Origin of the sequence: Dyella sp. C9 (assembly GCF_003332825.1) — a bacterium.
GTDB lineage: Bacteria > Pseudomonadota > Gammaproteobacteria > Xanthomonadales > Rhodanobacteraceae > Dyella.
In genome coordinates this window covers 1-56,134 of the sequence record NZ_QIRF01000015.1, presented here as the reverse complement: position 1 = coordinate 56,134, position 56,134 = coordinate 1, and the positions used below count along the sequence as shown (strand labels likewise).

General features: G+C 66.3%; 50 protein-coding genes (1 of these 50 cut by a window edge). 25 read left to right on the top strand and 25 right to left on the bottom strand.

The window, feature by feature from the left end:
- A protein-coding gene (locus DVU99_RS15530) for a cytochrome c (RefSeq protein WP_114241143.1) crosses the window boundary here: on the bottom strand, nt 1–307 show its 5' portion. Its footprint begins 47 nt before the window's first position; only the first 307 of its 354 coding nucleotides appear in the window; the start codon lies at nt 305–307; its stop codon lies off the left edge, out of view.
- Nucleotides 308–325: 18 nt separating this feature from the next.
- Nucleotides 326–649: a cytochrome c gene (locus tag DVU99_RS15525; protein ID WP_198670353.1), complete on the bottom strand. Its 324-nt coding sequence runs from the start codon at nt 647–649 to the stop codon at nt 326–328.
- A gap of 207 nt (nt 650–856) precedes the next feature.
- On the opposite strand from DVU99_RS15525, the gene DVU99_RS15520 reads away from it, so the two are divergent.
- Nucleotides 857–1,987, top strand: coding sequence for a glycoside hydrolase family 18 protein (locus DVU99_RS15520; RefSeq protein ID WP_157971461.1), 1,131 nt, complete (start codon nt 857–859; stop codon nt 1,985–1,987).
- 130 nt (nt 1,988–2,117) lie between these two features.
- On the opposite strand, the gene DVU99_RS15515 is transcribed toward DVU99_RS15520, so the two are convergent.
- From DVU99_RS15515 to DVU99_RS15500, 4 genes are all read right to left on the bottom strand, one after another.
- Nucleotides 2,118–3,350 carry a TraB/GumN family protein gene (locus tag DVU99_RS15515; protein ID WP_114241140.1) on the bottom strand — a complete coding sequence of 411 codons (1,233 nt, stop codon included), beginning with the start codon at nt 3,348–3,350 and terminating at the stop codon, nt 2,118–2,120.
- A gap of 88 nt (nt 3,351–3,438) precedes the next feature.
- Nucleotides 3,439–4,329: a carbon-nitrogen hydrolase gene (locus DVU99_RS15510; RefSeq protein ID WP_114241139.1), complete on the bottom strand. Its 891-nt coding sequence runs from the start codon at nt 4,327–4,329 to the stop codon at nt 3,439–3,441.
- Nucleotides 4,330–4,465: 136 nt separating this feature from the next.
- Complete coding sequence (locus DVU99_RS15505) at nt 4,466–5,500, bottom strand: agmatine/peptidylarginine deiminase (protein WP_114241138.1); 1,035 nt, start codon at nt 5,498–5,500, stop codon at nt 4,466–4,468.
- A 154-nt stretch (nt 5,501–5,654) separates the two neighbouring features.
- Nucleotides 5,655–5,993, bottom strand: a complete 339-nt coding sequence (locus DVU99_RS15500; protein WP_114241182.1) for a hypothetical protein — start codon at nt 5,991–5,993, stop codon at nt 5,655–5,657.
- Nucleotides 5,994–6,186: 193 nt separating this feature from the next.
- Here DVU99_RS15500 and DVU99_RS15495 point away from each other — a divergent pair, with 193 nt between their 5' ends.
- Genes DVU99_RS15495 through recJ form a run of 3 tightly spaced genes read left to right on the top strand, consistent with a single transcriptional unit; the run spans nt 6,187 to nt 10,750 of the window.
- A complete protein-coding gene (locus tag DVU99_RS15495; protein WP_114241137.1) occupies nt 6,187–8,109 on the top strand; it encodes an ABC-F family ATP-binding cassette domain-containing protein in 1,923 nt (640 codons plus the stop codon).
- Between the two features lie 8 nt (nt 8,110–8,117).
- Nucleotides 8,118–9,038: a phosphoglycerate mutase gene (locus tag DVU99_RS15490; RefSeq protein ID WP_114241136.1), complete on the top strand. Its 921-nt coding sequence runs from the start codon at nt 8,118–8,120 to the stop codon at nt 9,036–9,038.
- Nucleotides 9,035–10,750, top strand: a complete 1,716-nt coding sequence (gene recJ, locus DVU99_RS15485) for a single-stranded-DNA-specific exonuclease RecJ (protein WP_114241181.1) — start codon at nt 9,035–9,037, stop codon at nt 10,748–10,750. The genes DVU99_RS15490 and recJ overlap by 4 nt, the downstream gene beginning before the upstream one ends.
- 9 nt (nt 10,751–10,759) lie before the next feature.
- Here the strand turns inward: recJ and DVU99_RS15480 are convergent, their stop codons facing one another.
- A complete protein-coding gene (locus DVU99_RS15480; protein ID WP_114241135.1) occupies nt 10,760–11,926 on the bottom strand; it encodes a hypothetical protein in 1,167 nt (388 codons plus the stop codon).
- Between the two features lie 32 nt (nt 11,927–11,958).
- Nucleotides 11,959–12,807, bottom strand: coding sequence for a hypothetical protein (locus tag DVU99_RS15475; protein ID WP_114241134.1), 849 nt, complete (start codon nt 12,805–12,807; stop codon nt 11,959–11,961).
- Between the two features lie 241 nt (nt 12,808–13,048).
- Here DVU99_RS15475 and DVU99_RS15470 point away from each other — a divergent pair, with 241 nt between their 5' ends.
- The 3 genes from DVU99_RS15470 to DVU99_RS15460 all read left to right on the top strand — a co-directional run bounded on the left by DVU99_RS15470 (nt 13,049) and on the right by DVU99_RS15460 (nt 16,786).
- Nucleotides 13,049–14,467 (top strand): DUF3300 domain-containing protein, encoded by a 1,419-nt coding sequence (locus DVU99_RS15470; protein WP_232823629.1) that lies wholly within the window; start codon nt 13,049–13,051, stop codon nt 14,465–14,467.
- Between the two features lie 2 nt (nt 14,468–14,469).
- Nucleotides 14,470–15,366, top strand: coding sequence for a DUF2950 domain-containing protein (locus DVU99_RS15465; RefSeq protein WP_114241132.1), 897 nt, complete (start codon nt 14,470–14,472; stop codon nt 15,364–15,366).
- 235 nt (nt 15,367–15,601) lie between these two features.
- Complete coding sequence (locus tag DVU99_RS15460; protein WP_114241180.1) at nt 15,602–16,786, top strand: BamA/TamA family outer membrane protein; 1,185 nt, start codon at nt 15,602–15,604, stop codon at nt 16,784–16,786.
- A 29-nt stretch (nt 16,787–16,815) separates the two neighbouring features.
- Here DVU99_RS15460 and DVU99_RS20295 read toward each other — a convergent pair whose 3' ends face one another.
- The 3 genes from DVU99_RS20295 to DVU99_RS15445 form a co-directional block, all read right to left on the bottom strand.
- The gene (locus DVU99_RS20295) at nt 16,816–17,274 is read right to left on the bottom strand and encodes a glycine zipper domain-containing protein (protein WP_114241131.1); all 459 of its coding nucleotides are present in this window, start codon (nt 17,272–17,274) and stop codon (nt 16,816–16,818) included.
- Nucleotides 17,275–17,340: 66 nt separating this feature from the next.
- Nucleotides 17,341–17,919 (bottom strand): hypothetical protein, encoded by a 579-nt coding sequence (locus DVU99_RS15450; protein ID WP_114241130.1) that lies wholly within the window; start codon nt 17,917–17,919, stop codon nt 17,341–17,343.
- 60 nt (nt 17,920–17,979) lie between these two features.
- A complete protein-coding gene (locus tag DVU99_RS15445) occupies nt 17,980–18,621 on the bottom strand; it encodes a response regulator transcription factor (RefSeq protein WP_198670352.1) in 642 nt (213 codons plus the stop codon).
- Nucleotides 18,622–19,177: 556 nt separating this feature from the next.
- On the opposite strand from DVU99_RS15445, the gene DVU99_RS15440 reads away from it, so the two are divergent.
- From DVU99_RS15440 to DVU99_RS15430, 3 genes are all read left to right on the top strand, one after another.
- Nucleotides 19,178–20,767 carry an ATP-binding protein gene (locus tag DVU99_RS15440; protein ID WP_114241128.1) on the top strand — a complete coding sequence of 530 codons (1,590 nt, stop codon included), beginning with the start codon at nt 19,178–19,180 and terminating at the stop codon, nt 20,765–20,767.
- Nucleotides 20,722–21,366, top strand: a complete 645-nt coding sequence (locus tag DVU99_RS15435) for a response regulator transcription factor (protein WP_114241127.1) — start codon at nt 20,722–20,724, stop codon at nt 21,364–21,366. Before DVU99_RS15440 ends, DVU99_RS15435 begins: the two co-directional genes overlap by 46 nt.
- Before the next feature lie 170 nt (nt 21,367–21,536).
- Nucleotides 21,537–21,932 (top strand): response regulator transcription factor, encoded by a 396-nt coding sequence (locus tag DVU99_RS15430; protein ID WP_157971460.1) that lies wholly within the window; start codon nt 21,537–21,539, stop codon nt 21,930–21,932.
- Between the two features lie 4 nt (nt 21,933–21,936).
- On the opposite strand, the gene ligD is transcribed toward DVU99_RS15430, so the two are convergent.
- Complete coding sequence (ligD, locus tag DVU99_RS15425; protein ID WP_232823628.1) at nt 21,937–22,827, bottom strand: non-homologous end-joining DNA ligase; 891 nt, start codon at nt 22,825–22,827, stop codon at nt 21,937–21,939.
- Between the two features lie 30 nt (nt 22,828–22,857).
- Nucleotides 22,858–23,085 carry a hypothetical protein gene (locus DVU99_RS15420; protein WP_114241125.1) on the bottom strand — a complete coding sequence of 76 codons (228 nt, stop codon included), beginning with the start codon at nt 23,083–23,085 and terminating at the stop codon, nt 22,858–22,860.
- Between the two features lie 353 nt (nt 23,086–23,438).
- On the opposite strand from DVU99_RS15420, the gene DVU99_RS15415 reads away from it, so the two are divergent.
- Both DVU99_RS15415 and DVU99_RS15410 read left to right on the top strand, forming a co-directional pair.
- Entirely contained in the window at nt 23,439–23,675 is a 237-nt protein-coding gene (locus DVU99_RS15415; RefSeq protein WP_114241124.1) for a hypothetical protein, read from the top strand.
- A gap of 96 nt (nt 23,676–23,771) precedes the next feature.
- Nucleotides 23,772–25,448 (top strand): amidohydrolase, encoded by a 1,677-nt coding sequence (locus tag DVU99_RS15410; protein WP_114241123.1) that lies wholly within the window; start codon nt 23,772–23,774, stop codon nt 25,446–25,448.
- Nucleotides 25,449–25,483: 35 nt separating this feature from the next.
- On the opposite strand, the gene DVU99_RS15405 is transcribed toward DVU99_RS15410, so the two are convergent.
- The gene (locus tag DVU99_RS15405; RefSeq protein WP_114241122.1) at nt 25,484–26,068 is read right to left on the bottom strand and encodes an FMN-dependent NADH-azoreductase; all 585 of its coding nucleotides are present in this window, start codon (nt 26,066–26,068) and stop codon (nt 25,484–25,486) included.
- A gap of 113 nt (nt 26,069–26,181) precedes the next feature.
- On the opposite strand from DVU99_RS15405, the gene DVU99_RS15400 reads away from it, so the two are divergent.
- The 3 genes from DVU99_RS15400 (at nt 26,182) to DVU99_RS15390 (ending at nt 29,133) form a co-directional block, all read left to right on the top strand.
- Nucleotides 26,182–27,135 carry a LysR substrate-binding domain-containing protein gene (locus DVU99_RS15400; protein WP_114241121.1) on the top strand — a complete coding sequence of 318 codons (954 nt, stop codon included), beginning with the start codon at nt 26,182–26,184 and terminating at the stop codon, nt 27,133–27,135.
- A 61-nt stretch (nt 27,136–27,196) separates the two neighbouring features.
- Nucleotides 27,197–28,342, top strand: a complete 1,146-nt coding sequence (locus DVU99_RS15395) for a pyridoxal phosphate-dependent aminotransferase (protein WP_114241120.1) — start codon at nt 27,197–27,199, stop codon at nt 28,340–28,342.
- On the top strand, nt 28,330–29,133 hold the full coding sequence (locus DVU99_RS15390; protein WP_114241119.1) for an amidohydrolase: 804 nt from the start codon (nt 28,330–28,332) through the stop codon (nt 29,131–29,133). The genes DVU99_RS15395 and DVU99_RS15390 overlap by 13 nt, the downstream gene beginning before the upstream one ends.
- 15 nt (nt 29,134–29,148) lie before the next feature.
- Here DVU99_RS15390 and DVU99_RS15385 read toward each other — a convergent pair whose 3' ends face one another.
- From DVU99_RS15385 to adh, 3 genes are all read right to left on the bottom strand, one after another.
- On the bottom strand, nt 29,149–29,535 hold the full coding sequence (locus tag DVU99_RS15385) for a DUF779 domain-containing protein (protein WP_114241118.1): 387 nt from the start codon (nt 29,533–29,535) through the stop codon (nt 29,149–29,151).
- On the bottom strand, nt 29,532–30,560 hold the full coding sequence (gene adhP / locus DVU99_RS15380; protein ID WP_114241117.1) for an alcohol dehydrogenase AdhP: 1,029 nt from the start codon (nt 30,558–30,560) through the stop codon (nt 29,532–29,534). Before adhP ends, DVU99_RS15385 begins: the two co-directional genes overlap by 4 nt.
- Nucleotides 30,561–30,650: 90 nt before the next feature.
- Nucleotides 30,651–32,180: an aldehyde dehydrogenase gene (gene adh, locus DVU99_RS15375; RefSeq protein ID WP_114241116.1), complete on the bottom strand. Its 1,530-nt coding sequence runs from the start codon at nt 32,178–32,180 to the stop codon at nt 30,651–30,653.
- Nucleotides 32,181–32,427: 247 nt separating this feature from the next.
- Between adh and DVU99_RS15370 the strand changes: the two genes are divergently transcribed.
- Nucleotides 32,428–34,296, top strand: a complete 1,869-nt coding sequence (locus DVU99_RS15370) for a sigma-54-dependent Fis family transcriptional regulator (protein ID WP_114241115.1) — start codon at nt 32,428–32,430, stop codon at nt 34,294–34,296.
- Nucleotides 34,297–34,302: 6 nt separating this feature from the next.
- Here DVU99_RS15370 and arsC read toward each other — a convergent pair whose 3' ends face one another.
- The 4 genes from arsC to DVU99_RS15350 are packed head-to-tail and all read right to left on the bottom strand — an operon-like array spanning nt 34,303 to nt 37,954.
- Nucleotides 34,303–34,650, bottom strand: a complete 348-nt coding sequence (gene arsC, locus DVU99_RS15365; protein ID WP_114241114.1) for an arsenate reductase (glutaredoxin) — start codon at nt 34,648–34,650, stop codon at nt 34,303–34,305.
- Nucleotides 34,650–36,131: a pseudouridine synthase gene (locus tag DVU99_RS15360; protein WP_114241113.1), complete on the bottom strand. Its 1,482-nt coding sequence runs from the start codon at nt 36,129–36,131 to the stop codon at nt 34,650–34,652. Before DVU99_RS15360 ends, arsC begins: the two co-directional genes overlap by 1 nt.
- Nucleotides 36,128–37,006 (bottom strand): SMC-Scp complex subunit ScpB, encoded by an 879-nt coding sequence (scpB, locus tag DVU99_RS15355; protein WP_114241112.1) that lies wholly within the window; start codon nt 37,004–37,006, stop codon nt 36,128–36,130. The genes DVU99_RS15360 and scpB overlap by 4 nt, the downstream gene beginning before the upstream one ends.
- Before the next feature lie 39 nt (nt 37,007–37,045).
- Nucleotides 37,046–37,954 (bottom strand): ScpA family protein, encoded by a 909-nt coding sequence (locus DVU99_RS15350; RefSeq protein ID WP_114241111.1) that lies wholly within the window; start codon nt 37,952–37,954, stop codon nt 37,046–37,048.
- Nucleotides 37,955–38,426: 472 nt separating this feature from the next.
- On the opposite strand from DVU99_RS15350, the gene dinB reads away from it, so the two are divergent.
- Nucleotides 38,427–39,602, top strand: a complete 1,176-nt coding sequence (gene dinB, locus DVU99_RS15345) for a DNA polymerase IV (RefSeq protein ID WP_114241110.1) — start codon at nt 38,427–38,429, stop codon at nt 39,600–39,602.
- A 97-nt stretch (nt 39,603–39,699) separates the two neighbouring features.
- Nucleotides 39,700–40,068 (top strand): PilZ domain-containing protein, encoded by a 369-nt coding sequence (locus DVU99_RS15340; protein WP_114241109.1) that lies wholly within the window; start codon nt 39,700–39,702, stop codon nt 40,066–40,068.
- Between the two features lie 146 nt (nt 40,069–40,214).
- Here the strand turns inward: DVU99_RS15340 and DVU99_RS15335 are convergent, their stop codons facing one another.
- A complete protein-coding gene (locus DVU99_RS15335) occupies nt 40,215–41,903 on the bottom strand; it encodes a long-chain-fatty-acid--CoA ligase (protein ID WP_114241108.1) in 1,689 nt (562 codons plus the stop codon).
- Nucleotides 41,904–42,055: 152 nt separating this feature from the next.
- On the opposite strand from DVU99_RS15335, the gene DVU99_RS15330 reads away from it, so the two are divergent.
- Complete coding sequence (locus tag DVU99_RS15330) at nt 42,056–42,478, top strand: nuclear transport factor 2 family protein (RefSeq protein ID WP_232823627.1); 423 nt, start codon at nt 42,056–42,058, stop codon at nt 42,476–42,478.
- A gap of 314 nt (nt 42,479–42,792) precedes the next feature.
- Here the strand turns inward: DVU99_RS15330 and acnA are convergent, their stop codons facing one another.
- Nucleotides 42,793–45,543: an aconitate hydratase AcnA gene (gene acnA / locus DVU99_RS15325; protein ID WP_114241106.1), complete on the bottom strand. Its 2,751-nt coding sequence runs from the start codon at nt 45,541–45,543 to the stop codon at nt 42,793–42,795.
- A gap of 430 nt (nt 45,544–45,973) precedes the next feature.
- Here acnA and DVU99_RS15320 point away from each other — a divergent pair, with 430 nt between their 5' ends.
- Both DVU99_RS15320 and DVU99_RS15315 read left to right on the top strand, forming a co-directional pair.
- Complete coding sequence (locus DVU99_RS15320; RefSeq protein WP_114241105.1) at nt 45,974–48,565, top strand: bifunctional aconitate hydratase 2/2-methylisocitrate dehydratase; 2,592 nt, start codon at nt 45,974–45,976, stop codon at nt 48,563–48,565.
- A 233-nt stretch (nt 48,566–48,798) separates the two neighbouring features.
- Nucleotides 48,799–49,710 (top strand): LysR family transcriptional regulator, encoded by a 912-nt coding sequence (locus tag DVU99_RS15315; RefSeq protein WP_114241104.1) that lies wholly within the window; start codon nt 48,799–48,801, stop codon nt 49,708–49,710.
- Nucleotides 49,711–49,788: 78 nt separating this feature from the next.
- On the opposite strand, the gene DVU99_RS15310 is transcribed toward DVU99_RS15315, so the two are convergent.
- Complete coding sequence (locus tag DVU99_RS15310; protein ID WP_114241103.1) at nt 49,789–50,475, bottom strand: DUF2461 domain-containing protein; 687 nt, start codon at nt 50,473–50,475, stop codon at nt 49,789–49,791.
- A gap of 7 nt (nt 50,476–50,482) precedes the next feature.
- Nucleotides 50,483–51,931, bottom strand: coding sequence for an exodeoxyribonuclease I (gene sbcB, locus DVU99_RS15305; protein ID WP_114241102.1), 1,449 nt, complete (start codon nt 51,929–51,931; stop codon nt 50,483–50,485).
- A 104-nt stretch (nt 51,932–52,035) separates the two neighbouring features.
- On the opposite strand from sbcB, the gene orn reads away from it, so the two are divergent.
- The 4 genes from orn (at nt 52,036) to DVU99_RS15285 (ending at nt 56,088) form a co-directional block, all read left to right on the top strand.
- The gene (gene orn / locus DVU99_RS15300) at nt 52,036–52,596 is read left to right on the top strand and encodes an oligoribonuclease (RefSeq protein WP_114241101.1); all 561 of its coding nucleotides are present in this window, start codon (nt 52,036–52,038) and stop codon (nt 52,594–52,596) included.
- A 24-nt stretch (nt 52,597–52,620) separates the two neighbouring features.
- Entirely contained in the window at nt 52,621–53,529 is a 909-nt protein-coding gene (gene folP, locus DVU99_RS15295; protein WP_114241100.1) for a dihydropteroate synthase, read from the top strand.
- Nucleotides 53,530–53,593: 64 nt separating this feature from the next.
- Nucleotides 53,594–54,946: a phosphoglucosamine mutase gene (glmM, locus tag DVU99_RS15290; protein ID WP_114241099.1), complete on the top strand. Its 1,353-nt coding sequence runs from the start codon at nt 53,594–53,596 to the stop codon at nt 54,944–54,946.
- Between the two features lie 206 nt (nt 54,947–55,152).
- The gene (locus DVU99_RS15285; RefSeq protein ID WP_114241098.1) at nt 55,153–56,088 is read left to right on the top strand and encodes an isopenicillin N synthase family oxygenase; all 936 of its coding nucleotides are present in this window, start codon (nt 55,153–55,155) and stop codon (nt 56,086–56,088) included.
- Nucleotides 56,089–56,134: the final 46 nt, after the last annotated feature.

Genomic DNA, 56,134 nt, shown 5'->3' with positions numbered 1-56,134 from the left:
GCAGGCTGGAGAAGTAGGCGGCGACGTCCTGGATGTCCTGGTCGGACAGCGTGGCTACGAAGCCTTTCATGATGGCGTTGTCGCGCTGGCCGGTCTTGTACTCGTGCAGGGCCTGCTGGATGTACATGTCGTACTGGCCGGCCAGGCGCGGATACTGCGGATCCACGGCATTGCCATCGGCGCCGTGGCAGGCGAAGCAGGCGGCGGCCTTCTGCTTGCCGTTCTCCGCGTTGCCGGCGGCCAGCAGCTGGGTGGAAGCGAACGCCAGGACGGCGCCGAATGAAAGCAGGGTCAGAGCACGTTTCATGCGGATCGTGTCCTTGGCTTACTTGGCGAGGCTGGAGAGATAGGCAGCGACGTCGTCGATGTCCTTGTCGGACAGGCTTTGCGCCTGTGCCGTCATCGTCGGGTGCTTGCGCTCGCCATTCTTGTACTCATGCAGCGCGTTGACGATGTACTGCTCGTTCTGGCCTGCAATGCGCGGCACCGGATAGTTCGGGTAGGCGTTGGCATAGCCCGGGATACCGTGGCAGCCGTTGCAGGTGTAGATCAACTTTCGTCCAGCGGCCTTGTCGCCCTCGGCATGCACGCTGGCAGTGGCCAAGAGAGCTGCGGCCACGGTCAGGCCAAGCAGTTGCATTCGAGTCATCAGGATCGTCCCCACGATTCCGCTGATACATGTGAAAGTCGCGAGAGTATAGTCGTTGCTTTCACGGCTGGACAACATGTCGCAAGCCACTGATTTGTATCAGTGCGAGCTTGCTGGGCAGCTGTTTTGCGCGGCCGATCAATACCGATCATCGGTTCATCAGGGCTGGGGATGCACGGCATGGGCGCAGGCAATTCGAAGCGGAATATGCAATGGAAGGCCGCGCTTCGCGGATGGATGTTGGGTCTGGCGCTGGTGCTTTGCGCGCTGCCGGCATGGGCGGCGGGCCCCGCGGCAAATTACCGCATCGTCGGCTATGTGGCCGACGCATCGCCGATGCCTCATGTCAGTCCCGGCAAGCTTGACGTGATCAATTACGCCTTTGCCCGGGTCAAGCCCGATGGCGAGGTGTTCTTTTCCAGTCCGCGCGCCGGCGATTCGCTGGCGGCACTCGTCGCGCTGCGCAAGGCCAATCCTGAGCTCAAGATCATCGTGTCGATCGGTGGCTGGGGTGCCGACTATTTTTCGGACGTGGCCCTGACCGGGGCCACGCGCCAGCGCATGGCCGACAGCGTGGCCTCGCTGGTGGAGCAGCATGATGTCGACGGTGTCGACATCGATTGGGAGTATCCGACCCTGCCGGGTGCGGGCATCAGTCATCGACCGGAAGACAAGCGCAACTTCAGCCTGATGCTTGAAGCCTTGCGCGCCCGGCTGGACAAGCTGGGTGCGGCCCATGGCAGTCGCCACTACTACCTCAGCATTGCCGCCGCCGATGGCGAGTTCGTCGCGGGCATCGAACTGTTGCGTGCCTCGCGTTCGCTCGACTGGATCAACCTGATGACCTACGACTTCCACAACAGCCTTACCGCGACCACCGGGCATCATGCCGGCCTGCACTTGTCGGCGCTGGCACCGGCGGACGATCGTGCGGGCGACAAGGCGGTGGATCAGTTCCTCGCGGCGGGTGTGCCGGCGAAGAAGCTCAATCTCGGCGTGGCGTTCTACGGGCGCGCGTTCACCGGCGTCGATGCGGCGCACGACGGCCTGCAGCAGAAATACGCCAAGTACGCCGGCGATCCGTCATGGCACGAACTGGTGGCCAGCTACATCGACAAGAACGGTTATGTGCGCCATTGGGACGAAAAGGCGCAGGCACCCTATCTGTGGAATGCCGCCACGCGCACCTTCGTCAGCTACGAGGACCCGCAATCGTTGCGCGCGAAGGCGGCCTTCATCAAGGCCCGGGGATTGGGTGGCGTGATGTACTGGGAGCACGGCCTCGACAGCAATGAGCAGTTGCTGGATGTGCTCGACCAGTCGCTGCGTGCGCGGTGATGGTGGCCGCCGCCGTGCGTTCCTGATCGCCGCGAGGACATTCGAGCCCCGCTCGTGCAGGAATAAGGCCGCGTTGCTTTGCGCATCACCCAGGCGACCGGTTCACCTCACCGCGATGCGGCTCCGGCGATCAGAACAGGCTCTTGAAGATATGGATGCCGGCGGTGTATTCGCCAATGATGGTGCCAAAGCTCACCAGGAAGAAGTTGAGCAAGGTGCGCGCCACGCGGTTCTTCCACCAGCCGCGCCAATGGCCGATGTCGTCGCGCAGGGTCTCGAAGTCGGCGACGCGCGGCCGGCGTACCCAGGCCTCCACCATCGCACTGATGCCGCCTGACGGAATGCCGGGGCGGAACGGCTTGATCGGGCCGGCGATGAAGGCCGCCAGGATGCTCAGCGGGTGGGCACCCGCGATGACCGCGCCGAGCGCCGACAGGCCGCCGGTGTACAGCACCCAGTCGCGCACGGCGGCCGCGCCCAGTGACGTGTCGCGATGGAAGGCAAAGCCGATCGCCACGAACACCGCCAGCACCAGGCCAATCGCCAGCCACTTCGGCCAGCGCGCCTTCGGCGGCATCGCGGCGAGCACGGCGGTTTCGGCGGAAGGATCACCCTGCTGCGTGCGCAGTTGTTCGCACAAGCCCTTCAGGTGGCCCGCGCCGATCACCACCAGCACGCGACGACCTTCACTGTAACCGGCCTGCGCAGCCTGTTCGCGCAGGCGTGCCGCCATGTAGCTGTCGCGCTCGGCGATCAAGGCACGGTAAAGCGGGGCCGAGTTGGTGGCGAACTCGCTGAAGGCGCTCTCCAGCATGTCGCCCTGCTTGAGCTTTTCGATCTCGGATTCTTCGATCTCCTGGCGCTCGAACACGCTGGCGATCAGGCCGCCGAGCAGGCCGAAACGCTGCCAGAAGCCCACGCTGTGCCAGGCGCGACGCAGCGTGGTGCCGACTTCGCGGTCCACCAGCCACAGCGGCAGGCCGCGCTGTTCGGCGCCGTCCATGCCGGCCTTCATCTCGGCGCCGGGCTGGATGCCGTACTGCTCGGCCAGGCGCTTCTGGAAGGAGGACAGCACCAGGCTGGCCGCCACCATGCCGGCCTTGCCCTGGCGGATCACCTGGAACAGGTCCATCTGCTTGAAGGCGTCCGGATCGCGCATGCCCTGCGCGCGGCTGTCGCACAGCTCCACCGCGACGGCGTCGAAAGGCTCCAGTTCCAGCAGGGCCTGCACGGCGTCGACGCTGGCGCGCGAAACGTGGGCCGTGCCCAGCACCACGTATTCCACCCCGTCCCGCGTGACGCGCTCGATCGGCTGGTCGTGCAAGGCGGAGGGCAGGGGCGTGGCGATGTCGGAAAGGCTCATGCGTGGCGTCGGTCGGGCGGGGTAAATCACAGCATGGGTACGGCCGGGGCGGGGCACAAGCCGTGGCCCCGGCGATGGCGATCGCGGTTCAGTCGCGGAAGCGCTTGAGCAGATCCTGGTAGGCGTCGATGCGGCGATCGCGCAGGAACGGCCAGATGCGGCGCACGTGCTCGCTGCGGGCCATGTCGACATCGACCACCAGCAGCTCGCGCCCGTCGGTGCCGGCCTGGGCCAGGAACTCGCCCTGGGGGCCGGCGACGAAGCTGGTGCCCCAGAACTGGATGCCGTTGCCCACGCCGGCGGCGTCGGCCTCGTAGCCGGTGCGGTTGCACGAGAGCAGCGGCAGGCCGTTGGCGACGGCATGGCCGCGCTGCACGGTCACCCAGGCTTCGCGCTGGCGGTCCTTCTCGGCCTGCTCGTCCTTCGGGTCCCAGCCGATGGCGGTGGGATACAGCAGCAGGTCCGCGCCGGCCAGCGCCATCAGGCGGGCGGCTTCGGGGTACCACTGGTCCCAGCACACCAGCACGCCGAGGCGGCCGACCGCGGTGTCGATCGGCTCGAAGCCCAGGTCGCCCGGCGTGAAGTAGAACTTCTCGTAGAAGGCCGGGTCGTCCGGGATGTGCATCTTGCGGTACTTGCCCGCGATGACGGCCGAACGATCGAACACCACGGCGGTGTTGTGGTACAGGCCGGTGGCGCGCTTCTCGAACAGCGAGGCGACCACGACCAGCTTGAGCTCTTCGGCCAGCTTGCCGATGCGTGCCGTGCTGTGGCCAGGAATGGTTTCGGCCAGGTCGAACTCATCGACCGATTCGCGCTGGCAGAAGTACGGACCGTTGTGCAGCTCCTGCAGCAGCACGAGCTCGACGCCCTGGGCGGCGGCCTCGCGCAGACCGGCCTCGATGGCGTCGAGGTTGGCATCACGGCTGCCGCGATCGGTTTCCTGCAGCAGGGCAACTTTGAGGGTCTTGCGGGTCATCGTGGGGCTCTCGATCGGGGATGGCCGGCCAGGCAGGCGGACAATTCTAACGGATACGACGCCGCGGCCCCTGAAGAGGCCGTCGGGCGATTCAGCGCCTTATATGGTGGGTCGGGTCGCCGGATTCCAGCCGTGCTCAGACGATGCCGGCCGGCAGCTGCATGGTGATGCAGTGCAGGCTGCCGTTCTGCCAGATCAGCGGGCGACACGGCACCTGCACGACTTCGCGGCCCGGATGGGCCTCGCCGATGATGCGGGCCGCCTCGTCGTCGACCTTGTCGCCATAGGCCGGCACCAGCACGGCGCCGTTGACGATCAGGTAATTGGCGTAGGAAGCGGCCAGGCGGCGACCCTCGTCGAGGATCGGCCGGGCCCAGGGCAGCGGGTACAGCTGGTAGGGGCGGCCGTCGGGCGTGCGCAGCGCGGCGAGCTCTTCGCCCATGCGGCGCAGTTCGTCGAAATGCGGGTCGCTGCTGTCGTCGCAGGCCTGGTAGACGATGCGGTCGCCAGGTGCGAAGCGCGCCAGCGTGTCGATATGGGCGTCGGTGTCGTCGCCCTCGAGGTAGCCGTAGTCCAGCCACAGCACGCGGCGTGCATGCAGGCTGTCGCTCAGGATGGCGCTCATTTCCTCGCGCGACTGCTGGGGATGGCGCTGGACCAGGCAGCGCCAGGTGGTCAGCACGGTGCCGACGCCATCGCTCTCGATGCCGCCGCCTTCCAGCGCCCAGTCGATGCGCTTGTGCGCGGCCTTGCCGAACACGCCTTCGGCCACCAGGCCGCCAATCAGCGCGTCGTCCTGCTCGGCGCCGAACTTGCCGCCCCAGCCGGTGAAGCGAAAATCGGTCAGCTGGAAATGGCCGTCGTCGGTCTTGAGGGTGATCGGGCCGGAGTCGCGCAGCCAGGTGTCGTCATAGGGCAGCTCCACGAAGCGCACCTGGGACAGGTCCACGCCCTCGCCGGTGAGCAGGCCCTGCACGCGCAACTGCAGCGCGTGGCTGGCGACCACGATGATCAGCGGCTGGAAGCGGGTTACCGCCGCGGCCAGTGCCACGTAGGTGGTTTCCACCTCGGCCAGGCGCTCGGCCCAGTCGGTGTCGGCGTGCGGCCAGGCGATCAAGACGGCCGATTGCGGCTCCCATTCGGCCGGTAGGCGCAGGCTGTGGTCAGTCATCGTGGGCAAATCTCAGGCAGGCGGGGACAGCGCTCACCGGCCGCAGGGGCAGGGGCGCGCGGGCTGCGAAGTGTAGTCGAAGCGGCGCAAGGGCGCCGGAAACGGCGACGCGGCCCGCGTCGCCACGGGCCGCGTCGGTCGAAGGCGGCGTGGATCAGTTGGCCGACGACGGATTGGTGTTGTTGCCCGCTGGCGTATTCAGCACGCTGTGGATGACGTGGCTGTTCTCGAAGTACACGATGAAATTGGAGTACTCCCAGCGATTGATCACCGGGTGCTTGCTGTTGTCGCCGCCGCGCGGCGTCAGCTTGCGCTGCGGGGCGCCATACTTCTGCTCGACCTGGCTCATGCTCATGCCGCGGCTGGGCAGGTCCATGCCCTTTTCCTGCTGCACGCGATTGATGAGCACGTCTTCGGCGCGTGCTGGTGCGGGCGCGCAGGCGCCGGCTGCCAGCAGCACGATCATGGACAGGCTGATGCCGAACTTGCTGATACCGTACGTATTCACGGGTCCCCTCTCCGCGCAAGGCGTTGCCGCGCCGTTGTAGCAGAACTGGGTGGGCTATTCCAACGTGAACCTGCGCCGATTGCGATGGGGTGGGCATTAGCGGGGGCGATCCGGTCGCGATGGCCGCTATCATGGGCGGCTGCGGGCGGCAGGACGCCCGGTCCGGATAGGCTTGCCCATGATCTCGTTTCGCCACTTCGCCCTACGCCGCGGCAGCCGTCTGCTGCTCTCCGACATCGACCTGGTGATCCAGACCGGCTGGCGCCTTGGCGTGGTCGGCCGCAATGGCTGCGGCAAGTCCAGCCTGTTCGCGGCCCTGCAGGGCCAGGTGGAGCCCGATGCGGGCGACCTGGACCTGCCGGCCAAGCTGCGCATGGCCTCGGTAGCCCAGGAGACGCCGGCGCTGCCGGATCCCGCCATCGAATACGTGATGGGCGGCGACGAGGAACTGGCCGCGGCGCTGCGCGACGAGCTGGATGCGCAGGCGCGCGGCGATACCGAGGCCATGGCGCGGGCGCACCACCGCATCGAGGAGCTGCATGGCTACGATGCGCGGGCGCGTGCCGGCCGCCTTTTGCATGGGCTTGGTTTTGCGGCCGAGACGCACGAGACGCCAGTCAAGGAGTTCTCCGGTGGCTGGCGTGTTCGCCTGAACCTGGCGCGCGCGCTGATGGCGCCGTCCGAGCTGCTGCTGCTCGACGAGCCGACCAACCATCTCGACCTGGATGCCGTGCTGTGGCTGGAGGAATGGCTGCGCCGCTACCAGGGCACGTTGCTGGTGATTTCGCATGACCGCGAATTCCTCGACGGCGTGATCACCCACACGCTGCACCTCAACGATGGCGGCGCCAAGCTCTACACCGGCAACTACAGCGCATTCGAGCGCCTGCGCGCCGAGCAGCTGCGCCAGCAGCAGATCGCGCATGAGCGCGAGCAGGCCGAACGCGCACACCTGCAGTCCTTCGTCGATCGGTTCAAGGCCAAGGCCAGCAAGGCCAAGCAGGCCCAGTCGCGCGTGAAGCGCCTGGAGAAGCTGGCGGGCACCGAGGCCGTGCGCATGGAGCGCCCGTTCCGCTTCCAGTTCGCCGTGCCGGATCGCCTGCCTGATTCCATGCTGCAGCTGGAAGAAGTGGTGGCGGGGTATCCGGGGCAGGGTGACGAGCCGGAGGCCGTGATCCTGCGCGACGTGCGTTTCCGCCTCGAAGCCGGCGAGCGCATCGGCCTGCTCGGCCCCAACGGCGCGGGCAAGTCCACCTTGGTCAAGACCCTGGTGGGCGAGCTGGCGCCGCTCGGTGGCGAGCGCAAGGCGCACAAGGACCTCAAGATCGGCTACTTCGCCCAACACACGGTGGAGAGCCTGCGCGAGGGCGCATCGCCCTTCGAGCACCTGCAGGACAAGGCGCCGGGTGTCGGCGCCCAGGTGCTGCGCGACTTCCTGGGTGGCTGGAATTTCGCCGGCGACCGCGCGTTCGAATCGGTGGACGGCTTTTCGGGTGGCGAGCGTGCGCGCCTGGCGCTGGCGCTGATCGCCTGGGACAAGCCCAACCTGCTGCTGCTGGACGAACCGACCAACCACCTGGACCTGGACATGCGCGAGGCGCTGGCCGATGCGCTGGCCGAGTTCGATGGCGCCCTGGTGCTGGTCTCGCATGACCGCCACCTGCTTGGCCTGGTCTGCGACAGCTTCTGGCGCGTGGCTGATGGCAGCGCCGAGCCCTTCGATGGCGACCTTGACGACTACGCGCGCTGGCTGCGCAGTCGCGGTGCCGCCACGCGCAAGGGGAAGAAGGAAAAGGAGAAGGAAAAGGAAGAGGCCGAGGTCAAGCCGGTGGTGGAGTCGCCCGAAGAGCGCCGCCGGCGCAACGCGGCCCAGCGGGAAAACGAGAAGGCTGCACGCCAGCGCGTGAAGAAGATCGAGACGCGCGTGGCCAGCATCGAAGGCGAACTCGCCACACTGGAGGCCACGCTGGCCGATCCGGAAACCTACAACGGGCCCACCGCCGAGATGATGCGGCTGGGCCAGCGCCAGACCGAGCTTCGCCGCGAAAAGGAGACGCTGGAAGGCGAGTGGCTGGAACTCTACGAACAGCTCGAGGCATGATGCCGGCAATGAGCACGCCGTCCGTCCAGGCGCTGGAGTTGTGGCTGCCCGACCTGCAGCGCTTTGACTCGGCGCATCCCTTGCGCGCCCTGCTGCGCAAGGCTGACGCCGTGGCGCCCGCCGCGCGCGGCTACCTGGGCGGCCTCACGGCACGCTTCGAGCTGCCGGGCGAATTACCGGCCGGGGCACTCACGCGTGAACTGATCGCCGGCGACGCCGGCGACGATGTGTGGCTGTCCGCCGATCCGGCCTGGGTGCAGCCCGACCTCAACGGGGCGCGACTGCTGGCCTGCGGCCAGTTGCAGTTGGGCATGCCGCAGGCGCTGGCGCTGGCCGAACCCCTGCGCCCGGTGTTTGCGGACGAGGGGATGATCCTGGAGGTGTCGTCGCCCGATCACTGGCACGTGCGCCTGGCGCCGGGCACGCAAATACCGGTGTTCGCCGCTCCCGAGCAGGCTCTGGGCGAAGACCTTTACGAACACCTGCCGCAAGGCGCCGAAGGGCGCCGCTGGCGGGTGCTGCTCAACGAACTGCAGGTATTGCTGCATCAGCATCCGGTCAATGCGCAACGCCGGGCCAACGGCATGCCGCCGGTCAACAGCCTGTGGCTGTGGGGCGGCGGTGCATTGCCCGCCACGGTGAAGACCGCGTTGCACGGCGTGATCGGTGACGACCTGCTACTGGGCGCGCTGGCGCGACGCGCGGGTATGGCCGCTACGCCGCGATCGACCGCCGCCTTCGCCGCCGCCGGCGCCGGCTGGCTGGTCGATCTGCAGGACCTGCCGGTGGACGACATCGCGGTTGCCTGGTGGCCGGCCATCCTCGCAGCGGCGCAGCGACAACCGTTGTTGCTGAGCTTTGCCAGCGGCGAGCGCTGGCTGCATCGACCGTGGCATCGCTGGCGCTTCTGGCGCGGGAGTGCGTCGTGAAGACGTTGCGCCTGCGTCGCCGTCCGCTGCAGGGCACGCCCTCGGGCTGGGGGCTCTCCGTGCACCCCGTGATTCAGCAGGTCTATGCCGCGCGTGGTGTGCTGTCGCCGGAGCAGGCGGAGTACCGGCTGGCGCGCATGCTCTCGCCAGGGCGGCTCGGTGGCGTGGCCGAGGCCGTGGCGCTGCTGATCGAGGCGATCCGCGGCGACTGGTCCATCGTGGTGGCAGGCGACTACGACTGCGATGGTGCCACCGGTACGGCCGTGGCCGTGCGTGGCTTGCGCCTGCTCGGCGCGAAGCACGTCGACTATGCGGTGCCCAATCGCTTCATCCACGGCTATGGCCTGAGCGCGGCGCTGGTGGAGTCGTTGCAGCCGCGTCCGCAACTGATCGTCACGGTGGACAACGGCGTGGCCAGCATCGCCGGCGTGGACACCGCGCGTGCGCTGGGCATGCGGGTGATCGTTACCGACCACCATCTGCCGGGCGAGCAGTTGCCGGCGGCTGACGCCATGGTCAATCCGAACCTGGCCAACGACGATTTTCCAAGCAAGGCGCTGGCCGGCGTCGGCGTGATGTTCTACCTGTTGCTGGCCCTGCGCGCCGCGCTGCGCGAGCAGGGCGCCTTCGCCGAGGGCGGCGAACCGGACTTGTCGGTACTGCTGGATCTGGTGGCGGTGGGTACGGTGGCCGACCTGGTGCCGCTGGACTTCAACAATCGCGTGCTGGTGGAAGCGGGTTTGCGGCGCCTGCGCAGCGGGCAGGGCTGTGCCGGCCTGCACGCGCTGGTGGAAGCGAGCCAGCGCAGCCTGCATGCCTTGTGTGCCAGCGACCTGGGCTACGCGATCGGTCCGCGCCTGAACGCGGCGGGTCGTCTGGAGGACATGCGCATCGGCGTGGAGTGCCTGCTTACCGACGATCCTGCACAGGCGCGCCGTTATGCCGAGTTGCTGAGTTCGATCAACAAGGAGCGCCGCGAGCTGCAGGACACCATGGTGGCCGAGGCCGAAGTGATGGTGGCGCGTGCCGCCGACATCGATGCCGTCGGCGTGGCGCTCTATGAACCCAGCTGGCATGCGGGCGTGGTGGGTCTGGTGGCCTCCAAGCTCAAGGAGCGCCTGCATCGGCCGGTGATCGCCTTTGCGCCTGCCAGCGAGGATCAGCCCGACGAGCTGCGCGGTTCGGCGCGTTCCATCGCCGGCTTTCATATCCGTGACGCGCTGGCCATGATCGATGCGCGTCATCCCGGCCTGATTGTCCGCTTCGGTGGGCATGCCATGGCCGCAGGGCTCAGCCTGCGCAGCGCCGACTACGCGCGCTTTGCCGAGGCCTTCGATGCCCTCGCGCGCGAATGGCTGGACGAGGACCAGCTGCAGGCGGTGCAGCACACCGACGGCGAGCTGCCGATCGGTGCCGTGTCGCTGGATCTGGCGCGTCAGCTGCGCGCGGCGGGGCCGTGGGGACAGGCGTTCCCCGAGCCGGTATTCGACAACCTGTTCGAATGCGCCAGCTGGCAGGTGATGGGTGAGCGGCATCTGCGCCTGAAGTTGCGCGATCCGCGCGACGGCGCCGTGCATGATGCGGTGATGTTCAACGCCTACGACGGACAGCCGCCGCCGGTGCATCTGCGCGCGGTCTATGAGCTGGTGATCAACGACTGGCAGGGCCGCGAGAGCGCGCGCCTGCTCCTGCGTCACATCGAGCCGGCGTAACGCGCCGGCCTAGATCACCAGCTTCAGCAGCTGGGACAGCAGGGTCTTGGCCGGGATCACGGTCAGCCAGATGGGGCCGAAGGGCACCAGGGTGGCGATGGCGAGCGCGATGGCCGAGCGCGGGTCGAACAGCACCGGGCGCATCGAATAGACGTTGGCCACCACGCTGTACAAATCGGTGGTGGAGGAGAAATCGGGTTCCGCCAGCGAGCCGGTATCCACCTTGCTCTGCGGGTCCAGCCATTTGTCCTCGAACTGGTGGCCCAGGCGGCTGGCCAGTCCGCCGTATTCGAACACGCCACGACGCCAGGCCATGAGCAGCGGGCGTGCGAATACCAGCGGCGGGCAGATGAAAATGGCGACCACCACGATCGCGGTGCCGATCGGAACGCCGGCGTGCTCGGTGGGGTTGATGCCCAGATGTAGCACTTCGTTGGCGAAGGTGCCGGCGGTAATCACGCCGATCGCAAACGCCAGTGGCGCGAACAGCCGTGGCGAGAACGACACGAACTGCAGGCCCGCCGCCTTGTCCGGGTGTGATGCGATCAGGTGCAGGTTCATGCGCGAGACACAGTGCAGGAAGCGCGCCCACACGCCGACGCGCCAGATCCAGGCGAGCAGCAGGCCCATCAGCAGCGGCACGCTCACCAGCAGGTGCCACCAGCCGGCCAGCGACAGATGCAAGGGGCCGTTGGAGCGATGCCAGACTGGCAACGCATCCGGACGGATGGTGACGGCGATGACCGCCATGGCGGCGTAGACGATGATGGTCATCGTGGCCGATGGCCACACGCCCAGGCTGAGCCGGCGGGTGGAGGCTACCGCTTCCTCGAAGCGCGCGCTGTCGCCGGGGTCGATGATCTTGGACGTGACGAAGTGCCGGCCGGTGGCATCGAGCATGGGCAGGATGATGTACTCGGACAGGATCAGGATCGGCACCGCCAGCGCAAAGCGGGCGTAGGCCGCCACATCGACGAAGAAATTGAGCGCGGTGTCGTCGCGGGTCACCAGCCAGCGAAGCAGGCAGAGCACCGCCGGAGGGACCCAGGCGATGCCTACGGCGAGGATGACGCGGCGTATCGCCTGCGCGCGATGCTCGGGCTTGATCAGGCGCAGGCGCCTCAGCACGCGTACGTGCTTGGGTTCCTCGAAGATGCTGGTGTCGGTTTCGCTCACCGGGACGGCTCCCGCGGTTTGGGGCGACGCGCTCAGAAATGCCAGGTGACGCTGAAGGACGGGCCGCTCAGTTCCACCTTCCGGAGGAACTCGTCGCTGCCGCTGGCCTTGTATTCGACGTCGCGGTAGTTGAGCGCGATGTCGCCCCAGCTGAAGCCATAGGCAAGGCCCGCCATCACCTGGTAGGTGCTGTCCGAGCCACCACCGCCCACGTCCAGGTAATAGGGGAAGAACCAGTGCTTGTCGGGAAACGGCGACCAGCGTCCATGGATGCCCACGATGCCATCGGTGACATGGGTTTGGCCGCGCAGGTTGCCGCTGTCGGCAATGTTCACCCGGCCGCCATTGCCGGTGAAGGTGAAGTTCCAGTCGAGGCTGCTCTTGATCCACAGGTAGCGCACGCCCACCAGGATGTCGATGTAGCCCTGCTGGCCATGGGCCGCAGTGTAAAGGCCGGCAAAATTCACCATGCCGCCCCGCATGTCCCAGGAGTTGTCCAGGTTGGCGCTGGCGCCGAAGCGTTGGCCGCCGATGTTGGTGAAGTGGCCTTTCTCGTTGCTGAAATCGACCCAGTCGATGTCGCCGTACATGCCCCAGTCGCCCTTGCGCAGGGTGCCGTCGAGCATGAACGCGCCGCTGAGGTTCGACAGCAGGCTGTTGCTCGATTTCTGTTCCACGCTTGGGCCATTGTTGGGCAGCTGGAATCGGGTGTTGGCCGAAACGCCCGGCAGCCATCCATACGGCTGGATGCTGCCGTGCCAATCGCCATCCCAGTAGTTGGGGTTTCCATCATCGGCGCGGGCGACGGTCAGCGTCGCTGAGAGGGTGCAGCCGAGCAGGGCGGCCTGGATCGTGGAAAGGGGGTGTGCGACATGACGCATGATGTGCACCCTTGCTTGGCGGTTGGCAGGTGTGGCTATGGTGGAGCGCACACGCGCGGCATCCCAGCGAACTACTACGTAGGCAGGCCTTGGTAAATTTACGGTTGCGGGCGTGCGTTCTTTCGCCTGACTCGTCGCTAGGTAGTTTTACCTAGGCGCGCTACCGCATAAATGCAGTAGTCGGCGCAGCCGCAAAAGCGTCAAGCTCAGCGAGGCGCATACGCTGCATGGGAGCGGCACCATGAATACGACGAGGCGTTCGTGGTTTTGGCAGATGTGCCTGTGTTGCCTGGCATGGGTGGCGCTCCTGCTCGCAGCACCCGTGGGCGCCCAGGGAGCACCGGGCCCGCAGGCCGTCCAGGGTGGCCAGAAGGTCTTCAACGACCAGCAGCTCGACCAGATGCTCGCGCCGGTGGCGCTGTATCCGGATGCGCTGCTTTCCCAGATCCTGATGGCGTCGACTTATCCGGGCAATGTGGCGGACGCGGCGGCGTGGTCGGCTGCGCACCCGCAGGCCAAGGGTGACGACGCGGTCAAGCAGGTCGGCAATGAGCCCTGGGATCCCAGCGTGCAATCGCTGGTCGCCTTTCCCCAGGTGCTGGCCCAGATGAAGGCGCATCCGGACTGGGTGCAGAACATGGGCGATGCCTTCCTGGCGCAGCCCGACGACGTGATGGCCTCGGTCCAGCGGCTGCGCGCGCAGGCGCAGAAGGCCGGAAACCTCAAGTCGACCGATCAGCAGAAGGTGGTCGTGGAGCAGGCGCCCGCCAGCTCGGCGAACCCGACCATCATCCAGATCGAGCCCACCAACCCTGACGTGGTCTATGTGCCGGCCTACAACCCGACGGTGGTCTATGGCACCTGGGCCTACCCGGCCTATCCACCCACCTACTGGCCACCTCCGCCGGGCTACGCCTATCCGGTGGCGACGGCGCTGGCCACGGGCCTGGCCTTTGGTGCGGGCATCGCCATCGCCAATTCGCTGTGGGGCGGTTTCGACTGGGGCCATAACGACGTGCACATCAACGTCAACCGCTACAACAACATCAACGTCAATAATCGCATCAGCGGCAATGGCAACGTCGCCTGGAACCACAATCCGGCCTACCGGCGCGGCACGCCATATCGCGACAACGCGAGCCGGCAGCGTTTCGGGCAGGGCGTCGGCGGCGCAGGACAGCGCCAGGGCTTTCGCGGCAACGATGCGGCGGCCAATGCCAGCCGCGAACGCGCGCTGCAGAGCTTCGATCGATCGACCAACAACGGGTCGTCGATGGCGGCGCGTCGTGGCGCAGGTGAGAGCGGTGCGGCCTTGAACCGGCCCGGCGGCGGTGCCGGCGCGAACCGCCCTGGTGGTGGCGAAGGCATCGGTGGCAACGGCCGCGGCAACCTTGGTGGCGGCGGTGAAACTGGCAACCGGGGCGGCGAGAATCGCGGCAACCTTGGCGGCGGCGGACGGGAAAGCGCCGGTCCCCGCAACAATGCCTTCAACGGCATGCAGTCACCGGGCTCGGCGCACTCGCAGTTCGACCGTGGACAGGCCAGCCAGCGTTCGATGTCGAACTTCCATGGCGGTGGCGGCGGCGCTGGCAGGCAGGTGTCCCGTCCCGTACCCAATCGTGGAGGTGGTGGTGGATTCCGTCGGCGAGAAGGAGCCTGATCATGAATCGCATCCCTAAGGCTTGTCGCCTGATCGCGAGCGTGGCGCTCTGGATGGGCTGCCTCATCGCTACCGCCGCCATCGCGCAGGAGGCGAGTTATCCCAGTGCCGATGCCGCGGCGAGCGCATTCGTGCAGGCCGTGCGCGCTCACGACCAGGCTGCGCTGGCCAAGGTGCTTGGCGCCAACTGGAAAGACTACATTCCCACCGAGGGCATCCAGCAGGATGACGTGGAGCTGTTCCTCAAACGCTATGACGATGGGCATCGCATCGATACGACGGGCAACACCGCGCACCTGGATGTAGGCAGCGAGAACTGGGTGCTGCCGCTGCCGATGGTGCAGGGGAAGTCCGGGTGGCGCTTCGACCTCAAGGCGGCCCAGCAAGAAATCCGTACGCGTCGCATCGGCTCCAACGAGCTGGCGGTGCAGCAGGCGCTGCTGGCGTATTACGACGCCCAGCGCGAGTACGCCAGCGAAGACCGCGATGGCGACAAGGTGCTGCAGTACGCCCAGCATTTCGTCAGCAGTCCGGGCAAGCACGACGGCCTCTACTGGCCGGTGAGCGGCGATGAGCCGCCGAGCCCTGCAGGACCGAAGTTCGCCGACGTGAAGCCTGGGCAGGGTTACTACGGCTACCACTACCGCATACTCACGGCACAGGGTGCATCGGCGCCGGGGGGCGCCTACAGCTATATGGATCACGGTCGCATGACCAGCGGCTTTGCGCTGGTGGCGTGGCCAGCCGAATACGGCGATACGGGCGTGATGAGCTTCATGATCAGCCATGACGGGCAGATCTTCGAAAAGGATCTCGGCAAGAACGGTGCCGCCGTGGCCCAGTCGATGAAGAGCTTCGACCCCGACAGCAGCTGGCAGGAAGTGGAGCCGGCCAACTGAGGCGTGAGCCGTGCGTTGCGCAGCTTGTGAGCCGCTACGCATCGTGCTGTCCCTTGCGCGGCTTAGGTAGTTCTACCAGCCGGATCTGCGAGTATTTGCGCTATGTAGCCTGCGGCCGATGATGCAAGCTGCTCGCGTACCCGTGCCGATAGCCGCGGGCTGTGCACGCGTGGAGGTCTGCAGCGGGATGTCAAGCGCACGCGCGGCAACATGGACTTTGCTTGCCTTGCTGGCGATGCTCCCAGTGCAGGCGCAGGAAACGCCGCCGGCCAGCGCTTCGACGACGGCTGGCACGCCTCAGGTGGCAGCCAATCCGCTGTCGCCCGATACGCCGACGGCGCCGGCAAAGAGTTCGTGGTGGGACAATTTTCGCGACAGCCAGGACCACGACATCGACATGTCCCGCTGGCTGCTGCAGCACAAGGGCGCCCTGCTGGTACCGATCATCATCACCGAACCCGCGGTGGGCAACGGTGGTGGCGTCGCCGCCGTGTTCTTTCATCCGCCCAAGCAATCGGAGGAGTCGAAGGAGAAGGGCGATCACCTGCCGCCCGACATCTACGGCGTGGCCGCGTTCAAGACCGAAAATGGTACCTATGCCTACGGCCTGGGTGGTTCCTTCCACTTCAAGGACGATACCTGGCGTTATGTCGGCCTGCTCGGCAAGGCGTCCTTCAACCTGGATTTCTACACACAGGGGCTGCTGCTGGAGCCGGCCAAGATCGGCTACAACCTCGACGGCGTGTTCTCCTACCAGCAAGTGTCCAAACGACTGGGCGATACGGATCTGTTCGCCTCCGCGCGCTGGATCTACATGGACATCGACAGTCGTCTCAACCTGCCGGATGACTACCAGTTCTTCGAGCCAAGGGACTTCGCCAAGAAAGCCTCGGGCCTGGGGCTCGGACTCAGCTACGACTCGCGCGACAACACGCTGACGCCATCCAGGGGCTGGCTGTGGCGGATCGAGGGCACGTCCTACGCGCCGGCCTTCGGCAGCGACAATACGTTCCAGACCTATCGCAGCCATGTCTATGGCTACTTCCAGTTCTGGCAGAGCTGGGTACTTGGCCTGCGCGCCGACTATCGCGCCGCGCGTGGCGACGTGCCGTTCTACCAATTGCCCTCGATCGACCTGCGTGGCATCGCCTATGGTCGCTACCAGGACCAGAACGTCGGCATGCTGGAGGCAGAGCTGCGCTGGAACATCACGCCGCGCTGGGCCGTGCTGGGTTTTGGCGGTGCCGGTCGCGCCTGGGGCCGCGCGCTGGATTTCAACGAGGCCGATACCCATTGGGCCGAGGGCGTCGGCTTCCGTTACTTGATAGCGCGCGCCCTCGGCCTGTACGTGGGTGTCGACTGGGCGTGGAGCGAGGGTGATCACGCCTACTACATCCAGGTGGGCAGCGCCTGGCGTTGACGCGCCGGTCGACACCCGTGCTGGCAGGCCTAGCCGACGGTATAGCCCTTGCCCTTCATGCAGGCGCCGTAAGCCTGTCCGTATGCGGCGGCGTTCTGGTTCTGGGTGGCGGCGGCTGCCTCGTTCTGTTCGCGCCGCTGCTGGCGTGCCCGCACGCCGCCGGCGACCACGCCCGCCGTTGCGCCAACCGCTGCGCCGTGCCCGGCGTCGCCGTTGGCGATGCCACCCACTGCGGCGCCGGCGGCGGCGCCACGTACTGCGCCGCCAACGCGCTGTCCTCCGCCCGCGGCAGCACCGGTCTGGGCGGGAGGCGCCGCCTGCGTGGTTGCGTTGTTCTGCGCCCAGGACTGGCATGATGTCTTGTCTGCCTGCTGCTGTTCGGTGCTCTGTCCTTGCGCGGGATAGGCGGCGGGCCATTGCTGGGCTCCGGCCGAGGTGGCGGCAAAGCTGCCGGCCATGGCGAGCGTGCGGAGGATCGATGCTTTCATGATGTCACTCCACGAGTGAATGGATGTTGGGAGGGCGCCCAGGCGGCTCGGCGTGGTCGGTGTGGTTCAGCGGATCACGCCATCGCTCTTGAGCTTGGGAATGAGGGTGGCAGCCAGGTCCTGCACGGCCTTGGGGATGTTGCTGGTGCCGATGCCCGTGGTCGTCACGGTCCATACCACCCGCTGGGTGCGCGCATCCCACACGGTGGTTTCCAGGGTCACTTCATCGTACTGGGTGACGTCGGGCGTGCTCGCCCATGCACCGCCGTACCAGCCGTAGAAACCGCCCCAGCCAGGACCGCTGGGCGTGACGCTGGTCTTCTGCTCGATGCGCTGCACGCGCGTGGCGAGGATCACCTGCGCGCCGCTGGATTTGACGACGTCGCCGAGCTTGGCCGAGGTATCGCCCGCGGGAATCTGCGTATAACTCTGTTCCGCGCTGACGCCTGCGGCCTGGAGCTGCTGGACGAACGTGTCCTCGAAAATGCGCCGGGTGGTGTCGCTCTTGGTGATGCCCACCACCAGCACATTGGATGCCGGAGGGCCTGACCAGCTTGGATCCTTCCACTGATTGCTGATGCTGACGGTGGAGCAGGCAGTGAGTGCAAGCGCCAGGCACAGCAGGACATGTCGCAGCGGTTTCATGACGTCGGATCTCCTGGTTGTCATCGCAAACGGGCCCATCAAGCGTGGATCGCAGAGGCGTCAGGACGCGGCTTCGTCCTTTGCCGCGGGTGCGGCGTCGTAAGGGGCCAGCGGAATCAGGCCGAGCCGTTCGGCTTCGCGGATCAGGGCAACGCCGCTGTGCACCCCCAGCAGGTCGAGCAAGGATTGCCGGTGGCTTTCGACCGTGCGGACCGAGATACCCAGGTCCGCGGCTATCTCATGGGTGCGCCGTCCCCGGGCCATCAGGTCGATCACGTCGCGCTGGCGACGGGTGAGTCGATGCAGCGTGTCCGGCGTCTGCAGCACGGTGGCCATCAGGCCGGGGCTGATGAACTGGTTGCCGGCGGCCACTTCGCCGATGGCGATGAACAACTCGCTGCTCGGCGATTGCTTGAGTACGTAGCCATTGGCGCCGGCCTGCATGGCCTCGCGCACGATCAGTGGCTCGTTGTGGGTGGAAAGCACCACCACGGGAACGGTGCTGCCCTCGTGCCGTAGTCGCCGCAGCGCCTGCAGTGCACTGAAGGGGGGCATGGCAATGTCGGTAATCACCAGGTCGGCTTCATCGGCCAGTACGGCGCCGATCAGCGCTTCGCCATCGTGGACGATCCGCACCGAGCCCGTGCGCTTGGCGATCAGGCCGGCCAGCCCTTCGGCGACGCAGCGGTGTTCGTCGGCCAATAGCACCCTGAGCCTGTGCGTGCTCCTTCGTTTGGTCCGCGGGCTCGCCATGCGTCAGTCCTGGGCAAACGCAGGCATCCACCCGGGCGTGTGGTCGCCTGCGATGGATGTGTCCGGCGAAGTCGCGATGAGGGAGTGGCGGGCTGGAAGGGGGCGATCTCGCAAGGTCGTCATGTCCTGTAGGTCCTGGCCCCGACAGCAAGTCGGCATGCCATCAGCTTGGCCTCTCGCGCGCCGCCAGGTAAGCGAACTTTCACTCAAAACCGCTCAGTAAAATTACCGATCCGGCGTGTGGTGGCCGGGATAAAGGGGGTGTTTGCCACCAGGTTGACGAGGGTTGGCCAGCGACTGCGCCCGGCTCGTCGCGTGGTTTCTTCGTGACGGTCGTCATCGCTGCTAGTCGGTAGAACTACGCAAGTCGTCACGAGGGCATGACGGCCATCGTGGGGAAATGCGTGGCGGACTGGGACCGTCGCTACAGGGCGAATCGGGCCGGATCGGCAACTCACCCGCGCTGCGGACAAGCGGGTTGGTGCATGGAGCAAAAAGGGGATTGATGAACGGATGGGCGCTAGGCGGTGGCTTGCCCTTGCTGGTGCGCGGCACCGGTATGCTCGTCGCCGCGGGCGTCGCGCAATGGCTGTCGCTGATGCTGTGGAATCGCCATGGTGATGCCCAGATGTTGTGGCTCGCGGGACCGCTGCTGCTGGGTGTATTGCTGAGCGACCAGCAGTGCTATTGGTTCGCCCACGATGTGGGCTGGCTGCTGGCGATGGTCGCGGTGCCTCTGATCCAGGGGCTGCCAGTGATCGGCATCGCGGCTGCGTGTGCGACCGCCCTGGTACTCATCAACGGCGTCGCATGGTTGTTCCGCGTGTCGTTTCAGCAGGATCGTTCCCTGGACGATTTCTCCCGCCTGCTGGGCTACCTGGTCCTGGCGGTACTGTTGCTGCCGTTGGTGGCCTCGCTGTTGGTGTCATGGCTGGGGCAGGTATTGTCGATGCCGGTCTGGTTGTCTCGCAGTTGGTGGCACGTCGCCCTGGCCGATGCGCTGGGTTACGTGCTGGTACCGCCCGCCATCGTCAGCCTGGCAAATCCGGGTTCGTCGTTGCGGAGGGATGCGCTGCCGAACTGGAGCGTGTTGCTGGTGATAGTCGTCGCACTGGCGCTCTTGTGGCTGGGGTGGCGCGAGCTGGGCGAGTACGGCACGCTGCGGCCGCTGCTGTTGCTTGCGCCGGTGCCATTGGCGATCTTCGTGGCCTTGCGTGCGCAGATTCCGGGTACCTGCATGGTGAGCCTGGTGATGGGTGGCATCGCCATCGAACTGAGCCTTTCCCGCCAGGGTCCCTTCGTGCAGGACGATGCGGCCTTGACCACGGTGAGCGTGCAGCTGTGGCTGCTTGGCATCGCCATCGCTTCGCTGTTCCTCGCAGCCTTGGTAGAGCAGCGTCGCTCGACCCAGCGGGCATTGTCGGTCAGCAGCTCGGAGATACGCGAGCTGGCCGGCCGCCTGATCGTGGCGCAGGAGCAGGAGCGGGCGCGTATCGCACGTGACCTGCATGACGACATCAACCAGCGCCTGGCGGTGGCGTCGATACGTCTCAGTGCGCTGCGTCGCAAGGTTGATGAGCGCAGTCGTCCCGACGTGAGCCAGCTGCAAAACGACTTGATTTCGCTGTCGGAAGACGTGCGACATATTTCACATGATCTTCATCCCAGCATGCTTACCCAGACTGGGCTGACGGCTGCACTCGCGGGACTGTGCCAGACGCATCGTCAGCGCAGCGGTCCACTCATCGACCTGACGGTGTCGCCGCAGGCCAAGGATCTTTCGGAGGACGTGTCGCTCTGCTTGTATCGCGTAGCCCAGGAGGCGCTGGCGAATGCGGTCAGGCATTCGAGTGCGCAGCATATCCGGGTCGCGCTGCGGATCGGCGAGGATCGCGTGGACCTCACCGTATCCGATGACGGCAAGGGGTTCGAGCTGGACGCGGAGGGTGGCAGGGGGTTGGGACTGATGAGCATCGATGAGCGCGCAAAGTTGCTCGGTGGTAGTTATCGCCTTTGTTCGACTCTGGGGAAAGGGACTGAACTATGCATATGCATTCCGTTAGGGCCAGCGTCGCCGCTGCAAGGCCAGGCCTGATCATCGCTGACGACCACCGCATGGTGGCCGAGGGCGTGCAGCACATCCTGGAAGAGGATTTCGACCTGCTTGAGATCGCCTCCGACGGCGAGGCACTGATCGAGGCGGTGCAGCGGCTGAAGCCAGACCTCGTGGTCGCCGATATCAACATGCCGCGCTGCAGTGGCATGGATGCGCTGAAAAGCCTGCGGCAGGCTGGCGTGTTCACTCGCTTCGTGTTCCTGACCATGCACATGGAGCCCGCGTTGGCGGTGGCAGCGCTGCGCGCGGGCGCGAGTGGATACATCCTCAAGAATTCAGCCGGCGAGGATCTTCGCAATGCCGCGCGACAGGTGATGACCGGCGGCACCTATGTGACACCGGCGCTTGGGGCGCGTTACATCAGCGGGCAGCTTACGGACACCCGCAACCTGACATCCAAGCAGTTGCAGGTGCTGCGGCTGGTCGGGGAGGGCCTGCGCTCCAAACAGATCGCGCTGCAGCTCGGCTTGTCGGTGCGCACGGTCGAGGCACACAAGTACACCATGATGCAGGTCCTTGGGGTGCACTCGACCCTGGAGCTGGTGAGGCGCGCCGAAGACCTGGGGCTGCTGTTCTGAGCATAAAGGCCGTAGGTCAGCGCGGTGCGCACGGGGCGGGGGGCACGGGAGGGTAATTTTACTTAGGGGAACATCGGTTCTCTTTCGGTGGCGCAGGTGTTTGCGTTGGGACATGCTGCGGGTTACCCGCCCCACGTTTCATGGAGACCGGCGTGACGCGAGCCACCCTAGTGCTGGCCGAGGATCATCCTCCTGTTGCCGAGCAGGTTCGTGAGCTGCTGGGCGAGGAGTTCGATGTGCTGGCCGTGGTCGCCCACGGCGAAGCCCTGGTCAAGGCGGTGCGGCGCTTGCGCCCCGATGTGGTGGTGACCGACATCAGCATGCCGGGGATGGATGGCATGCAGGCAGCGCGGGAACTGGTCGGTGAGCAACCCGGCTTGCCGTTGGTCTTCATCACCGTGCATGACGATCCGTTGCTGGCGCGCGCCGCGTTGACGATCGGTCGTGGCTATGTGCTCAAGGCATCTGCCGGCGAGGAGCTGGTTGATGCAGTCAAGGCCGTGCTTGACCATCAGTATTTTGTGTCGCCGGTGCTGGGGCGCGTGGAGACGCTGGTCGGCTCCTGAGGGGTCACTCCATCGTCGCCTCGCGCCCTTGCCGTGGTGGTGATTGCATCAGGCGGTCGAAATCCTCCCATGGATGTCCGCGCAGGCGTTTCAGTCGTCGCGGGGCCGTATCGATGTCGAAAGTCGCGGGCCCTGCGCATTTGCCGAGTTCTTCCCATCGCAAGGGCATGGCCACCGTGGCGCCGGCACGGGCACGCAGCGAGAATGAGGCGATGCTGGTGGCGCCACGGCTGTTGCGCAGGTAGTCAATGAAGATGCGGCGGACGCGTTCATGCTTGGCTGCCTTGGCCGTGAATCCGGAAGGGTCGGCGCTCGCCAGCCGCTTCGCAAAGGCCTGCGCGTACTGCCGCGCATCCGTCCACGCGCACTGCGAATGCAGCGGCACCACCACGTGCAGGCCCTTGCCGCCGGTGGTGCGGACAAAGCTGCGCATTCCATCGTCGGCAAGGCGTTCGCGCACGTGGCGTGCCGCCTCGATCACGTCGCGCCAGGACAGCCCGTCTCCAGGGTCGAGGTCGAAGACCAGGTAATCGGCCTCCTCGAGCGAAGTCGCCCGCGCAGCCCACGGATGGAATTCGATGACGCCGAATTGCACCAGCTCGATGATCGACGTGGGCGTGGCCGGGCAGAGATAGTCGTCGACCTCGCCGTTTTCCTCGCGCAGACGGACATGGCCCGTGTGCTTGAGCCCTTGCATGGGGTGCTTCTGGAAGAAGCCCTTGCTGCCGATGCCTTCGGGAGATCGCAGCACCGAGGTAGGGCGGCCGCTGATGCCGGGCAACAGCCAGTCCATGATGCCGGCGTAATAGCGCGCGATCCGCTCCTTGGTGATGTGCGTGTCTGGATAGATCACGCGCTCGGGGTGGCTTATGGCAATGCCCAGGATTTCGTCCATGCGAAGGCTCCGTGGTGGCTTTGTGTTGCCTCAGGGGTGCCGGGCGGCGAGCAAGGCGTGGAATCGCTCCCGCATGATCGAAGGAGAGATGCCGCGCATCTCCATCATCCGGCGTTCGGCTTCGCGTATCTGCATTTCGCCCGCGGCATGCCTGCGGAGCTGGCCGCGCAAAAGCTCGTTTTCCTGCTCCAGCAATCGATACAGGTCCAGCAGCTCGTCGAATGCGCGGAGCAACCCACTCTGCGGTTCTTCCGTCATTTGTGACATCGCTCATGGCTCCATCTTGGATGTACCGAAACTGCGAGCCAGGCAATTAACCGCGGGTGACATGGCCATGGACGCTTGCTGCGCGGGTTCAGGCTGGGACGTGCCTGTGATTCATGCTCGGCAAGCATCGGTGTATCAGGTGTGAAACATCTGTTCGCCATGCCGCGGATGAGCGAACATGCAAGACCACTGTAGTTTCATTCCTACAATCTGCAGTGTGGATGGCCGATAGGGCTTCCAGGGAAATGAGTGCACTCTTGTTCGGTCCAGCACGGACAGCGTGAGTGGATGTTCCTCACACGATCAAGTGGTGGCGGGGCTCTCTCTTTCGACAGGGTTGGAACATGGTCACCTATTCGCTCAAGCAGTCCGCCGATGGCCGGTGGAGTGTGTGTCGTTCGGGCTTCACCTTGTTCAGTGGTCTTCACCTCGAACCGGCGATCCGGCTGGCCCGCGAGGTGGCGCGTGACGAGCACCTTCGGTCCAGGCGCGCGGTCAGCGTGGAAATGCCCGGGACCGACTCGTCGATCCGCCTGGCGCATTTCGTGCGGACGGCCGATTTGCTGGAAAAGGCAGCCTGAGCACCGGGGCCGGCCGGAACCGGCTGCCGACTCGCTGCTTGTTTCCGAGTGCCGGGGTGGGCAAAGTCGTGCGGTACCCACGGACCGGAGTTCCACATGCGACCCGCCCTGCGTCGTGCCTTGCTCGCGCTGTTCATTGCCGTCGCCTCGCCCGCGCAGGCCGCCAGCCTGCTCATCGACGCACACGTCCACACCATGGACCCGCAGCGGCCCGAGGCCACCGCGCTGGCGTGGGGTGACGATGGCCGCCTGCTCGCCGTGGGAAGCACGGATGAACTGATCCGACGCTATCCCGAGGCCTCCAGGGTCGACGCCCGCGGCGCGACGGTGATTCCTGGCTTGATCGACGCGCACGGCCACATGCTGGGCCTGGGCATGACGCACATCCAGGTGGCGTTGGCGGGTGCGCACAGCAAGGCGGAGATCCTCGAGCGCCTGAAGGCAGGTGCGGCACGCCTGCCCGAGGGGGCGTGGCTGGTCGGCCAGGGCTGGGACCAGAATCTTTGGGCCGACAAGCAATTTCCCGCCGCGGCCGACCTGGATGCGGCGTTTCCCGATCGCCCGGTCTACCTCGAACGCATCGATGGCCACGCGATCTGGGTGAACTCTGCGGCCATGAAGTTGGCGAGCCGACCGCTGGATGGCGACTGGCAGCCCGAGGGCGGTCGCATCGTGCGCCAGGGCAGCAAGGCCAGTGGCGTGCTGGTGGATGGTGCGATGGGCCTGGTGGCGAGCGCCATGCCGCCACTGACCCACGAGCAGACGCGGGAGGCCTACAAGGCCGCCTTCGCCGACGCGGTGGCGGCCGGCCTTACCGGCGTGCACGATCCCGGGGTCAGCCTCGACGACTTCAAGGTGTTGCAGGAGATGGCTGCGAAGGGCGAGATCCCGTTGCGCCTGTTCGAGATGGCCGATGGCGATCACGCGGCGCTGGAGTGGTTGTGCGGGCAGGGCGGGCATTGGGTGGACGGTGGCGGCCGCCTGCAGATGCGCACGGTAAAGCTGTATATGGATGGCGCGCTCGGTAGCCGCGGCGCAGCCCTGTTGGCCGATTACAGCGACGACCACGGCAATCGCGGCATCCTGGTCACCCAGCCTGATGCCTATCGGCACGCCGTGGAAAAGGCCTTCCGTTGCCATGTGCAGGTGGCTACCCACGCCATCGGCGATCGCGGCAATCGCATGGTGCTGGACACCTACCAGGCTGTGTTGGGCGATGCGGCTTCAGGCGATCATCGCTGGCGCGTCGAGCACGCGCAGATCGTCGCGCTGGACGATATCCCCCGCTTCGCGCAGCTGCATCTGGTCGCCTCGATGCAGCCGACCCATGCGACTTCGGACATGCCCTGGGCCGAGCAGCGGTTGGGTGCCGAGCGCCTGAAGGGCGCCTATGCGTGGCAGCGCTTCATCCACGAAAAGGTGCCGCTCGCCTTCGGTTCGGATTTTCCGGTGGAACACGTCAACCCGATGCTGGGCCTGTACGCTGCGGTCACGCGGCAGGATCTTGGCGGCCAACCGCCGGGTGGCTGGCTGCCCGACCAGCGGGTCAGTCGGCAGGAAGCCCTTGCAGGGTTTACCCGTGGCGCGGCCTATGCGGCATTCATGGAGCACGAGGTGGGCATGCTCAAGCCGGGCATGCGGGCCGACTTCGTGATCCTGGATGGTGATCCGATGACGGTGCCGCCGCGGCGTATCGCCGATCTCAAGCCGCTCAGTACCTGGGTGGATGGCAAGGCGGTCTACCGCGCCGAAAAAACAAACGCCGCGCCTTGAGGGCGCGGCGTCTGCCGGGGACGGTGGTGCCGGTATCAGGCGGCCTTGCTGCTCAGTACGCCAATCGCGGCGTGGGCCGACTTCAGCGATTCAGCCTTGTTGTCTTCGCTGATCGCCACGCCCTCGGCGCGCACGAATTCCAGGTCGGTGACGCCAAGGAAGCCGAACACGGCGCGCAGGTAGGTTTCCTGGAAATCCATCGGCGCTGCGGCGCTGCCTGCGCTGTACACGCCGCCGCGGGACGAGGCGATGATCACGCGCTTGCCGCCGGCCAGGCCCTCGGGGCCATTGGCAGTGTAGTGGAAGGTCTTGCCGGCCACCGCGATGCGGTCGATCCAGGCCTTCAGCTGGCTGGGGACCGAGAAGTTGTACATCGGGGCGCCGATCACCACCACGTCGGCGGTCAGGAACTCTTCCAGCATCTGGTTGCTCAGCGCAGTCGCCGGGTCGGCGGCATCGGCCACCGGGGTCCAGTGCGGGAGCGGGTGTGCCACGAGATCGTGGTAGATCACCTCGGCGGCCGGCTCGCTGCGCTTGATTTCGGCGACGATGGCGGCGGTCAGGCCGCGCGAGACGGAGTGGCCACCCAGGGCACTGGCGTCGATATGCAGCAGTTTCATGGTGTTTACCTCAGTCAGAAGCCGGCAACCGGCGACGTGACTAAGGTAGCCATCGGACAATTTGCCGATAAGACGGGTAAAATCGAACGTATTGTTCCCATAAGGAAACGGCGATGACGGTGCTGGACGGGGCCCTGCAGGATCTGAACGACCTCTATTTCTTTGCTGCAGTGGTAGAGCATGGCGGATTTTCCTCGGCGGGACGGGCACTTGGCATACCCAAGTCGCGCCTGAGCAAGCGCATCGCCCAGTTGGAGGAGCGCCTGGGTGTGCGGTTGCTCCAGCGCACCACCCGGCGATTCGTGGTGACCGAGGTGGGCGAGCGCTTCTATGCGCACTGCCGTGCCGTGCTGGAGGAGGCCAGGGCTGCCCAGGAGGCAGTGGAGGAGGTTCGCTCCGAGCCGCGCGGCGTGGTGCGGGTGAGCTGCCCGGTGTCGCTGGTGCAGACCGTGGTGGGGCATATCCTGCCCGACTTCCTCGAGCAGCACCCCAAGATGCAGGTGCGGCTGCTGGCCACGGACCGCCGCGTGGACGTGATCGGCGAAGGCTTCGACGTCGCCATCCGCGTGCGCAGCAAGCTCGATACCGATGCCACCCTGGTCATGCGCACGTTCGGCCAGTCGCGCGTGCTGCTGGTGGCCAGTCCCGACCTGCTCAAGCGCTACGGGCAACTCAAGGAGCCGGCCGACCTGTCCGCGCTGCCGGCACTCAGCATGCAGGAGCACGAAGGTGCGCAGAGCTGGGAGTTGCTGGATGCCGAAGGCGAGCGCATCGTGGTCGACATCCAGCCGCGCCTGATCTGCGGCGACTTCGCGGCGCTGCTGCAGAGCTGCAAGCGGGGCATCGGCGTCACCTTGTTGCCGGAGTTCGTCTGTGGTCCGGCCATCGCCCGTGGCGAGCTGCAAGTGATCCTGCCCGAATGGAGCGTTCCGCAGGGCACCATGCACTTCGTCTACCCGAGTCGTCGCGGCCTGCTGCCGGGCGTGCGCGCGTTCGTGGATTTTCTTGCCGAGAAGCTGCCTGATACGGTGCGCGAGAAGCACGCCCAGTGCAGCAAGTACGTCTGACCGGCGGCTGTCACCGGCGCCGTGTTAGCATCCATCGTTTAGCCATCCAGACATCCGGACCATGCAGATCCAGACCAAGCTTCCGAAAGTGGGCACCACCATCTTCAGTGTCATGAGCCAGCTGGCGCTGGAGCACAAGGCCGTGAACCTGGGGCAGGGGTTTCCGGATTTCGAGCCGCCGCAGCCGCTGCGCGATGCAATCACGCGTGCGATGGCCGAGGGGCGCAACCAGTACGCGCCGGGCATCGGCCTGCAGCCCCTGCGCGAGCAGATCGCCCTCAAGACCGAGCGCATGTACGGCCACAAGCTGAGTGCCGATGCCGAGGTGACGGTGACCTCGGGTGCCACCGAGGCGCTGTTCGCTGCCATCGCCGCGGTGGTGCGCGCCGGTGACGAAGTGATCGTGTTCGATCCGGCCTACGACAGTTACGAGCCGGCCATCGAGCTGCAGGGCGCCCGTGCCGTGCATATTCCGCTTGTGGCGCCTACCTTCGGCATCGACTGGCAGCGCGTGCGCGATGCGGTCACGCCGAAGACGCGCATGATCCTCATCAACAGTCCGCACAATCCGACCGGCGCGGTGCTGTCCGCCGCCGATCTCGACGAGCTGGCCGCCATCGTGCGCGACACCGAGATCGTGGTGCTCTCCGACGAGGTGTACGAGCACATCGTGTACGACGGCGCCCAGCACCAGAGCGTGTTGCGACACGCGGAGCTGTCCGCACGCAGTTTCGTGGTGTCCTCGTTCGGCAAGACCTATCACTGCACTGGCTGGAAGGTCGGCTATGCGGTGGCGCCGAAGGCGCTGTCGGCCGAGTTCCGCAAGGTGCACCAGTACCTCACGTTCTGCACCTTCCATCCGGCGCAGGTGGCCTTTGCCGAATTCATGGCCAGCGCGCCGGAGCATTACCTGGAGTTGCCGGCCTTCTACCAGGCCAAGCGCGACCGCTTCCGCGAGCTGATCAAGCCCTCGCGCTTCAAGCTGCTCGACGTGCCGGGCGGCTATTTCCAGCTGGTGGACTATTCCGCCATCAGCGACCAGGACGATGTGTCCTTCAGCGAATGGATGGTCAAGGAAGGCGGCGTGGCCGCCATTCCGCTCACCCCGTTCTACGACAAGGCTCCCGGCGCGCACCTGCTGCGCCTGTGCTTTGCCAAGAGCGACGCCACCATGGAAGCCGCCGCGGAGCGTCTATGCAAACTCTGAGGGTCACCCTGGTCCAGGGCGCCACGCGCTGGCACGACGCACCGGCGAACCGCGACTACTACGGCGAACTGGTGCGTCGCGTCGCCGGCCAGACCGATCTGGTGGTGCTGCCCGAAACCTTCCTGTCCGGCTTCAGCAACGACACGCACGCCAGCGCCGAGACCATGGATGGCGAAGGCGTGGCGTGGATGCGTGCGCTCGCCGAGGAAGTGGGCGCCGTGCTGTGCGGCAGCCTGGCCATCCGCGAGGGCGACACCGTCTACAACCGCCTGATCTGGGCGCGTCCCGATGGCAGCTACGAGCAGTACGACAAGCGCCACCTGTTCCGCATGGCGGGCGAGCACACGCGCTACGGCGGCGGCAACCGGCGCCTGATCGTGGAGCTCAAGGGTTGGCGCATCCTGCCGCAGGTCTGCTATGACCTGCGCTTCCCGGTATGGCTGCGCAACGGCCGCCGCGAGGAAGCCGCGGGTGGCATGGACTATGACCTGGCCCTGTTCGTGGCCAACTGGCCGGCGCCGCGCCGCCAGCCCTGGCGCACGCTGCTGCGCGCGCGGGCGATCGAGAACCTCAGCTATGTGGTGGGTCTCAATCGGGTGGGCGTGGATGGCAACGACCTGCCTTATGCCGGCGACAGCGCCGTGCTCGATCCGGTAGGCGAGCCGCTGGTGGAGCTGGGGCCGCAGGAGCAGGTGGTGACGGTCACGGTCGACCCCGCGCCGTTGCTCGCGCATCGCGAGCGTTTCCCCGCCTGGATGGACGCCGACCGTTTCGAGCTGGGCCTCGACTGAAGCGAACGCGGCGGGCTAGACCTTGCCCGCCGCCTCCAGTTGCCCGAACTCCTCGTCGCTGAACAGCCGCGAGCGCAGCAGGAAACGCTGGCCCGAGCCGTTCTCCAGCGAAAACATGCCACCGTGGCCGGGCACCACGTCCACCGTCAGCTGGGTGTGCTTCCAGTGCTCAAACTGCGGCGCACTGATGTAGAACGGTGCGCCGCCGATCTCGCCAAGGCAGCGATCCTGGTCGCCGACCAGGAATTCACCGATCGGGAAGCACATCGGGGCGGAGCCGTCGCAGCATCCGCCCGACTGATGGAACAGCACCGGTCCGTGCCGCTCGCGCAGCGTGGCCAGCAGGGCCAATGCGGCAGGCGTGGCAAGCACCTGCGGCGGCACGGTCGGTGCGTCGCTCATGCGCTCATGTCCAGCACCACGCGTCCTTCGATCTTGCCGGCGTGCATGCGGGCGAACACGTCGTTGATGTTCTCCAGTCGGTCGGTGCTCACGGTAGCGGCCACCTTGCCCTCGTGGGCGAACTCAAGCGATTCCTGCAGGTCCAGTCGGGTGCCGACGATGGAGCCGCGCACGGTGACGCCATTGAGCACCATGCCGAAGATGTCCAGCGGGAACTGGCCTGGCGGCAGCCCGTTGAGCGATACCGTGCCACCACGGCGCACCATGCCGAGCGCCTGCTCGAAGGCCTTGGGCGATACGGCGGTGACCAGTGCTCCATGCGCGCCGCCGATCTCGCGCTTGAGATAGGCCGCAGGGTCCGTCGTGCGCGCATTCACCGTCACCGTAGCGCCCAGGCACTTGGCCAGGGCCAGCTTGTCATCGTCGATATCCACGGCCGCCACGTTGCGCCCCATGGCCTTGGCGTACTGCACGGCCATGTGGCCCAGGCCGCCGATGCCGGAAATCACCACCCAATCACCCGGCTTGGTATCGGTGACCTTGAGGCCCTTGTACACGGTGACACCGGCGCACAGTACCGGCGCAATCTCGACGAAGCTCACGCGGTCGGGCAGGTGGCCGACGTAGTCGGCATTGGCCAGCGCGTAGTCGGCGAAGCCGCCGTTGACCGAGTAGCCGGTGTTCTGCTGTTGCTCGCACAGGGTTTCCCAGCCGCCCAGGCAGTGTTCGCAATGGCCGCAGGCCGAATACAGCCAGGGAATGCCCACGCGGTCGCCTTCCTTGACGTGGCGCACGCCGGCACCCACCGCCACCACATGGCCAACGCCCTCATGCCCCGGTATGAACGGCGGGTTGGGCTTCACCGGCCAGTCGCCTTCGGCCGCGTGCAGGTCGGTGTGGCATACGCCGCATGCCTCGATCTTCACCAGGATATCGCCCGCACCCGGGCGCGGCACCTGCACCTCCTCGATCTGCAGCGGCTTGCCGAACTCGCGCACGACGGCGGCCTTCATCGTCTTGTCCATCACATCTCCTCGTTGGCGTACATCCATGGGTGGTGGCCCGCCATTAGGGCCACCTTGCCAGGGCGAAAGCGGCGTTCCCGCCGCCCGTGATCAGAAGAAACCCAGGGCCTTGGGCGAATAGCTGACCAGCAGGTTCTTGGTTTGCTGGTAGTGGTCCAGCATCATCTTGTGGTTCTCGCGACCGATGCCCGACTGCTTGTAGCCGCCGAAGGCCGCGTGGGCGGGATAGGCGTGGTAGCAGTTGGTCCACACGCGGCCGGCCTGGATGGCCCGTCCCATGCGGTACAGGCGGCTCGCGTCGCGGCTCCACACGCCGGCGCCCAGCCCGTACAGCGTGTCGTTGGCGATCTGCAGGGCTTCCTCTTCGGTGTCGAAGGTGGTCACCGAGACCACCGGGCCGAAGATCTCTTCCTGGAAGATGCGCATGCGGTTGTGGCCGCGGAACACCGTGGGCTTCACGTAGTAGCCGCCGGCCAGATCGCCGCCCAGCGTATTGCGCTCGCCGCCAATCAGTACTTCGGCGCCTTCCTGCTTGCCGATGTCGATGTAGGACAGGATCTTTTCCAACTGCTCGCTGGAGGCCTGAGCGCCGACCATGGTGTTGGCATCGAGCGGGTTGCCCAGCTTGATGTCCGCCACGCGCTTGAGCACGCGCTCCATGAAGCGATCGTAGATGGACGCCTGCACCAGCGCGCGCGAGGGACAGGTGCATACCTCGCCCTGGTTGAAGGCGAACAGCACGAAGCCTTCCACCGCCTTGTCGAGGAAGTCGTCATCGGCCGCCATCACGTCGTCGAAGAAGATGTTGGGCGACTTGCCGCCCAGCTCCAGCGTTACCGGGATCAGGTTCTGGCTGGCGTACTGCATGATCAGTCGGCCGGTGGTGGTTTCGCCGGTGAAGGCGATCTTGGCGATGCGCGGGCTCGATGCCAGCGGCTTGCCGGCCTCGAGGCCAAAACCGTTCACCACGTTGAGCACGCCCGGCGGCAGCAGGTCGCCGATGATTTCCATCAGCACCAGGATGCTGGCCGGTGTCTGTTCGGCCGGCTTCATCACCACGCAGTTGCCGGCGGCAAGCGCGGGTGCCAGCTTCCATGCGGCCATCAGCAGCGGGAAGTTCCACGGGATGATCTGCCCGACGACCCCGAGCGGCTCGTGGAAGTGATAGGCCACGGTGTCGTGGTCGATTTCGCTGAGGCTGCCTTCCTGTGCGCGGATGGCGCCGGCGAAGTAACGGAAGTGATCGACCACCAGCGGGATGTCGGCGTTGAGTGTTTCGCGGATCGGCTTGCCGTTGTCCCAGGTCTCGGCGTAGGCCAGCAGTTCCAGGTTCTGTTCGACGCGGTCGGCGATGCGATTGAGCAGATTGGCGCGCTCGGTGGTGGACGTGCGTCCCCAGGCCTGCCTGGCCGCATGCGCGGCGTCCAGCGCGGCGTCCACGTCCTCGGCGCCGGAGCGGGCCACTTCGGTGAGTGGCTGGCCGGTGATCGGTGTGACATTGGTGAAGTACTGGCCACCCTTGGGCGCGACCCACTGGCCGCCGATGAAGTTGGCATAGCGGGGCTTGAAGATCGACTGCGGATCGGTGGCGTAAGGCTTGGTGGCGGGAACGGCATTCATCGAAAGTCTCCTGAAGCGGCCAGGGTGAAGGTCAGCGCGGCTGACGGTGTAACCCTGATGGCAATACCGATGCCAAATCCCCGATGCCGCAATGCGCCATGGCGCCACAGGTGCTTGTCCGGGCGAGGCTTGCCGGATCTTTCGCGCTGCAGCAACGAAACCGATTGCAGCTTGTCCCTGGCTGTGTTGTTTATCGGAACGGTGACCACTACAGCTGTCGCAAATTGCGACAGTGGGATGGAGCGAGATGAGCTTCGTGCAAAGCCAGCGTCGCGTCGGTGAGGCTCGACGGGTGTTCTTCGAGCGGGGTGGCGCGCCCGCCGGGCAGGTGCCGGACACCATCCTGCGCTCCTGGCGTCGCTGCCAGGGCCTGGGCCTGGAGGCCGGTACGCGCCCGCGGGTGGAGCCCGTGCCGCAGGCGCGATTGCGCGAGATGCGCGAGCGCCACGAAACACTGTGGCGCATGGCCCGCGCCGAGCTCGACCTGCTGGCGCCGGATGCCGCGGCCACCGGCAGCATCGTGGTGCTGACCGACGAGCAGGGCTGGATCCTGGATGCAGAGGGCAGTCCGGGCTTCCTCGACAAGGCGGGACGCGTGGCCTTGATGCCGGGCGCCTGCTGGAACGAAAGCCACGTGGGCACCAATGCGATCGGCACGGCCATCGTGGAAGGCACGCCGGTGGAGGTGCGCGGCGGCGAGCACTACTTCGCGCCGCACGGCATCCTCAGCTGTTCGTCGGTGCCGATCTTCGATCCCTACGGCAAGCTGGTCGGCGTGCTCGACATCTCGGGCGAGGCCAGCGTGGCGCACATGCATGCGCTGGGGCTCGCGCGCATGGCGGCGACGCATATCGAGCACCGCTATTTCGATGGGGGTATCGAGGGCAGCGAGTTGCTGCGCCTGCATGCCGATCCGGCCTTGCTGGGCACGGCGGGCGAGGGCCTGCTGGCGTTCCGGGGTGGGCGCCTGAGTGCGGCCAACCAGGTTGGCTTGAGGTTGCTGGGGCTTGATCGCGGCGACATTGGCCGCGTGTCCTATGACGCGGTGTTTGTCGAGCCGCTGCAGCGCCTGAGGCGCGATGGCGTGCTGGTCGACCGGCACGGGCAGGCCCTGCATGGGCGCCTGGATCATGCTGGCGATCCCTCGCGCCGCGTGGCGGCGACCCGGCGTGCGGCGGCTCCCTCGCTGGCGCGCGGCACCGAGGCGCCGTTGTTCGATGCGTCACTCGATGTCGAGCTCGAGCGGGCGCGCCGCGTGCTCGATGCCGGCCTGCCTGTGTTGTTGCAGGGCGAGACCGGCAGCGGCAAGGAAGTCTTTGCGCGTGAGTTGCATCGCCGCTGCGCGCGAGCGCACAAGCCCTTCGTGGCGATCAACTGCGCAGCGTTGCCGGAAGGGCTGATCGAGGCGGAGCTGTTCGGCTACGAGGAAGGCGCCTTCACCGGCGCGCGCCGCAGCGGCAATCCGGGCCTGTTGCGCCAGGCCGACGGCGGCGTGCTGTTTCTCGACGAAATCGGCGACATGCCTGCCAGCCTGCAGCCGCGCCTGTTGCGCGTGCTGCAGGAACGGGAGATGTCGCCGCTCGGCGGTGGGCGCGCGGTCAAGCTGGATTTCGTGCTGGTATGCGCCACGCATTGCGATCTTGCCGTGGCCATGAAAGAAGGACGCTTTCGCAGCGACCTGTACTACCGCATTGCGCATCACATCGTGGCGATGCCACCGGTACGGGAGCATCCTGATCGAGCCGCACTGGTAGAGGCCATGTGGGCGACGCTGGGGCAGGGGCGCCGGCTCACCGATGCGGCGCAGGCGGCCCTCGCGGCCTATGCATGGCCGGGCAACCTGCGACAGCTGGTGGCATGCCTGCGCACGCTGGTGGCGCTGCATGACGCGGACGCGGTGATCGATGCCAATGCCTTGCCCAGTTACATCTCCGCCACCGACCCGCCGGCGGTGCACGCGGCAGCGCCCGAGGCAGGCGCATTGCAGTCGCTGGCCGAGCACGCCATGCGTCAGGCCCTGCGCGATTGCGCAGGCAATGTCAGCCGGGCTGCCCGGCAGCTCGGCATCAGTCGCAGCACCTTGTATCGCCGCCTGCAGTTGCGCGGCGGCGCTTGAGCGTACTCAGAGGATGCCGAGCACGGCCTCCGGCGGACGGCCGATGGCGGCCTTGCCATTGGCGACCACGATGGGGCGTTCGATCAGCCGAGGGTGGCTTGCCATTGCCGCGATGAGCGCGGTGTCGTCCAGCGCCGGGTCGTCCAGGCCCAATTCGGCGTACTCCGCCTCACCCTTGCGCATCAGCTCGCGCGGAGTCATGCCCAGCATGTCGAGCAGCTGGGCGAGTTCCTCCGCGCTGGGCGGCGTCTCCAGGTAATTGACGACATCGCAGACCACGCCCCGCTGCTCGAGCAGGGCCAGCGTGGCGCGCGACTTCGAGCAGCGGTTGTTGTGGTAGATGCGAACCGTCATCAGCGATTGCCGTGACGGTTACCGCCGCGGTTGCCGCCCTGCGGACGACCGCCGCCGCCTGCGCCGCCGCCGTGGCCCTGCGGGCGATTGCCGCCGCGGCCCTGCGGGCGACCACCTTGCCCCTGGCCCGGACGGCCACCCGGCTTACCGCCGCGATTGCCACCTGCGCCACCGCGGCTGCCGCCGCCGGCATTGCCGCCGCCAAAGCCGCCGTAGGCGCCGCCACTGCTGCGGCCTTCGCCGCCACGCGAACCGTAGGGCTTGCCGCCTTCGGCCGAGCGTGCACCAAACGACTTGCCAGCCGGGCCACGGCGGTTGCCGCCACCGGCAGCCCCGCCGCGCGCACCGCCCTCACGGCTGTCGCCGGCGAACCAGGTGCGCACCGACGGCAGCTCCTGGCCCGGTGCCACGCCGCGCTTGTTCTTGCGCTGCATGCCGCCGGCAGGACGCTCCGGACGTGCCACGTTGCCGTTCACTTCCTTGCCGGGCTTGCGGCGCTGCTGCTTGCCGCGCGCAGGTTCCTCGCGGATGCGGTCGTAGGCGCGCAGCTCGCGGGCTTCGTCGTGGTAACCGCCGCTCCAGCCGGCGTTGGTGCCGCGCTCGGGACGATATTCGGTGACGTTGCGCGGCGCGCGGCGCTGGTGCAGCACCGGGCTCAGGGTCAGCACGGGCTGCGGAGCGCCCAGGCCGGTGGTCTTGCGCAGTTCCTTGACCGCTTCTTCGCCCAGCGCCTCGCAATCACCGCGACGCAGGGCGCGCGGCAGTTCGACGGAGCCGTAGCGGATGCGCTTGAGCCGGCTGACCAGGAAGCCCTGCGAGTCCCACAGGCGGCGCACTTCGCGGTTGCGGCCTTCGCGGATGACCACGCGGAACCAGCTGTGGCTGCCGCCACGGCTGATCACGGCGATTTCGTCGAAGCGGGCGGGGCCGTCTTCCAGCTCCACGCCGGCCTTGAGCTTCTCGATCACCTCGTCGGGCACTTCACCGTGCACGCGGCACAGGTATTCGCGCTCGAGCCCGCTCTTGGGGTGCATGAGTGCATTGGCCAGCTCGCCGTCGGTGGTGAGCAGCAGCAGGCCGGTGGTGTTGATGTCGAGGCGACCCACGGCGACCCAGCGCGCACCCTTCAGGCGCGGCAGCTGTTCGAACACGGTGGGGCGGCCCTCGGGGTCTTCGCGCGTGGTCACCACGCCTTCGGGCTTGTGGTAGACCAGCACTTCGGTCTCGTCGCGATTGTCGGTGGCAACGATGAACTGCTTGCCATCGAGCACCACGCGGTCACCCGCGTGCACGCTGGCGCCAATGGTGGCGGGCGTGCCGTTGAGTTCGACTTCGCCAGCCTGGATACGCTGCTCCAGCATGCGGCGGGAGCCGAGGCCTGCGTTGGCCAGCACCTTGTGCAGGCGCTCCTCGATGGCGGGGGTGCTTTCGTCGCGCGGGGTGCGCTTGAGGGTCAAAACGGATTTCTGGGGCGCAGTCATGCGCGGTACTCCTCGGTGTCTTGCGTGGCGGAGCCTTGTTCGGCGTCCGCATCGGTCGCTGCCTCGTCGGCAGTGTCATTCGGGGCATCGGCGTGCGTGGCATCGCCGGGTTCGGTAGCGGCGACTTCCATCGCCAGTGGTTGTTCCTGGGCAGGCGCTTCGATTGCGGCGTCCTTGGACGCTTCATCGCCGGCCTGCCCGGGTGTTTCGTCGGTGGCATCGCCGGCGGCATCGGAGGATTCCTCGCCAGCGACCACCAGGGTTTCCTGTTCCTCGTCCGGATCGATCGGCAGGTCGCGCACCACGCGGGCCGGCAGCGGCTCGGGCGCGATGCTCATCTGCGGATCTTCCATGTCGCGGATTTCCGATAGCGGCGGCAGCTCGTCCAGCGACTTGAGGTTGAAGTAGTCAAGGAAGGCGCGGGTGGTGCCGAACAGTGCCGGCCGGCCGGGCACGTCGCGGTAGCCGACCACGCGGATCCACTCGCGTTCTTCCATGGTCTTGATGATGTTGGAGGACACCACGACGCCACGGATCTGCTCGATCTCCGGGCGGGTGATCGGCTGCCGGTAGGCGATCAGCGCCAGCGTCTCGAGCAGGGCGCGCGAATAGCGACTGGGCTTCTCGGTCCACATCCGCGAGATCCAGGCATGCACGTCCTGCCTGACCTGGTAGCGGAACCCGGAGCCGACTTCGCGCAGCTCCACGCCGCGGCCGTTGCAGTCCTCAGCCAGCGCCTCGAGCGTGCGGGCGATGGCCTCGCGACCGACCTCGTCCTCTTCGCCGAACAGCTCCAGCAGCTGAGGGACGGTCATCGGCTGGCTGGATGCCAGCAGGGCCGCCTCGATGATGGGTTTGAGTTGCTCGATCTGCATGGCCTCGGTTCGGATGCGGATTCAGGGTTGATCCCGGTGCTACTCGGCGGCAGCGGCCGGCTCATCGCCGGCGGATGCTTCGAGTGGCTCCTCGGCGTGCGCGGCCCGGGTGCGGACGTAGATCGCCGCAAGCGGTTCCTCCTGCACGATCTCCACCAGCATTTCCTTGGCCAGCTCCAGCATGGCCAGGAAGGTCACCACCACGCCCAGTCGCCCCTCGCTCACATCGAACAGCGTCTCGAAGCGATGGAAGCGGGTGTCGCCCAGCCTGCCCAGCAGCTCGCCCATGCGCTGGCGAACGCTGAGCGCCTCGCGCTTGATGGCGTGATGCCCGAACAGCTCGGCACGATGCAGCACGTCCTTCAGCGCCAGCAGCAGCTCTTTGAGTTCGAGCGGCGGTGGCAGCTTGATCACGTTGCGCTCGCCCACGTCCGCGTGGGCTGGCGCCAGGTCGCGCTCCATGCGGGGCAGGGCGTCGATGTCCTCCGCCGCCTTCTTGAAGCGCTCGTACTCCTGCAGCCGGCGGACCAGTTCGGCGCGGGGATCCTCCTCCACGCCTTCCTCGGCTGGCGGCCGTGGCAGCAGCAGCCGCGACTTGATCTCGCCCAGGATGGCGGCCATCAGCAGATATTCCGCCGCCAGCTCCAGGCGCATCACATCGCGCATCATCTCGATGTAGTCCATGTACTGCCGGGTGATCTCGGCGACAGGGATGTCCAGGATGTCCAGGTTTTGCCGGCGGATCAGGTACAGCAGCAGGTCGAGTGGCCCTTCGAAGGCCTCGAGGATGACCTCGAGCGCATCCGGCGGGATGTAAAGGTCCTGCGGCATCTGCAACATCGGTTCGCCGCGCACGATGGCCAGCGGCATTTCCTGCTGTTGAGGTACCGACGCAAACGCGTCCTGCGGTGCGGGGACCGCCTGAGGCTCGACTGGCTCAGTGCTCATCAATACCTGTCGTTGGGCCGTCCACGACGGCTTGCGTTGCGTTCAACACGTTAGGAAACGTTATGTCCCATCGGCATTCGTTTGACGAATGTCCCCGCCCGGATCGCGGCCATGGGGTGGCGATCCGTTGAAGCCAACTTGCGCGATGACCCGCCAGTGCGCCTTGCGTCACCGTCGCGGACAACCGAGATGAAAGCGCGCCACCGGCGTTTCGATCAGGCTGGCCGTGAACGACCCTTGAGCGCCTTCTGCTGGCTTTTGGCCATGGCAAAGGCGCAAGCCACATGGTGACGAAACCCGCGTCACAGGGCTTTTCATTGGTCGGCTAAGTGCATCGGGATGGGTGCCGTAGCGGTCGATCCTGGTCGATCGTGCGCGCACCCTTACGACCCACGCGCCCCCAAGATTAGCCGCTGGAGGCCGGCAAGTCCAGTACACCAAAGCCCTTCGGCCCACGGCAGAATAGCGGTTCATGCCGCCCGATGAACGATCCATCATCCATGTCGACATGGACGCCTTCTATGCGTCCGTGGAGCAGTTCGACCGTCCGGAGCTGTGTGGCCTCCCGGTGATCGTGGGTGGCCTGGGGCCCCGTGGGGTCGTCTCCACCTGCAGTTACGAGGCCCGCCGTTTCGGCGTGCGTTCAGCCATGCCGACCGCCCAGGCCCGCCGCCTGTGCCCGGATGGCGTCTACCTGTGGCCACGCATGGCGCGGTACGAGGAAGTGTCAGGGCAGGTGTTCGAGGTATTCCACGAGGTGACGCCGCTGGTGGAGGGGCTATCGCTGGATGAGGCCTTCCTCGACGTCGGGGCGAGTCTTCGCCTGCTCGGCTCGGTCGAGGTGATCGGCCGGCGCATCAAGGAGGCCATCCGCGAGCGCACCGGGCTGGTGGCCTCGGTGGGCATGGGGCCCAACAAGCTGCTGGCCAAGCTGGCCGGTGAGATGTCCAAGCCGGATGGGTTCCGTCGCATTGCCGCGAAAGATGCTGCGGTCGAGCTGGCGCCATTGCCCGTGGGGAGGCTGTGGACGGTGGGCAAGGTGACTGAGCAGGCGCTGCACCGGCTGGGGATTCGCACCATCGGCGAATTGGCAGCAAGTGACACGGCGCGTCTGGCCGGTGCGCTTGGGCGTCAGGCTGGCGTCATGCAGGCGCTGGCCCGTGGTGAAGATGACCGTTGCGTCGAGCCGCAGCAGGCCGAACAATCCATTGGGGCGGAGCACACCTTCGATGTCGACGTGTCCGAGCAGGCGCTGGCCGAATCCTGGTTGTTGAGGCATTGCGAGCGCATCGCGGCGCGCGCACGCGAGCGCGGCCTGTATGGCATGACGGTAACCGTGAAGCTTCGCGAGCCCCCGTTTGTCACGCATACGCGCCAGGCGCAGCTGCGCGCGCCCAGTGCCTCGGTGGCTGATATTCACGAAGTGGCACGAGGCTTGCTTGCCACCTGGTGGAAGGCCCAGCCGAGACCGCGGTTGCGCCTGCTGGGCGTAAGCCTGTCGGGCTTTGCCGAGCAGCGGCAGCCGGACATGTTCGATCCGGTTCCGGCAGTGCGTGCGCCGGATTCGGTGCAGGACCGGATCAACTTGCGATTTGGTTCGGGGAGTCTGGTGCGTGCGGGTGTGTTGCGCACGCTCAAGCAGGATTGAAGTTGAGTGGAGGCGCTCCACATCCCTTGGATGAGGTGGCGTTTTCAGGAAGAAACCGCTGGCGCAACAGGCGCACGGCACGGGGAGACAGGGCAGGATGAGCAAAGCGGAAGACAACGCCAGGAACGGCTCCGACCCGGAGCAGCTGCGGCCTGCGCGCATGCGGATCGAGACCACGGTGCTGATGAGTCGGGGCGACGAGTCGCATCCTACGGAACTGGTGGATATTTCCGCGACCGGCGTGCTGTTGCGTCGCCCACTGGGCTGGAAGGGCGAGCCGGGCGAGAGCTGGATTCTCGACATGATCTTCGGCCATGACCTGCACATCCATCTGGAGGCGCAGGTGGCGCGCATTTCCGAGCGCCACCTGGGTTTTGCCTACACCCGCATTCCCGAGGACAAGCAGGTGCCCCTGTGGAACCTGTTGGGCGGTTACGCCGACATCCTGGAGATGTGGCACGACTGAGGCGGTTCCTGTCCGCTCTCCCGGCGCAGCCTGATTGAGGTGTGCCGGGTCCCGGCCTTGCCGGAGCGGCAGGCGGGCCGGCCGGGTTGCCAGACAAAAAAAACGCCCGCTTTTCAGCGGGCGTTTGCTTTGGCGGGGCGTGGCGCTCAGCCGTGCGCCGCGGCCGGCTTCTTCTCGTCGCGCAGCTCGCGGCGAAGGATCTTGCCCACGTTGCTCTTGGGTAGCGAGTCGCGGAATTCGATGATCTTGGGGCGCTTGTAGCCGGTGAGGTTGTCGTGGCAGAACTGCTTGAGATCCTCGACCGTCAGCTTCGGGTCCTTGCGCACCACGAACAGCTTCACCACTTCGCCGGAGTGTTCGTCCGGCACGCCCACCGCGGCCACTTCGGCTACGCCCGGGTGCTGCATGACCACATCCTCGACCTCGTTCGGGTACACGTTGAAGCCCGAGACCAGGATCATGTCCTTCTTGCGGTCGACGATATAGAAGTAGCCGTTCTCGTCCATGCGGGCGATGTCGCCGGTGTGCAGCCAGCCATCCGGCGACAGCACCTTGGCCGTTTCGTCCGGACGCTGCCAGTAGCCCTTCATAACCTGTGGGCCGCGCACCATCAGCTCGCCCACGTCGCCCTGCGGCAGTGGCTCGCCTTCTTCCGACCAGATCGCCACGTCGGTGGATGGGATGGGCAGGCCGATCGAGGCGTTGTAGGCCTTGAGGTCCAGCGGGTTGATGCATGCGGCGGGCGAGGTCTCGGTGAGGCCGTAGGCCTCCACCAGGGTCACGCCCGTGACCTTCTTCCAGCGCTCGGCCACGGCGCGCTGCACGGCCATGCCGCCACCCAGGGCGAGATGCAGCCGGGAGAAATCCAGCTCGGCAAAACCCGGGGTGTTGAGCAGGCCGTTGAACAGCGTGTTGACGCCGGTGAGCGCGGTGAAGTTGGACTGCTTGAGCTCCTTGACGAAGCCGGGCATGTCGCGCGGGTTGGTGATCAGCCAGTTCAGGCCGCCCAGGCGCATGAACACCAGACCGTTCGCGGTGAGCGAAAAGATGTGGTACAGCGGCAGCGCTGTGATGATCACTTCTTCGCCGGGCTTGGCGTTGCTGCCGATCCAGGCGCCGGCCTGCATCATGTTGGCGACCATGTTGCCATGGGTGAGCATGGCGCCCTTGGCCACGCCGGTGGTGCCGCCGGTGTACTGCAGGAAGGCGATGTCGTCGTGCGACAGCTGCACCTTCGGCAGCGGGTGGCTGGCGCCCTTCGATAGCGCGTCATTGAATCGCACCGCATGCGGCAGGTCGTAGGCCGGCACCATCTTCTTGATGTGCTTGAGCGCGAAGTTGATCAGCACGCCCTTGGCACCCAGCAGGTCGCCGATGCCGGTGGTGATGATGTGCTTGACCTCGGTCTCGGCCACCACCTGCTGCAGCGTGGCGGCGAAGTTGTCCAGCACCACGATGGCCTTGGCGCCGGAGTCCTCAAGCTGGTGCTTGAGTTCGCGGGCGGTGTACATCGGGTTGGTGTTGACCACCACGAGGCCGGCGCGCAGCGCGCCAAACAGGGCGATCGGATACTGCAGAACATTGGGCATCATGATCGCGACGCGATCGCCCTTGCTCAGCTTCAGCACGCCGGTGAGGTAGCCTGCGAACTGGCGGCTGAGTTCATCGATCTGGCCGTAGCTGAACTTCTTGCCGAAGTTCGCGAACGCCGGGCGCTGGCGGAAGCGCTCGAAAGCCTCTTCCAGCACGGCGGCCACGGAGGCGTATTCGTTGGTGTCGATCTGCGCGGGGACGCCTTCCGGATAATGGGCCAGCCACGGACGCTCAATACTCATGTTGGATCCAAAGCTCCTGTATGTAACGGCCCGTGAATCACGATCGCACGGGTAGGGCAAACTAGCGACGCGGCATTGGAGCATACGCGCGCGTATAGCAGCAAGCCGCGCCGCAACGAGATTTTCGGATGCCATCGATAAGAAAAGTGTTCATGCGCGTGCTGCTTTGCAGCTTGATTCTCACGATGGTTGCTGCTTGCCACCGCGCCCCCGACGAAAGTCGGATACGCCAGGGTATCGAGGCCGCCACGCGTGCCGCCGAGCAGGTGGACGCTGGCGGGCTGGGTGATGTGCTCAGCGACGATTTCATCGGCAACGGCGATGCTGCCGACCGTCGTCAGTTGATGGGTCTGCTGCGCGCAGCAGCGTTCAGGGGCGAGACGCTTCATGCGCTGGTCGGCCCGGTGACGGTGGAGTCGCGCGGTGATCGCTACGTGGCGAGCTTTACCGTGACGCTTGCCAGTGGCGGCAGGCTGTTCCCGTCGCAAGCGGGCATCTATAAGGTCGAGACGGCGTGGCGGAAGGATGGCGGCGAGTGGCGTTGTTACTCGGCCACCTGGACATCTGGCGGGTGATGTCCGTGTAGTGCGGGTGCGCACTCTGTGCGCGAGCAGGGTGCCGGCGCGTGCTGGAAGTGCAAAGAAGGTCGCGCACAGGGTGCGTTCGTACAGCAGGATGCTGCACGGAGAAAGCGCCGCCCGAAGGCAGCTAAGGCTGGAGGTGAGTGGCGTTGCTACTCGGCCGGCGGGACATCCGCTGGGTGATTCCCTTGTAGGGGCGCACCCTGTGCGCGACCGGGGCGGCGGTGCACGCCGGGCGTCCAGCGCAGCATGCAAAGAAAACGCCGCCCGAAGGCGGCGTTGTCCCATCCAGCCTGCCTTGTTGAAACTCAGGCGGCCTTCTTGCTCGCGAGCTGGCGCAGCACGTATTGCAGGATGCCGCCGTGGCGGAAGAACTCCCGTTCCTTCGGCGTGAGCAGCAGCACCTTCACGGTGAAGTCCTTCTTCTTGCCGTCCTCGCCAGTGGCGGTGACCTTGGCGGTCTTCGATTCGCCGCCATCCAGGCCGGTGATCTCGAAGGTTTCCTTGCCGTTGAGGCCGAGCGACTGCGCGTTCTGGCCGTCCTGGAACTGCAGGGGCAGCACGCCCATGCCGACCAGGTTGGAGCGGTGGATGCGTTCGAAGCTCTCGGCGATCACTGCCTTCACGCCCAGCAGCAGGGTGCCCTTGGCGGCCCAGTCACGCGACGAGCCGGTGCCGTATTCCTTGCCGGCGATCACCACCAGCGGGGTCTTGTCCGCCTTGTACTTCATGGCGGCATCGTAGATGGCCATCTGCTCGCCGCTGGGCACGTAGAGCGTGTAGCCGCCCTCGACACCGTTAAGCATCAGGTTCTTGATGCGGATGTTGGCGAAGGTGCCGCGCACCATCACATCGTCGTTGCCGCGACGCGAACCGTAGGAGTTGAAGTCCTTCGCGTCCACGCCCTTGCTGATCAGGAAGCGGCCCGCCGGGCTGTCCTTCTTGATCGAGCCGGCCGGCGAGATGTGGTCGGTGGTGATGGAGTCGCCGAACAGGCCCAGCACGCGGGCGCCATGGATGTCCTCGATGCTGCCGGGCTCCTTGCTCATGCCCTCGAAGTACGGCGGGTTCTTGATATAGGTGGAGTCGTCCCAGCGATAGACGGCGCCATCGGGCGAGGCGATGTGGTTCCAACGGCTGTCGCCCTTGAACACGTCGGCGTAGCTCTTCTCGAACATCTCGGGATTGAGGGCGCTGCCCACGACGTCCGAGATTTCCTGGTTGCTCGGCCAGATATCCTTCAGATACACCGGCTTGCCATCGCTGCCGGTGCCCAGCGGCTGCGTGGTGAGGTCGATGTCCAGCGTGCCGGCCAGCGCATAGGCCACCACCCGCGGCGGCGAGGCCAGGTAGTTCATCTTCACATCCGGATGCACGCGCCCATCGAAGTTGCGGTTGCCCGACAACACCGAGGCGACCGCGAGGTCACCCTCGGCAATGCCCTTGCTGCTCTCGGCCGGCAGCGGGCCGGAATTGCCGATGCAGGTGGTGCAGCCGTAGCCGACGATGAAGAAGCCGACCTTTTCCAGCTCCTTCAGCAGGCCGGTCTTCTCCAGGTAGTCGGTGACCACCTTGGAGCCGGGGCCGATCGAGGTCTTGACCCAGGGTTGGGCCTTCAGGCCCTTGGCGGCGGCCTTCTTGGCCAGCAGGCCGGCGCCCAGCATCACGCTGGGGTTGGAGGTGTTGGTGCAGGAGGTGATCGCGGCGATCACCACGGCGCCATCGCCGAGCTTGAAGGTCTCGCCGTCCTTCTCAACGCGCACGCCGCTGTCGGTGATGTCGTTGGCCGGATTGCCGATGGCGGACGAGCCGCCCTCGGCGATGAAGGCCGAGGTTTCGTCGTTGCGCGGCTTGCGGCTGGCGGTGAGCGGGCCCACTGCATCCTTGAAGCTCTTTTGCACGCCTTCCAGCAGCACGCGGTCCTGGGGGCGCTTGGGGCCGGCCAGCGAGGGCTTCACGTCGGCCAGGTTGAGCTCCAGCGTGGTGCTGAAGCGCGGCTCGGGCGCGTTGGCGTCATGCCACAGGCCCTGGGCCTTGGCGTAGGCCTCCACCAGGCGGATCTGCTCCTCGCTGCGGCCGGACAGGTGCAGGTAGTTCAGTGCCTCCTGGTCGATCGGGAAGATGCCGCAGGTGGCGCCGTACTCGGGGGCCATGTTGCCGATGGTGGCGCGGTCGGCCAGCGGCAGGTGCTTGAGGCCTTCGCCGAAGAACTCCACGAACTTGCCCACCACGCCGAGCTTGCGCAGCATCTGGGTGACGGTGAGCACCAGGTCGGTGGCGGTGACACCCTCGGGCAGTTTGCCGGTGAGCTTGAAGCCCACCACCTGCGGAATCAGCATCGACGAGGGCTGGCCCAGCATGGCGGCCTCGGCTTCGATGCCGCCCACACCCCAGCCCAGCACGCCGATGCCGTTGATCATGGTGGTGTGTGAGTCGGTGCCGAACACCGTATCCGGATAGGCCCACTGCTGGCCGTCCTTGTCGGCGGTGAACACCACGCGGGCCAGGTGCTCCAGGTTCACCTGGTGCACGATGCCGGTGCGCGGCGGCACCACCTTGAAGTTGTCGAACGCCTTCTGGCCCCAGCGCAGGAAGGCATAGCGTTCCTGGTTGCGGTGGAACTCGATTTCCACGTTCTTTTCCAGCGCGGCTTCGGAGCCGTACACATCGACCTGCACGGAGTGGTCGATGACCAGTTCGGCCGGCGCCAGGGGGTTGATCTGCTTGGCGTCGCCGCCCAGCTTCACCACTGCGTCGCGCATGGCGGCCAGGTCGACCACGCAGGGCACGCCGGTGAAGTCCTGCAGCACCACGCGGGCCGGCATGAAGGCGATTTCGGTGTCGGGTTCCTTCTTGGCATCCCAGTTGGCCACCGCCTTGATCTCCTTGGCGGTGACGTTGACGCCATCTTCGTGGCGCAACAGGTTCTCCAGCAGGATCTTCAGTGAGTAGGGGAGGGTCTTGAGGTCGAAGCGCTGGCCTAGCTTGGCGAGGCTGGCGATCTGGTACTGGCTGCCGTTGACGGTCAGGGTGTCGCGGGTGGCAAATGAATCCAGCATGGGCTAACTCCTGTTGCTTGAGTCTGGCGAACGCGCGGGGCGCAGCTTGGGGATCCTAAGGCACCGAACGTGAGGGGAATTGCAAGGGGCGTGGGCTGGGCCGTGCGTCATCGCAAGTCTCTCCGTTCGGAGGCACTGGCCCCCAGTTTGGGCCAAAAGCGGGGGCATGCAAGAGACCCGATCGAGGGTTGCATCATCAAGCCATTGCAAGATTTCGAACGCTGGCGGAAGCGTTGTCTTGCGTTGCGGCGCTTGGGTCGCGGCTGGCAAAATAGCGTGCTGTCAGGCTGTCCAAAACGGCCTGGCGACAAGGTTTTGCGCCTTGTCGAACGCCGGTAGCGACCACGCGGAACCTCCCTTGGGCGACCTCCGCTGCGATGGTGCAAACCATCGCTCGCTACCCCTTACGTTGTTCACCGGACGAGATCACATGCTTACAGCCTATCGCCAACATGTCGCCGAGCGCGCCGCGCTGGGTATCCCGCCGCTGCCGCTGTCGGCCCAGCAGACCGCCGACCTGATCGAGCTGCTGAAGAACCCGCCCGCGGGCGAGGAAGCCTTCCTGGTCGACCTCATCACCAACCGCGTGCCGGCTGGCGTGGACGATGCGGCCAAGGTCAAGGCCTCGTACCTGGCGGCCGTGGCGTTCGGCACCGAGCAGTGCGCGCTGATCTCGCGCGAGAAGGCCACCGAGCTGCTCGGCACCATGCTGGGCGGCTACAACATCCATCCGCTGATCGAGCTGCTCGACGACGCCCAGGTCGGCACCGTGGCCGCCAATGCGCTCAAGCACACGCTGCTGATGTTCGACGCCTTCCATGACGTGAAGGAAAAGGCGGACAAGGGCAACGCCAATGCCAAGGCCGTGCTGCAGAGCTGGGCCGATGCCGAGTGGTTCACCAGCAAGCCGGAAGTGCCGGAAAGCCTGACCATCACGGTGTTCAAGGTGCCGGGCGAGACCAATACCGACGACCTGTCGCCGGCCCCCGATGCCACCACGCGTCCGGATATCCCGTTGCACGCGCTGGCCATGCTCAAGAACAAGCGCGACGGCGCCCCGTTCCAGCCGGAAGAAGACGGCAAGCGCGGCCCGATCGCCTTCATCGAATCGCTGAAGGAAAAGGGCCACCTGGTCGCCTACGTCGGTGACGTGGTCGGTACCGGTTCCAGCCGCAAGTCCGCCACCAACTCGGTGCTGTGGTTCACCGGCGAGGACATCCCCTTCATCCCGAACAAGCGCTTCGGCGGCGTGTGCCTGGGCAGCAAGATCGCCCCGATCTTCTACAACACCATGGAAGACGCCGGCGCGCTGCCGATCGAACTCGACGTCTCCCAGATGGAGATGGGCGATGTGGTCGAGCTGCGTCCGTACGAGGGCAAGGCGCTGAAGAACGGCGAAGTGATCGCGGAGTTCCAGGTCAAGTCCGAAGTGCTGTTCGACGAAGTGCGCGCCGGTGGCCGCATTCCGCTGATCGTCGGCCGTGGCCTTACCGCCAAGGCGCGTGAAGCGCTGGGCCTGCCGGTCTCCACGCTGTTCCGCCTGCCGCAGCAGCCGACCGACACCGGCAAGGGCTTCACGCTGGCGCAGAAGATGGTCGGCCGCGCCGTCGGCCTGCCGGAAGGCCAGGGCGTGCGCCCGGGCACCTACTGCGAGCCGAAGATGACCTCGGTGGGTTCGCAGGACACCACCGGCCCGATGACCCGCGACGAGCTGAAGGACCTGGCCTGCCTGGGCTTCTCGGCCGACCTGGTGATGCAGTCGTTCTGCCACACCGCCGCCTACCCGAAGCCGGTGGACGTGAAGACCCACCACACGCTGCCGGAATTCATCAGCACCCGCGGCGGCATCTCGCTGCGTCCGGGCGACGGCGTGATCCACAGCTGGCTCAACCGCATGCTGCTGCCCGACACCGTCGGCACCGGCGGCGACAGCCACACCCGTTTCCCGATCGGCATCTCGTTCCCGGCCGGCTCGGGCCTGGTGGCCTTCGCGGCCGCCACCGGCGTGATGCCGCTGGACATGCCCGAATCCGTGCTGGTGCGCTTCAAGGGCGAGCTGCAGCCGGGCGTCACCCTGCGTGACCTGGTCAACGCCATCCCGCTGTACGCCATCAAGCAGGGCCTGCTCACGGTCGCCAAGCAGGGCAAGAAGAACATCTTCTCCGGCCGCATCCTCGAGATCGAGGGCCTGCCGAACCTCAAGGTGGAGCAGGCGTTCGAGCTGTCCGACGCCTCGGCCGAGCGTTCGGCTGCCGGTTGCACGGTGCACCTCGACAAGGCGCCGATCATCGAATACATGAACAGCAACATCACGCTGCTCAAGGTGATGATTGCCCAGGGCTACAAGGATCCGCGCAGCCTGCAGCGTCGCATCAAGGCGATGGAAGCGTGGCTGGCGAACCCGCAGCTGCTGGAGCGCGACGCGGATGCCGAGTACGCGGCTGTCATCGAGATCGACCTGGCCGACGTGCATGAGCCCATCGTGGCCTGCCCGAACGACCCGGACGACGTGAAGACGCTGTCGGACGTGGCTGGCGCCAAGATCGACGAAGTGTTCATCGGCTCGTGCATGACCAACATCGGTCACTTCCGTGCCGCGTCCAAGCTGCTGGAAGGCAAGCGCGACATCCCGACCCGCCTGTGGGTGGCTCCGCCGACCAAGATGGACCAGGAGCAGCTGACCGAGGAAGGCCACTACGGCGTGCTCGGCACCGCCGGCGCCCGCATGGAAATGCCGGGTTGCTCGCTGTGCATGGGCAACCAGGCGCAGGTGCGCGAGGGTGCCACGGTGTTCTCCACCTCCACCCGCAACTTCCCGAACCGCCTGGGCAAGAATTCCAACGTGTACCTGGGTTCGGCCGAGCTGGCTGCGATCTGCTCGCGCCTGGGCAAGATCCCGAGCAAGGAGGAATACATGGCGGACATCGGCGTGATCAACGCCAACGGCGAGAAGATCTACAAATACATGAACTTCGATCAGATCGCCGACTACAAGGAAGTGGCCGACACGGTCGCCGCCTGAGCGCGGCAAGTCATCGGCAGATGATGAGGAAGGGCGGCGCAAGCCGCCCTTTCTTTTTGGCTGATGTGGTGCCCTTCCTTAGCGGGAGCCCACCCTGTGGGCGGCCGTGGCCCAGCCGCTTCGCGGACCTTTCGCGCACAGGTGGCGTGGCCGGATTGGGTGATGGGTGCGCGCCGCGCGCTCCGGCTCGTTTATGCTTTCGCCCTGTCACAGGCCAGGCCAGCACCCAGCGGATGATCTCTTCCCACCTTTCGGTAGTCTCGATCCGCGACCTGATGCTGGTGCAGGCGGTGCGCCGCCATGGCAGCTTCAACAGCGCGGCGCGGGCGATGCACATCAGTCCGTCGGGGCTGTCGCACCAGGTGCAGAAGGTGGAGCAGGCACTGGGCGCTCCGTTGTTCGAGCGCGGCGGTCGCCGGGTGGTGCCCACCGCGGGTGGGCAGCGGCTGCTCGAGCAGATCGATGCGGTGCTGGCAGCGGCCGAGCATCTGCAGCAGGTGGCGCGGGCGGGCGAGGTGGCCTTTGGCGGTGAATTGCGCCTGGGTGTGCCGGCTTCGCTGGGGCCGTATCTGCTGCCGCACCTGATTACGCCGTTTCCCCAGCATTTTCCCGGTACCCGGTTGAGCCTTTCGGAGGGCAAGCCGCGCGGCCTGTTGCGGCGCTTGAACGAGGGCGAACTGGATGCCGTATTGGCTCCGCTCGCGGCGCCGGTCAGTGGCGTGGCCGTGCGGCCGGTGTTTTTCGAGCCCTGGGAGGTGATGTTCCGCGCCGACCATCCGCTGGCCGGCAAGCGCCACGTGGACCTGGAGCAACTGGAAGCCGGCGACGCCACGCTGATGACCGAGAGTCATTGCGAAGACGTGCTCGGCGGCGGCCACGTGCAGGACGTGAGCCTGGAGAGCCTGGCCGCGCTGGTGGAGCTGCGCGGCGGCTACGCCCTGGTGCCAGCGCTGGCGCACGACCGCCTCGCGTCGATGCCGAACATCGTGTTGTCCAAGCTGAAGGGACAGGCGCCGGGTCGCGAGATCGCCCTTTACTGGCGCGAGGCGTCGCCCTGGCATGTAGACCTGCAGAATTTCGCCGTGTTGTTGCGCAAGTTGGCAAAGCAGCGGCCCGGGCTGCGATTGATCGAAGAGTCGGCTTGAACCTTATAGCCCCTCTCCCCTCGGGAGAGGGGTTGGGGTGAGGGTGCGACGCTTGCGCAACCTTCCACTGCGCCAAGCTCAGAAATCCAGCTCTTGCGACGCGCACAGATAGTCGATCATTGGCGCCACCCGCTTGTACGTATCCACCAGCCATGGCAGCAGTTCGGTGGAGCAGGCCAGCTTTTCGTCGAAGCCCTCGCCGCAGGCAAAGTCCTTGCGCTTGATGTCGTCGATCAGCTCGTGGTTCGGGTCGTAGCCGCGTGGCGGACGCGTCAGTGATTCACCCCAGAACTCGAAGTTGTCGCGGAACGACTTGCTGCGCGTTGCGCGCTTCCACGCTTCCGGATTGTCGGTGAGGAACTCGCGGATGCGCTTGAGCGCATCGGACTCCGGGTGCCACATGCCGCCGCCCGCGAAACAGTCGCCGGGCTGGATATGCATGTAGAACGAAGGGGCGTGCACCTCGTTGCGGCGCTCGTGATAGAAGCGCGCCCCTTGCCAGGGCTTGTACGGCTGCTTGTCGTTGGAGAAGCGCGTGTCGCGATGGATGCGGAACAGCGAGCCACCCACCTTGCGCGGGTCGGCGCGGTAGTGTGGGCTGATCTTGGCGAGCGGCGCTTGCAGGTCGCCGATCAGGGCAAGGAATGGCTCGCGTACGTCGCGCTCGTAATCGTCCTTGTGCGCCTGGAACCACTCGCGGTTGTTGTTCTTGGCCAGCGAGCGCAGGAAACGGAAGGTGGCGGGGGTGAAGTAGGCGTTCGGCATGTCGGGCTCAAGCGGACAGGGGAGTGAACTCTGCGGCGAGCTGCTCGCCCCACAGTTGCAACTGGTCCAGCACGGCCAGTTGGCCTTGTCGCGCAGGCTCGGTGCGCAACTGGGCGATGCGGGCGAAGTATTCGTCGAGGGTCAGGTTGGTCAATGGCGTGTGCCGGTACAGGCGATTCCGACAGAAATCGTTCCAGCGCGCCTGTTCATCCGCGCTCAGGGTTTCGGGCCAGTTGCGGGCGCGGTAGCGGAACAGCAGCTCGGCATAGCGCGGGTCGCGGAACGGGAATTCACGTTGCCCCAGCTGTTCGGGCGGCGTGCCGCGCACCTCGGTCAGCAGGCGCTTGTCTGCATCGGGCAGGAATCCGCCGTACAGGGCCAGCTCCGGGTCCGCCGGTGGCGGCAGGTCGGATGCGCGCTGGAACACGCGGCGCAGCTTGGCGGCCAGCCCCTCGGCCGAGGCGAGCATGTCGCGATGGGCTTGTGCTCGATCCAGGTCGATCTGCAGGCGCTCCAGGTCCACGCCCTTGAGCGTCGATAGCGGCGCCAGCGCCGGGGCCCGGTTGGCGCGCACGGTGCGCAGCGGGATGCGGGTGACGCCTTCCGGGAGGTCGGCGGTGGCGGTGAATACGCGATCGGCGATCTCATCCTCGTCCAGTGCCAGCAGCTCCGAAGGGTCGGCGGCCAGGTCGTACACGATGATTTCTGCCGGGCGCGTCGGGTGCGCAGCCAGCGGCGCGATCACGGCCAGGCAATGGCGGCTGGCGGGGTAGCGTGAGGAAACATGCACCAACGGCGCCATCGTGGTCACGTCCAGCAGCTCGAACACGCGCTGTTTGCGACGCAGGCTGAAGTACCAGTCCCACAGGCGCGGCTGGCGCACGCGGATCAGGCGGGCCAGGTCGATCACCGCATGCACGTCCGACAGCGCGTCGTGCGCGCGCTCCTGCTGCAGGTGGTTGGCCGTTGCGAGGTGCTCCAGCTTGAAGCTGGGCGAGCCATCCTCGCGCGTGGGCCACACGATGCCCTCCGGGCGCAGGGCCTGACACATGCGTACCAGGTCGATCAGGTCCCAGCGCGAGTTGCCGTTCTCCCATTCGCGCCCGTAGGGTTCGAACATGTTGCGGTAGAGCAGCTGGCGGGTGATCTCGTCGTCGAAACGCAAGGAGTTGTAGCCCACGCCGCAGGTACCGGGCTGGGCCAGCTGCTCATGTACGCGGGCGGCGAAGTCGGCTTCGATCACGCCCTCGCGCTCGGCCTGCTGCGGGGTGATCCCGGTGATCAGGCAGGCCTCGGGGTGGGGCGGCATCTCGCGGGGCGGCTTGCCGAAGAACATCACCGGCTCGCCCACGATCTCCAGCTCAAGATTGGTGCGGATGCCGGCGAACTGTACCGGACGGTCGCGCCACGTATCGGCGCCGAAAGTCTCGTAGTCGTGCCAGAAGAAGGTCTGCATGGCGGGATGATCGCATGCCTCTGCGCGGGCCCATACAGGCCCATTGACGAAAAACGGGGTGGCAGGCGGGAGCCTGCTGCTAGACTTCGGCCCCAGGAGGGCGCATGAGCCAAGCGAACGAAGACAATCTGATCTGGATCGACCTGGAAATGACCGGGCTTGATACGGATACCGACTCCATCCTCGAGATCGCCACCATCGTCACCGACAAGGACCTTCGCATCCTCGCCGAAGGCCCGGTGTTCGCGATTCGCCATCCGCTGGAGCGGCTGGAGGGCATGGATGCATGGAACCGCAACCAACACCGCCGTTCGGGCCTGTGGGACCAGGTGGTGGCTTCGGCCGACGACCACGGTGCAGCCGAGCAGGCCACGCTGGATTTCCTCAAGGAGTGGGTGCCGGCTGGCAAGTCGCCGATGTGCGGCAATTCGATCTGCCAGGATCGCCGCTTCCTGCATCGCCAGATGCCGCGGCTTGAGCGTTATTTCCATTACCGCAACCTCGACGTGTCCACGCTCAAGGAACTGGCACGCCGCTGGGCGCCGAGCATTGGCAAGGGCTTTTCCAAGGAATCGGCACATACCGCGCTGTCGGATATCCGCGACTCCATCGACGAGCTTCGCTACTACCGCCAGTTCATGGGGCCGCTGGCCGGCGAGTCCTGATCCAGCCTGTATACGGGAGTTTCCATGTCCCTCGATCTGTTTGCTCCCGTGCTCGATTGCGCCGGCCGGCCGCTGAAGCTCGACCGGCCGCGCGTGGTGGGCATCCTCAATGTCACCCCTGACTCGTTTTCCGATGGCGGCCACCATGCCGGCATCGACGAGGCCGTCGCGCATGGCCTGCGCATGGTGGAAGAGGGGGCCGACATGCTCGATATCGGCGGCGAATCCACCCGGCCCGGCTCGGACGAGGTGCCGCTGGAGGAGGAATTGCGCCGCGTGGTGCCGGTGCTCGAGCAGCTCGCCGCGCGCACGTCGGTACCGTTGGCGATCGATACCTCCAAGCCGGAAGTGATGCGTGCGGCCGTGGCCGCGGGCGCCGGCATGATCAACGACGTGTATGCCCTGCGGCGCGAGGGTGCGCTGGACACGGTGGCGCAGCGGGGCGTGCCGGTGTGCCTGATGCACATGCTCGGCGAGCCGCGCAGCATGCAGGATGACCCGCATTACGACGATGTGGTGGGCGAGGTGCATCGCTTCCTCACCGATCGCCTGTTTGCCTGCGAGATGGCCGGCATCGATCGACGCAAGGTGATGGTCGACCCGGGTTTCGGCTTCGGCAAGACACTCGAGCACAACCTCGCGCTGCTGCGCGCCCTGGAGCGTTTCAGCAGCCTCGGCAGCGGCGTTTACGTGGGCATGTCCCGCAAATCGATGATTGGCGCCATGACCGGTCGCGACGCACCCGTGGATCGCGCGGTGGGATCAGTGGCGGCGGCGCTCATTGCCGCGCAGCGCGGCGCGCGCGTGGTGCGCGTGCACGACGTGGCGCCCACGGTGGATGCCCTGGCGGTGTGGCATGCGGTACAGGCGGGCGACCAGCCGGAGCGGCGCGATACCCGGCCGGCTGCTCCGCGTTGGCCGGACGACGAATAAACAGGTCCGTCGAGGGCAGGGATCACAGGCGCCGGCCGCGACTGGCGCCAGCAGGAGTAGGACGATGACGCAACGCAAATATTTCGGAACCGACGGCATTCGCGGCCTGGTGGGCGAGTGGCCGATCAGTGCGGATTTCATGCTCAAGCTGGGGCGCGCAGTGGGTGTGGTGCTGGCAAGGCACGGTCACGTGCGGCCCAAGGTGCTCATCGGCAAGGACACCCGCGTTTCCGGCTACATGTTCGAGTCGGCGCTGGAGGCTGGCCTGGTCGCCGCCGGTGCTGACGTGGGTCTGCTGGGCCCGATGCCCACGCCGGCCGTGGCCTTCCTGACCCGTTCGCTGCGCGCCGACGCCGGCATCGTCATCAGCGCCTCGCATAATCCGCATCACGACAACGGCATCAAGTTCTTCTCGGCCAATGGCGAGAAGCTGTCCGACGAGATCGAGCTGGCGATCGAGCAGGAGCTGGATCTCGACTTCACCACCGTGCCCTCGGAACAGCTTGGCAAGGCCATCCGCGTGGCCGATGCGGTGACGCGCTACGCCGAGTTCTGCAAGTCCACCGTGGCTGGCGATTTCAGTCTGCGTGGCATGAAGATCGTGCTCGATTGCGCCAACGGCGCAACCTACCAGGTGGCACCGAAGGTGTTTTCCGAGCTGGGTGCGCAGGTCGTCACGCTGGGCGATCATCCCGATGGCTTCAACATCAATCGCGACGTGGGCTCCACTCATCCGCAGGCGCTGCAGCACGCCGTGGTCGAGCAGGGCGCCGACATCGGCATCGCCTTCGATGGCGACGGCGATCGCGTGCAACTGGTCGACCGCAACGGCAAGCTCGGCGATGGCGACGACATCCTCTATGTGCTGGCCAATGCCTGGCACGCACAGGGCCGCCTGCGCGGCCCGGTAGTGGGTACGCTGATGAGCAACTACGGCCTGCAGCTGGCGCTGGGCCGGCTGGACGTGCAGCTGATCCGTGCCAACGTGGGTGACCGTTACGTGCTGCAGCAGCTCAAGACCCACGGCGGCAACCTGGGTGGCGAGACCTCGGGCCACATCCTGTGCCTGGATCGCGCCACCACCGGCGACGGCATCGTGTCCGCGCTGGCTGTGCTCGAGGCGCTGGTGTCCAGTCGCCAGGACTTCGTGGCGGCCCGGCAGGGCCTGCACAAGATGCCCCAGGTGATGATCAACGTGCGCGCCGCCGGTGCCCGCGAGGCCCTGGGCGGGGAGGCCGTGAAGGCGGCCCTTGCCGAGACCGAGGCCGCGCTGGCCGGACGTGGCCGCGTGGTGCTGCGCGCCTCGGGCACCGAGCCGCTGGTGCGCGTCACGGTGGAGGCCGGCGACGAGGCCGAAGTGCGCCAATTGGCCGAAAAGCTGGCAGGTGTCGTAAAATCTGCCGCAGAACGTTCGTGAGCCTGTAAGCAGTTCTTCCCAGGTCGCCAAGGATTGGCCCGACGTGCCCCGCCCCTGCGGTGGCGGATTGAAGAGTCTGCTCAACATCTCCATGGGGCCGCGCCGGCATGGCCGGCCCGGTGGATTGGTCCCAGGGCCCGGCGCGGGCTGCATGGAGATGTTGAGCAGACTCCAAGTGGACCGCACGCACAACCTGTGGACAAGCCATGAAGAAAGTTCCGACCCTCGACATCCGTCGATACGATACCGATCGCGCCGCATTCGTCTCCGAACTCGGCAACGCATATCGCGAATACGGTTTCTGCTGCATCAGCGGCCACGGCATTCCCCGTGAGCTGATCGACGGCGCCTACGATGCCTTCCAGCGCTTCTTTGCGCTGCCGGCCGAAACCAAGCAGAAGTACCACGTGCCCGGCAGCGGCGGCGCGCGCGGCTACACGCCGTACAAGGTGGAGACGGCCAAGGACAGCAAGTACGCCGACCTCAAGGAGTTCTGGCACATCGGTCGCGAGATTCCGCGCGACTCCCGCTTTGCCGACGTGATGCCGCCGAACATCTGGCCGGAAGAGGTGGAAAGCTTCAGGCAGTACGGCTATGGCCTGTTCGACGCGCTGGACCAGCTGGGTAGCCGCGTGCTGCGCGCGCTGGCGCTGCACATCGACCTGCCCGAGAACTTCTTCGACGACAAGATCGACCAGGGTAATTCCATCCTGCGCCCCATCCACTACCCGCCGATCACCGAGGAAAACGTGCCGAACGTGCGCGCCGGCGCACACGAGGACATCAACTTCATCACCCTGCTGGTGGGCGCCAGCGCCGAAGGCCTCGAGGTGCTCACGCGCGAAGGCGAATGGCTGCCCATCACCACCGAGGGCGACGCCATCGTGGTGAACATCGGCGACATGCTGCAGCGCCTGACCAACCACGTGTATCCGTCGACCACGCACCGCGTGGTGAATCCCCAGAACGACAACGCACGCAAGCCGCGTTATTCGGTGCCGTACTTCCTGCATCCGAATCCGGATGTGGCGCTCGATCCGCTGCCGCAGACCATCACGGCGGACAACCCGCGCCGCTACGACACCAGCATCAACTCGCACGAGTACCTGATGCAGCGCCTGCGCGAGATCAAGCTGATCTAACGCTCTTGACCCCCTCTCCCTTCTGGGGAGGGGGTTGGGGTGAGGG

Excerpts from the sequence above, each read along its gene's own strand:
- DVU99_RS15525 (WP_198670353.1), bottom strand. The coding sequence starts at position 649 with ATGACTCGAATGCAACTGCTTGGCCTGACCGTGGCCGCAGCTCTCTTG.
- DVU99_RS15315 (WP_114241104.1), top strand. The coding sequence starts at position 48,799 with ATGATCTCTTCCCACCTTTCGGTAGTCTCGATCCGCGACCTGATGCTG.
- DVU99_RS15370 (WP_114241115.1), top strand. The coding sequence starts at position 32,428 with ATGAGCTTCGTGCAAAGCCAGCGTCGCGTCGGTGAGGCTCGACGGGTG.
- sbcB (WP_114241102.1), bottom strand. The coding sequence starts at position 51,931 with ATGCAGACCTTCTTCTGGCACGACTACGAGACTTTCGGCGCCGATACG.
- ligD (WP_232823628.1), bottom strand. The coding sequence starts at position 22,827 with ATGGACGAAATCCTGGGCATTGCCATAAGCCACCCCGAGCGCGTGATC.
- DVU99_RS15395 (WP_114241120.1), top strand. The coding sequence starts at position 27,197 with ATGCAGATCCAGACCAAGCTTCCGAAAGTGGGCACCACCATCTTCAGT.
- DVU99_RS15285 (WP_114241098.1), top strand. The coding sequence starts at position 55,153 with ATGAAGAAAGTTCCGACCCTCGACATCCGTCGATACGATACCGATCGC.
- DVU99_RS15330 (WP_232823627.1), top strand. The coding sequence starts at position 42,056 with ATGCGCGTGCTGCTTTGCAGCTTGATTCTCACGATGGTTGCTGCTTGC.
- DVU99_RS15515 (WP_114241140.1), bottom strand. The coding sequence starts at position 3,350 with ATGAGCCTTTCCGACATCGCCACGCCCCTGCCCTCCGCCTTGCACGAC.
- DVU99_RS15360 (WP_114241113.1), bottom strand. The coding sequence starts at position 36,131 with ATGACTGCGCCCCAGAAATCCGTTTTGACCCTCAAGCGCACCCCGCGC.
- DVU99_RS15510 (WP_114241139.1), bottom strand. The coding sequence starts at position 4,329 with ATGACCCGCAAGACCCTCAAAGTTGCCCTGCTGCAGGAAACCGATCGC.
- DVU99_RS15350 (WP_114241111.1), bottom strand. The coding sequence starts at position 37,954 with ATGAGCACTGAGCCAGTCGAGCCTCAGGCGGTCCCCGCACCGCAGGAC.
- DVU99_RS15465 (WP_114241132.1), top strand. The coding sequence starts at position 14,470 with ATGAATCGCATCCCTAAGGCTTGTCGCCTGATCGCGAGCGTGGCGCTC.
- DVU99_RS15335 (WP_114241108.1), bottom strand. The coding sequence starts at position 41,903 with ATGAGTATTGAGCGTCCGTGGCTGGCCCATTATCCGGAAGGCGTCCCC.
- DVU99_RS15450 (WP_114241130.1), bottom strand. The coding sequence starts at position 17,919 with ATGAAACCGCTGCGACATGTCCTGCTGTGCCTGGCGCTTGCACTCACT.
- DVU99_RS15460 (WP_114241180.1), top strand. The coding sequence starts at position 15,602 with ATGCTCCCAGTGCAGGCGCAGGAAACGCCGCCGGCCAGCGCTTCGACG.
- folP (WP_114241100.1), top strand. The coding sequence starts at position 52,621 with ATGTCCCTCGATCTGTTTGCTCCCGTGCTCGATTGCGCCGGCCGGCCG.
- DVU99_RS15400 (WP_114241121.1), top strand. The coding sequence starts at position 26,182 with ATGACGGTGCTGGACGGGGCCCTGCAGGATCTGAACGACCTCTATTTC.
- DVU99_RS15410 (WP_114241123.1), top strand. The coding sequence starts at position 23,772 with ATGCGACCCGCCCTGCGTCGTGCCTTGCTCGCGCTGTTCATTGCCGTC.
- DVU99_RS15495 (WP_114241137.1), top strand. The coding sequence starts at position 6,187 with ATGATCTCGTTTCGCCACTTCGCCCTACGCCGCGGCAGCCGTCTGCTG.
- DVU99_RS15475 (WP_114241134.1), bottom strand. The coding sequence starts at position 12,807 with ATGCGTCATGTCGCACACCCCCTTTCCACGATCCAGGCCGCCCTGCTC.
- scpB (WP_114241112.1), bottom strand. The coding sequence starts at position 37,006 with ATGCAGATCGAGCAACTCAAACCCATCATCGAGGCGGCCCTGCTGGCA.
- DVU99_RS20295 (WP_114241131.1), bottom strand. The coding sequence starts at position 17,274 with ATGAAAGCATCGATCCTCCGCACGCTCGCCATGGCCGGCAGCTTTGCC.
- DVU99_RS15340 (WP_114241109.1), top strand. The coding sequence starts at position 39,700 with ATGAGCAAAGCGGAAGACAACGCCAGGAACGGCTCCGACCCGGAGCAG.
- arsC (WP_114241114.1), bottom strand. The coding sequence starts at position 34,650 with ATGACGGTTCGCATCTACCACAACAACCGCTGCTCGAAGTCGCGCGCC.
- adhP (WP_114241117.1), bottom strand. The coding sequence starts at position 30,560 with ATGGACAAGACGATGAAGGCCGCCGTCGTGCGCGAGTTCGGCAAGCCG.
- DVU99_RS15320 (WP_114241105.1), top strand. The coding sequence starts at position 45,974 with ATGCTTACAGCCTATCGCCAACATGTCGCCGAGCGCGCCGCGCTGGGT.
- acnA (WP_114241106.1), bottom strand. The coding sequence starts at position 45,543 with ATGCTGGATTCATTTGCCACCCGCGACACCCTGACCGTCAACGGCAGC.
- DVU99_RS15435 (WP_114241127.1), top strand. The coding sequence starts at position 20,722 with ATGCATTCCGTTAGGGCCAGCGTCGCCGCTGCAAGGCCAGGCCTGATC.
- dinB (WP_114241110.1), top strand. The coding sequence starts at position 38,427 with ATGCCGCCCGATGAACGATCCATCATCCATGTCGACATGGACGCCTTC.
- DVU99_RS15470 (WP_232823629.1), top strand. The coding sequence starts at position 13,049 with ATGAATACGACGAGGCGTTCGTGGTTTTGGCAGATGTGCCTGTGTTGC.
- DVU99_RS15405 (WP_114241122.1), bottom strand. The coding sequence starts at position 26,068 with ATGAAACTGCTGCATATCGACGCCAGTGCCCTGGGTGGCCACTCCGTC.
- DVU99_RS15420 (WP_114241125.1), bottom strand. The coding sequence starts at position 23,085 with ATGACGGAAGAACCGCAGAGTGGGTTGCTCCGCGCATTCGACGAGCTG.
- DVU99_RS15415 (WP_114241124.1), top strand. The coding sequence starts at position 23,439 with ATGGTCACCTATTCGCTCAAGCAGTCCGCCGATGGCCGGTGGAGTGTG.
- orn (WP_114241101.1), top strand. The coding sequence starts at position 52,036 with ATGAGCCAAGCGAACGAAGACAATCTGATCTGGATCGACCTGGAAATG.
- DVU99_RS15440 (WP_114241128.1), top strand. The coding sequence starts at position 19,178 with ATGAACGGATGGGCGCTAGGCGGTGGCTTGCCCTTGCTGGTGCGCGGC.
- DVU99_RS15385 (WP_114241118.1), bottom strand. The coding sequence starts at position 29,535 with ATGAGCGACGCACCGACCGTGCCGCCGCAGGTGCTTGCCACGCCTGCC.
- DVU99_RS15505 (WP_114241138.1), bottom strand. The coding sequence starts at position 5,500 with ATGACTGACCACAGCCTGCGCCTACCGGCCGAATGGGAGCCGCAATCG.
- adh (WP_114241116.1), bottom strand. The coding sequence starts at position 32,180 with ATGAATGCCGTTCCCGCCACCAAGCCTTACGCCACCGATCCGCAGTCG.
- DVU99_RS15520 (WP_157971461.1), top strand. The coding sequence starts at position 857 with ATGCAATGGAAGGCCGCGCTTCGCGGATGGATGTTGGGTCTGGCGCTG.
- glmM (WP_114241099.1), top strand. The coding sequence starts at position 53,594 with ATGACGCAACGCAAATATTTCGGAACCGACGGCATTCGCGGCCTGGTG.
- DVU99_RS15490 (WP_114241136.1), top strand. The coding sequence starts at position 8,118 with ATGAGCACGCCGTCCGTCCAGGCGCTGGAGTTGTGGCTGCCCGACCTG.
- DVU99_RS15390 (WP_114241119.1), top strand. The coding sequence starts at position 28,330 with ATGCAAACTCTGAGGGTCACCCTGGTCCAGGGCGCCACGCGCTGGCAC.
- DVU99_RS15310 (WP_114241103.1), bottom strand. The coding sequence starts at position 50,475 with ATGCCGAACGCCTACTTCACCCCCGCCACCTTCCGTTTCCTGCGCTCG.